The 53,351-nt window shown below is 59.6% G+C and carries 75 protein-coding genes and 3 pseudogenes (2 of these 78 cut by a window edge); 49 read left to right on the top strand and 29 right to left on the bottom strand.

Going from position 1 to position 53,351, the window contains the following annotated elements; translation table 11 throughout:
* On the top strand, positions 1-2,022 hold the 3' portion of the coding sequence (gene dnaE, locus AC0OO9_RS31245; protein ID WP_484514468.1) for a DNA polymerase III subunit alpha. Its footprint begins 1,077 nt before the window's first position; 2,022 of the gene's 3,099 nt are visible here — the last part of the coding sequence; the start codon falls outside the window, past its left edge; it ends in the stop codon at positions 2,020-2,022.
* Positions 2,023-2,283: 261 nt separating this feature from the next.
* Here dnaE and AC0OO9_RS31240 read toward each other — a convergent pair whose 3' ends face one another.
* The 3 genes from AC0OO9_RS31240 to AC0OO9_RS31230 form a co-directional block, all read right to left on the bottom strand.
* Entirely contained in the window at positions 2,284-2,505 is a 222-nt protein-coding gene (locus AC0OO9_RS31240) for an HNH endonuclease (RefSeq protein WP_484514467.1), read from the bottom strand.
* A 279-nt stretch (positions 2,506-2,784) separates the two neighbouring features.
* Positions 2,785-3,228, bottom strand: coding sequence for a deoxycytidylate deaminase (locus tag AC0OO9_RS31235; RefSeq protein WP_484514465.1), 444 nt, complete (start codon positions 3,226-3,228; stop codon positions 2,785-2,787).
* Positions 3,215-3,478, bottom strand: coding sequence for a hypothetical protein (locus AC0OO9_RS31230; protein WP_484514463.1), 264 nt, complete (start codon positions 3,476-3,478; stop codon positions 3,215-3,217). Before AC0OO9_RS31230 ends, AC0OO9_RS31235 begins: the two co-directional genes overlap by 14 nt.
* A 361-nt stretch (positions 3,479-3,839) precedes the next feature.
* On the opposite strand from AC0OO9_RS31230, the gene AC0OO9_RS31225 reads away from it, so the two are divergent.
* The 43 genes and pseudogenes from AC0OO9_RS31225 to AC0OO9_RS31015 all read left to right on the top strand — a co-directional run bounded on the left by AC0OO9_RS31225 (position 3,840) and on the right by AC0OO9_RS31015 (position 24,984).
* Positions 3,840-4,085 carry a hypothetical protein gene (locus AC0OO9_RS31225; RefSeq protein ID WP_484514462.1) on the top strand — a complete coding sequence of 82 codons (246 nt, stop codon included), beginning with the start codon at positions 3,840-3,842 and terminating at the stop codon, positions 4,083-4,085.
* A gap of 534 nt (positions 4,086-4,619) precedes the next feature.
* A complete protein-coding gene (locus AC0OO9_RS31220; protein WP_484514460.1) occupies positions 4,620-5,165 on the top strand; it encodes a hypothetical protein in 546 nt (181 codons plus the stop codon).
* 70 nt (positions 5,166-5,235) lie between these two features.
* Entirely contained in the window at positions 5,236-5,826 is a 591-nt protein-coding gene (locus tag AC0OO9_RS31215; RefSeq protein WP_484514458.1) for a hypothetical protein, read from the top strand.
* Positions 5,827-6,023: 197 nt separating this feature from the next.
* Positions 6,024-6,407, top strand: coding sequence for a hypothetical protein (locus AC0OO9_RS31210; RefSeq protein ID WP_484514456.1), 384 nt, complete (start codon positions 6,024-6,026; stop codon positions 6,405-6,407).
* A 2-nt stretch (positions 6,408-6,409) separates the two neighbouring features.
* Entirely contained in the window at positions 6,410-6,616 is a 207-nt protein-coding gene (locus AC0OO9_RS31205; RefSeq protein ID WP_484514454.1) for a hypothetical protein, read from the top strand.
* 470 nt (positions 6,617-7,086) lie between these two features.
* The gene (locus AC0OO9_RS31200; RefSeq protein ID WP_484514452.1) at positions 7,087-8,337 is read left to right on the top strand and encodes an RNA ligase family protein; all 1,251 of its coding nucleotides are present in this window, start codon (positions 7,087-7,089) and stop codon (positions 8,335-8,337) included.
* Between the two features lie 2 nt (positions 8,338-8,339).
* On the top strand, positions 8,340-8,618 hold the full coding sequence (locus tag AC0OO9_RS31195; RefSeq protein WP_484514450.1) for a hypothetical protein: 279 nt from the start codon (positions 8,340-8,342) through the stop codon (positions 8,616-8,618).
* Positions 8,615-9,295: a hypothetical protein gene (locus AC0OO9_RS31190; protein ID WP_484514448.1), complete on the top strand. Its 681-nt coding sequence runs from the start codon at positions 8,615-8,617 to the stop codon at positions 9,293-9,295. Before AC0OO9_RS31195 ends, AC0OO9_RS31190 begins: the two co-directional genes overlap by 4 nt.
* A gap of 201 nt (positions 9,296-9,496) precedes the next feature.
* A complete protein-coding gene (locus tag AC0OO9_RS31185; protein ID WP_484514446.1) occupies positions 9,497-10,327 on the top strand; it encodes a PD-(D/E)XK nuclease family protein in 831 nt (276 codons plus the stop codon).
* A 16-nt stretch (positions 10,328-10,343) separates the two neighbouring features.
* Entirely contained in the window at positions 10,344-10,673 is a 330-nt protein-coding gene (locus tag AC0OO9_RS31180; protein WP_484514445.1) for a DUF7574 domain-containing protein, read from the top strand.
* A gap of 198 nt (positions 10,674-10,871) precedes the next feature.
* Positions 10,872-11,117, top strand: coding sequence for a hypothetical protein (locus AC0OO9_RS31175; RefSeq protein ID WP_484514443.1), 246 nt, complete (start codon positions 10,872-10,874; stop codon positions 11,115-11,117).
* Positions 11,110-11,511 (top strand): hypothetical protein, encoded by a 402-nt coding sequence (locus AC0OO9_RS31170; protein WP_484514441.1) that lies wholly within the window; start codon positions 11,110-11,112, stop codon positions 11,509-11,511. Before AC0OO9_RS31175 ends, AC0OO9_RS31170 begins: the two co-directional genes overlap by 8 nt.
* Positions 11,508-11,699 (top strand): hypothetical protein, encoded by a 192-nt coding sequence (locus tag AC0OO9_RS31165; RefSeq protein WP_484514439.1) that lies wholly within the window; start codon positions 11,508-11,510, stop codon positions 11,697-11,699. Before AC0OO9_RS31170 ends, AC0OO9_RS31165 begins: the two co-directional genes overlap by 4 nt.
* A gap of 23 nt (positions 11,700-11,722) precedes the next feature.
* On the top strand, positions 11,723-12,496 hold the full coding sequence (locus AC0OO9_RS31160; RefSeq protein WP_484514438.1) for an AAA family ATPase: 774 nt from the start codon (positions 11,723-11,725) through the stop codon (positions 12,494-12,496).
* Positions 12,493-12,945, top strand: a complete 453-nt coding sequence (locus tag AC0OO9_RS31155) for a hypothetical protein (RefSeq protein WP_484514437.1) — start codon at positions 12,493-12,495, stop codon at positions 12,943-12,945. The genes AC0OO9_RS31160 and AC0OO9_RS31155 overlap by 4 nt, the downstream gene beginning before the upstream one ends.
* On the top strand, positions 12,942-13,112 hold the full coding sequence (locus AC0OO9_RS31150; protein WP_484514435.1) for a hypothetical protein: 171 nt from the start codon (positions 12,942-12,944) through the stop codon (positions 13,110-13,112). Before AC0OO9_RS31155 ends, AC0OO9_RS31150 begins: the two co-directional genes overlap by 4 nt.
* Complete coding sequence (locus tag AC0OO9_RS31145) at positions 13,112-13,450, top strand: hypothetical protein (protein ID WP_484514433.1); 339 nt, start codon at positions 13,112-13,114, stop codon at positions 13,448-13,450. The genes AC0OO9_RS31150 and AC0OO9_RS31145 overlap by 1 nt, the downstream gene beginning before the upstream one ends.
* A 2-nt stretch (positions 13,451-13,452) precedes the next feature.
* On the top strand, positions 13,453-14,235 hold the full coding sequence (locus AC0OO9_RS31140) for a DUF7275 domain-containing protein (RefSeq protein WP_484514431.1): 783 nt from the start codon (positions 13,453-13,455) through the stop codon (positions 14,233-14,235).
* The gene (locus tag AC0OO9_RS31135) at positions 14,232-14,624 is read left to right on the top strand and encodes a hypothetical protein (protein WP_484514430.1); all 393 of its coding nucleotides are present in this window, start codon (positions 14,232-14,234) and stop codon (positions 14,622-14,624) included. The genes AC0OO9_RS31140 and AC0OO9_RS31135 overlap by 4 nt, the downstream gene beginning before the upstream one ends.
* A complete protein-coding gene (locus AC0OO9_RS31130) occupies positions 14,624-14,956 on the top strand; it encodes a hypothetical protein (protein ID WP_484514428.1) in 333 nt (110 codons plus the stop codon). The genes AC0OO9_RS31135 and AC0OO9_RS31130 overlap by 1 nt, the downstream gene beginning before the upstream one ends.
* Positions 14,957-15,037: 81 nt before the next feature.
* The gene (locus AC0OO9_RS31125) at positions 15,038-15,388 is read left to right on the top strand and encodes a hypothetical protein (RefSeq protein WP_484514427.1); all 351 of its coding nucleotides are present in this window, start codon (positions 15,038-15,040) and stop codon (positions 15,386-15,388) included.
* A gap of 145 nt (positions 15,389-15,533) precedes the next feature.
* On the top strand, positions 15,534-15,896 hold the full coding sequence (locus tag AC0OO9_RS31120) for a hypothetical protein (RefSeq protein WP_484514425.1): 363 nt from the start codon (positions 15,534-15,536) through the stop codon (positions 15,894-15,896).
* The gene (locus tag AC0OO9_RS31115; protein ID WP_484514423.1) at positions 15,889-16,329 is read left to right on the top strand and encodes a phosphatase domain-containing protein; all 441 of its coding nucleotides are present in this window, start codon (positions 15,889-15,891) and stop codon (positions 16,327-16,329) included. The genes AC0OO9_RS31120 and AC0OO9_RS31115 overlap by 8 nt, the downstream gene beginning before the upstream one ends.
* A gap of 3 nt (positions 16,330-16,332) precedes the next feature.
* Positions 16,333-16,776 carry an endonuclease VII domain-containing protein gene (locus AC0OO9_RS31110; protein ID WP_484514421.1) on the top strand — a complete coding sequence of 148 codons (444 nt, stop codon included), beginning with the start codon at positions 16,333-16,335 and terminating at the stop codon, positions 16,774-16,776.
* A complete protein-coding gene (locus tag AC0OO9_RS31105) occupies positions 16,773-17,021 on the top strand; it encodes a hypothetical protein (RefSeq protein ID WP_484514420.1) in 249 nt (82 codons plus the stop codon). Before AC0OO9_RS31110 ends, AC0OO9_RS31105 begins: the two co-directional genes overlap by 4 nt.
* A complete protein-coding gene (locus tag AC0OO9_RS31100; RefSeq protein ID WP_484514418.1) occupies positions 17,018-17,209 on the top strand; it encodes a hypothetical protein in 192 nt (63 codons plus the stop codon). The genes AC0OO9_RS31105 and AC0OO9_RS31100 overlap by 4 nt, the downstream gene beginning before the upstream one ends.
* Before the next feature lie 28 nt (positions 17,210-17,237).
* Positions 17,238-17,429, top strand: a pseudogene (locus tag AC0OO9_RS31095) (hypothetical protein); the annotation flags it as partial.
* Between the two features lie 7 nt (positions 17,430-17,436).
* Positions 17,437-18,069, top strand: coding sequence for a toprim domain-containing protein (locus tag AC0OO9_RS31090; protein ID WP_484514416.1), 633 nt, complete (start codon positions 17,437-17,439; stop codon positions 18,067-18,069).
* Complete coding sequence (locus tag AC0OO9_RS31085) at positions 18,066-18,326, top strand: hypothetical protein (protein ID WP_484514414.1); 261 nt, start codon at positions 18,066-18,068, stop codon at positions 18,324-18,326. The genes AC0OO9_RS31090 and AC0OO9_RS31085 overlap by 4 nt, the downstream gene beginning before the upstream one ends.
* Entirely contained in the window at positions 18,316-18,828 is a 513-nt protein-coding gene (locus AC0OO9_RS31080) for a dATP/dGTP diphosphohydrolase domain-containing protein (RefSeq protein WP_484514412.1), read from the top strand. Before AC0OO9_RS31085 ends, AC0OO9_RS31080 begins: the two co-directional genes overlap by 11 nt.
* Positions 18,809-19,543 carry a ribonuclease H-like domain-containing protein gene (locus AC0OO9_RS31075; protein ID WP_484514411.1) on the top strand — a complete coding sequence of 245 codons (735 nt, stop codon included), beginning with the start codon at positions 18,809-18,811 and terminating at the stop codon, positions 19,541-19,543. Before AC0OO9_RS31080 ends, AC0OO9_RS31075 begins: the two co-directional genes overlap by 20 nt.
* A complete protein-coding gene (locus tag AC0OO9_RS31070) occupies positions 19,543-19,713 on the top strand; it encodes a hypothetical protein (RefSeq protein ID WP_484514409.1) in 171 nt (56 codons plus the stop codon). The genes AC0OO9_RS31075 and AC0OO9_RS31070 overlap by 1 nt, the downstream gene beginning before the upstream one ends.
* Entirely contained in the window at positions 19,706-19,867 is a 162-nt protein-coding gene (locus AC0OO9_RS31065) for a hypothetical protein (protein ID WP_484514407.1), read from the top strand. The genes AC0OO9_RS31070 and AC0OO9_RS31065 overlap by 8 nt, the downstream gene beginning before the upstream one ends.
* A complete protein-coding gene (locus AC0OO9_RS31060) occupies positions 19,864-20,460 on the top strand; it encodes a hypothetical protein (RefSeq protein ID WP_484514405.1) in 597 nt (198 codons plus the stop codon). The genes AC0OO9_RS31065 and AC0OO9_RS31060 overlap by 4 nt, the downstream gene beginning before the upstream one ends.
* Positions 20,453-20,632 carry a hypothetical protein gene (locus AC0OO9_RS31055; protein WP_484514403.1) on the top strand — a complete coding sequence of 60 codons (180 nt, stop codon included), beginning with the start codon at positions 20,453-20,455 and terminating at the stop codon, positions 20,630-20,632. Before AC0OO9_RS31060 ends, AC0OO9_RS31055 begins: the two co-directional genes overlap by 8 nt.
* Positions 20,633-20,766: 134 nt before the next feature.
* Positions 20,767-21,258 (top strand): RNA polymerase sigma factor, encoded by a 492-nt coding sequence (locus tag AC0OO9_RS31050; RefSeq protein ID WP_484514402.1) that lies wholly within the window; start codon positions 20,767-20,769, stop codon positions 21,256-21,258.
* Between the two features lie 18 nt (positions 21,259-21,276).
* A complete protein-coding gene (locus AC0OO9_RS31045) occupies positions 21,277-22,185 on the top strand; it encodes a hypothetical protein (RefSeq protein ID WP_484514400.1) in 909 nt (302 codons plus the stop codon).
* The gene (locus AC0OO9_RS31040; protein WP_484514398.1) at positions 22,185-22,454 is read left to right on the top strand and encodes a hypothetical protein; all 270 of its coding nucleotides are present in this window, start codon (positions 22,185-22,187) and stop codon (positions 22,452-22,454) included. The genes AC0OO9_RS31045 and AC0OO9_RS31040 overlap by 1 nt, the downstream gene beginning before the upstream one ends.
* A 20-nt stretch (positions 22,455-22,474) precedes the next feature.
* Positions 22,475-22,801, top strand: coding sequence for a hypothetical protein (locus tag AC0OO9_RS31035; protein WP_484514396.1), 327 nt, complete (start codon positions 22,475-22,477; stop codon positions 22,799-22,801).
* A 2-nt stretch (positions 22,802-22,803) separates the two neighbouring features.
* Positions 22,804-23,574 (top strand): FAD-dependent thymidylate synthase, encoded by a 771-nt coding sequence (thyX, locus tag AC0OO9_RS31030; protein ID WP_484514394.1) that lies wholly within the window; start codon positions 22,804-22,806, stop codon positions 23,572-23,574.
* A gap of 2 nt (positions 23,575-23,576) precedes the next feature.
* The gene (locus AC0OO9_RS31025) at positions 23,577-23,807 is read left to right on the top strand and encodes a hypothetical protein (protein ID WP_484514393.1); all 231 of its coding nucleotides are present in this window, start codon (positions 23,577-23,579) and stop codon (positions 23,805-23,807) included.
* Positions 23,807-24,655 carry an SPFH domain-containing protein gene (locus AC0OO9_RS31020; RefSeq protein ID WP_484514391.1) on the top strand — a complete coding sequence of 283 codons (849 nt, stop codon included), beginning with the start codon at positions 23,807-23,809 and terminating at the stop codon, positions 24,653-24,655. Before AC0OO9_RS31025 ends, AC0OO9_RS31020 begins: the two co-directional genes overlap by 1 nt.
* The gene (locus tag AC0OO9_RS31015) at positions 24,652-24,984 is read left to right on the top strand and encodes a DUF6197 family protein (RefSeq protein WP_484514389.1); all 333 of its coding nucleotides are present in this window, start codon (positions 24,652-24,654) and stop codon (positions 24,982-24,984) included. Before AC0OO9_RS31020 ends, AC0OO9_RS31015 begins: the two co-directional genes overlap by 4 nt.
* 72 nt (positions 24,985-25,056) lie before the next feature.
* On the opposite strand, the gene AC0OO9_RS31010 is transcribed toward AC0OO9_RS31015, so the two are convergent.
* From AC0OO9_RS31010 to AC0OO9_RS30930, 17 genes are all read right to left on the bottom strand, one after another.
* Complete coding sequence (locus AC0OO9_RS31010) at positions 25,057-25,275, bottom strand: hypothetical protein (protein ID WP_484514387.1); 219 nt, start codon at positions 25,273-25,275, stop codon at positions 25,057-25,059.
* Between the two features lie 2 nt (positions 25,276-25,277).
* Positions 25,278-25,616, bottom strand: a complete 339-nt coding sequence (locus tag AC0OO9_RS31005) for a hypothetical protein (protein ID WP_484514385.1) — start codon at positions 25,614-25,616, stop codon at positions 25,278-25,280.
* A gap of 704 nt (positions 25,617-26,320) precedes the next feature.
* Complete coding sequence (locus tag AC0OO9_RS31000) at positions 26,321-26,452, bottom strand: hypothetical protein (protein WP_484514383.1); 132 nt, start codon at positions 26,450-26,452, stop codon at positions 26,321-26,323.
* Positions 26,453-26,591: 139 nt separating this feature from the next.
* Complete coding sequence (locus AC0OO9_RS30995; RefSeq protein ID WP_484514381.1) at positions 26,592-27,692, bottom strand: DUF5047 domain-containing protein; 1,101 nt, start codon at positions 27,690-27,692, stop codon at positions 26,592-26,594.
* Between the two features lie 18 nt (positions 27,693-27,710).
* Positions 27,711-28,790: a hypothetical protein gene (locus tag AC0OO9_RS30990; RefSeq protein WP_484514380.1), complete on the bottom strand. Its 1,080-nt coding sequence runs from the start codon at positions 28,788-28,790 to the stop codon at positions 27,711-27,713.
* A 401-nt stretch (positions 28,791-29,191) separates the two neighbouring features.
* The gene (locus tag AC0OO9_RS30985) at positions 29,192-33,028 is read right to left on the bottom strand and encodes a tape measure protein (RefSeq protein ID WP_484514378.1); all 3,837 of its coding nucleotides are present in this window, start codon (positions 33,026-33,028) and stop codon (positions 29,192-29,194) included.
* Between the two features lie 3 nt (positions 33,029-33,031).
* Positions 33,032-33,346 (bottom strand): hypothetical protein, encoded by a 315-nt coding sequence (locus AC0OO9_RS30980; RefSeq protein ID WP_484514376.1) that lies wholly within the window; start codon positions 33,344-33,346, stop codon positions 33,032-33,034.
* 110 nt (positions 33,347-33,456) lie between these two features.
* Complete coding sequence (locus AC0OO9_RS30975; protein WP_484514374.1) at positions 33,457-33,732, bottom strand: hypothetical protein; 276 nt, start codon at positions 33,730-33,732, stop codon at positions 33,457-33,459.
* Between the two features lie 44 nt (positions 33,733-33,776).
* Positions 33,777-34,340: a phage tail tube protein gene (locus tag AC0OO9_RS30970; protein ID WP_484514373.1), complete on the bottom strand. Its 564-nt coding sequence runs from the start codon at positions 34,338-34,340 to the stop codon at positions 33,777-33,779.
* A 19-nt stretch (positions 34,341-34,359) separates the two neighbouring features.
* On the bottom strand, positions 34,360-34,791 hold the full coding sequence (locus tag AC0OO9_RS30965) for a hypothetical protein (protein ID WP_484514371.1): 432 nt from the start codon (positions 34,789-34,791) through the stop codon (positions 34,360-34,362).
* Positions 34,791-35,147, bottom strand: a complete 357-nt coding sequence (locus AC0OO9_RS30960; RefSeq protein ID WP_484514369.1) for a hypothetical protein — start codon at positions 35,145-35,147, stop codon at positions 34,791-34,793. Before AC0OO9_RS30960 ends, AC0OO9_RS30965 begins: the two co-directional genes overlap by 1 nt.
* A 345-nt stretch (positions 35,148-35,492) precedes the next feature.
* Positions 35,493-36,050, bottom strand: coding sequence for a hypothetical protein (locus AC0OO9_RS30955; RefSeq protein ID WP_484514367.1), 558 nt, complete (start codon positions 36,048-36,050; stop codon positions 35,493-35,495).
* 2 nt (positions 36,051-36,052) lie between these two features.
* Positions 36,053-36,991, bottom strand: coding sequence for a glycosyltransferase family 4 protein (locus AC0OO9_RS30950; RefSeq protein WP_484514365.1), 939 nt, complete (start codon positions 36,989-36,991; stop codon positions 36,053-36,055).
* Between the two features lie 257 nt (positions 36,992-37,248).
* A complete protein-coding gene (locus AC0OO9_RS30945) occupies positions 37,249-38,325 on the bottom strand; it encodes a phage major capsid protein (RefSeq protein ID WP_484514364.1) in 1,077 nt (358 codons plus the stop codon).
* Positions 38,326-38,364: 39 nt separating this feature from the next.
* On the bottom strand, positions 38,365-38,901 hold the full coding sequence (locus tag AC0OO9_RS30940) for a hypothetical protein (protein ID WP_484514362.1): 537 nt from the start codon (positions 38,899-38,901) through the stop codon (positions 38,365-38,367).
* A gap of 21 nt (positions 38,902-38,922) precedes the next feature.
* Positions 38,923-40,269 (bottom strand): phage portal protein, encoded by a 1,347-nt coding sequence (locus AC0OO9_RS30935; protein ID WP_484518099.1) that lies wholly within the window; start codon positions 40,267-40,269, stop codon positions 38,923-38,925.
* A gap of 338 nt (positions 40,270-40,607) precedes the next feature.
* Complete coding sequence (locus tag AC0OO9_RS30930; RefSeq protein WP_484514360.1) at positions 40,608-42,206, bottom strand: hypothetical protein; 1,599 nt, start codon at positions 42,204-42,206, stop codon at positions 40,608-40,610.
* 58 nt (positions 42,207-42,264) lie between these two features.
* Here AC0OO9_RS30930 and AC0OO9_RS30925 point away from each other — a divergent pair, with 58 nt between their 5' ends.
* The gene (locus AC0OO9_RS30925; RefSeq protein ID WP_484514358.1) at positions 42,265-42,501 is read left to right on the top strand and encodes a hypothetical protein; all 237 of its coding nucleotides are present in this window, start codon (positions 42,265-42,267) and stop codon (positions 42,499-42,501) included.
* Positions 42,498-42,686, top strand: coding sequence for a hypothetical protein (locus AC0OO9_RS30920; protein WP_484514356.1), 189 nt, complete (start codon positions 42,498-42,500; stop codon positions 42,684-42,686). Before AC0OO9_RS30925 ends, AC0OO9_RS30920 begins: the two co-directional genes overlap by 4 nt.
* Before the next feature lie 475 nt (positions 42,687-43,161).
* On the opposite strand, the gene AC0OO9_RS30915 is transcribed toward AC0OO9_RS30920, so the two are convergent.
* The 5 genes from AC0OO9_RS30915 to AC0OO9_RS30895 form a co-directional block, all read right to left on the bottom strand.
* On the bottom strand, positions 43,162-43,665 hold the full coding sequence (locus tag AC0OO9_RS30915; protein ID WP_484514354.1) for a phage terminase small subunit: 504 nt from the start codon (positions 43,663-43,665) through the stop codon (positions 43,162-43,164).
* Positions 43,662-43,847 carry a hypothetical protein gene (locus AC0OO9_RS30910; RefSeq protein WP_484514353.1) on the bottom strand — a complete coding sequence of 62 codons (186 nt, stop codon included), beginning with the start codon at positions 43,845-43,847 and terminating at the stop codon, positions 43,662-43,664. Before AC0OO9_RS30910 ends, AC0OO9_RS30915 begins: the two co-directional genes overlap by 4 nt.
* Positions 43,844-44,584: a glycosyltransferase family 2 protein gene (locus tag AC0OO9_RS30905; protein ID WP_484514351.1), complete on the bottom strand. Its 741-nt coding sequence runs from the start codon at positions 44,582-44,584 to the stop codon at positions 43,844-43,846. The genes AC0OO9_RS30910 and AC0OO9_RS30905 overlap by 4 nt, the downstream gene beginning before the upstream one ends.
* Positions 44,585-44,653: 69 nt before the next feature.
* The gene (locus AC0OO9_RS30900; RefSeq protein WP_484514349.1) at positions 44,654-44,926 is read right to left on the bottom strand and encodes a DUF4190 domain-containing protein; all 273 of its coding nucleotides are present in this window, start codon (positions 44,924-44,926) and stop codon (positions 44,654-44,656) included.
* Between the two features lie 86 nt (positions 44,927-45,012).
* On the bottom strand, positions 45,013-46,596 hold the full coding sequence (locus tag AC0OO9_RS30895; RefSeq protein WP_484514348.1) for a recombinase family protein: 1,584 nt from the start codon (positions 46,594-46,596) through the stop codon (positions 45,013-45,015).
* A gap of 52 nt (positions 46,597-46,648) precedes the next feature.
* Here AC0OO9_RS30895 and AC0OO9_RS30890 point away from each other — a divergent pair.
* From AC0OO9_RS30890 to AC0OO9_RS30880, 3 genes and pseudogenes are all read left to right on the top strand, one after another.
* A pseudogene (locus tag AC0OO9_RS30890) lies at positions 46,649-47,308 on the top strand (M14 family zinc carboxypeptidase); the annotation flags it as partial.
* A gap of 81 nt (positions 47,309-47,389) precedes the next feature.
* Entirely contained in the window at positions 47,390-47,725 is a 336-nt protein-coding gene (locus AC0OO9_RS30885; protein WP_484518097.1) for a chitobiase/beta-hexosaminidase C-terminal domain-containing protein, read from the top strand.
* A gap of 163 nt (positions 47,726-47,888) precedes the next feature.
* Entirely contained in the window at positions 47,889-49,493 is a 1,605-nt protein-coding gene (locus AC0OO9_RS30880; protein WP_484514346.1) for a Na+/H+ antiporter, read from the top strand.
* A 15-nt stretch (positions 49,494-49,508) separates the two neighbouring features.
* Here AC0OO9_RS30880 and dinB read toward each other — a convergent pair.
* The 4 genes and pseudogenes from dinB to AC0OO9_RS30860 form a co-directional block, all read right to left on the bottom strand.
* Positions 49,509-50,697, bottom strand: a pseudogene (gene dinB / locus AC0OO9_RS30875) (DNA polymerase IV).
* Between the two features lie 102 nt (positions 50,698-50,799).
* Positions 50,800-51,324 carry a GNAT family N-acetyltransferase gene (locus tag AC0OO9_RS30870; protein WP_484514345.1) on the bottom strand — a complete coding sequence of 175 codons (525 nt, stop codon included), beginning with the start codon at positions 51,322-51,324 and terminating at the stop codon, positions 50,800-50,802.
* A 69-nt stretch (positions 51,325-51,393) separates the two neighbouring features.
* A complete protein-coding gene (locus AC0OO9_RS30865) occupies positions 51,394-52,968 on the bottom strand; it encodes an FMN-binding glutamate synthase family protein (RefSeq protein WP_484514343.1) in 1,575 nt (524 codons plus the stop codon).
* Positions 52,969-53,072: 104 nt separating this feature from the next.
* Positions 53,073-53,351 carry the 3' end of a PP2C family protein-serine/threonine phosphatase gene (locus AC0OO9_RS30860; protein WP_484514341.1) on the bottom strand. The gene runs 942 nt beyond the window's last position, so 279 of the gene's 1,221 nt are visible here — the last part of the coding sequence; its start codon lies beyond the right edge, outside the window; it ends in the stop codon at positions 53,073-53,075.

Raw genomic sequence — 53,351 nt, 5'->3', positions numbered from 1 at the left:
GTGCTTCAACACGTCGTCAACGAGGGAAAGAAGGAAGGGATTGTATTTGGTCCTGGGCGTGGGTCTGCCGGTGGCAGCCTGGTTGTTTTTGCGCTGGGTATCACGGATCTTGACCCGATCGCACACCGACTGATCTTCGAGCGCTTCATGAACCCGCAGCGTGCGGGACGACCCGACATCGACATCGACATCAACGACGCTCAGCGGGACCAGTTTATCGAGCTGGTTCGTAGGCTCTACGGAGACGACGCGTTCGCTCAGATCGGAACCTTCGGCACCATCGGTGCCAAGAACGCTTTGAAGGATGCTAACCGAGTCCTGGGGGGCACCAACGAAAAGGGGATGTTCTACAGCGCTCAGTTGCCTCCTGCGAAGTTCGGAAGGCAGCCCAGCCTTGCGGACTACACAGGCCCTCGGGATGCCGTCTACGAGCTTGCTACGGGGCTCGAAGGCACCGTCCGAAACGAAGGGGTACATGCCGCAGGCGTGGTGTTCTCCTCAGAGGAGCCGATCTGGGAGGCTGTCCCGGTCCGGAAGGTCCGGGGCGAAGGTGGCTGGATCACTGGCTTTGATATGCATGAGGTCGAAGCTCTTGGCCTCGTGAAGTATGACTTCCTTGGACTACGAAACCTAGGGATTATTGATGAGTGCTTGCGACATCTGCAACGAGACGGTTCCGTGTCGTCGCCACGGCTGCTGCTGGCCGATGGACCCAACCTGTCCGACTTGCCAACTAATCCCGGCGATTGCAACGACCGGGCGACCTACGAACTCCTCAGCTCAGGAAACACCCTTGGTGTCTTCCAGCTTGACAGTTCTGGTATGCGGGGGCTGCTACGACTGCTTCGGCCCACTCGATTTGACGATATTTCGGCCGTGCTCGCACTGTTCCGCCCTGGCCCAATGGGAGCTAACGCTCACACTGAGTTCGCCAAGCGGAAGAATGCAGGAGTCGAGTGGCGAAGTGACTGGGCAATTCACCCTGAGTTGGAAGAGGCTCTAAAACCTGCTCTCGCAGAATCCTACGGCCTGATCGTATGGCAGGAGCAGGTACTTGAAGTCCTGAAGATCGTGTGCGGCTGGTCGTACTCCGAGGCCGCACTTCTGTTCGACGCGATGAGGAAGAAGAACCATGCGAAGATGGGGGCCACGAAGCCGGACTACTTGGCTGCGGGTAAAGCGAAGGGGTTCACTAACGAAGCACTGGAAGCCCTATGGGCGACTCTGGTGCCTTTCGCAGATTACTCCTTCAACCGAGCCCATTCAGCCGGATATGGCCTGGTTGCTTACTGGACGGCGTATCTCAAGGCGAACCATCCGATTGAATACATGGCGGCTGTACTTAGCTCGGTCGCGGAAGACAAAGATCGTCTACCTGAATACCTCGCCGAAGTAGAAAGGATGGGAATCCCGTTGCTGCCACCGGACATCAACCACAGTGGCTTGGGATTCTCGCCAGGTCCAACTGGCATCCACTACGGGATTTTGGCGATCAAGGGCGTTGGGGAAGCTGTCTACAACGCCATCGAGGGGAAGAGGCCGTTCAGCGACCTGGACGACTTCTTCAAGCGGGCCCCAGCGAAAGCCCTCAACAGTGGCTCTCTGGCCGCCCTGGTGGGCTCAGGAGCCATGGACGGTCTTACACCCCTGCGAGAGGAGCTGTACCTTGCCAGGGAAGCACTCAGCGCCCGCGCACTACTTCACCGCCAGGAGGCCCGGTTGGGCCAACGTCCTCTGTACCGCGTGTCGTACGGCGTGGGCGAGTCGGGTATTGCATCGACTGAGCAGAGGCAGGCTTGGGAGAGACAGTACCTCTCGATGGTCCTGACTCAGGGAGCAGTGGATCTAGTACCCAAGAGACCGCTGACTGAGGCCGAGTTGCACTGGCTAAAGGATCTTCTGGCGAAGCACCCGGGAAAGACTCGGTTGCGGATGCGTATCGGCTCGATTACCCTGGATCTGTCCGTCGCCAACTGGGAGGCCGTTGAGCCTGCCGTAAGATCTCTGGGAGTATTCCAGTGATGACGCTCGAAGATCTGTTCACCCGTCAGTGGGTCTGCAAGGCCAGAGTGTTCGAGACGTGGAAGTGCACCGCAGAAACCCATCAGCGGACGAGAGCCAGCACCCATGGGAGTTGCGGCTATCGCTGGCAAGCCAGCTTCACCGAAGGAGACTTCGAGACGATCAAGAGTCTTCAGCTTGTTGACAAGAGCTAGTGAAAGGATCTTCTAAAAGGGCCCCTTCGGGGGCCCTTTTTCTATGCTCTGTTCCAGATAATGTCTCTCAACGCTTCCTCCCAGCCTGCTTTTCCCGGTCGGTCTTGTCCTTGTGGTCCTTGTGGCAAATCCACGCGAGATTGTCCGGATCGTTGGTGCCGCCGGCAGCTCGATTGATAACGTGATCGACTTGGCCGGCTACTCCGGAACGACCGCAGACGTAGCAGGTTTTCGTGGAGTATCCACGAGCCTTCTTCTTCAGGCTGCCCCAGTTGGACGGCAACGGCACCTGGCCACTCGACCGCTTCCAGACCTTGTGAGTGGGGCACGGAGCAAACTGCCGGCAGTCAGGCTTGGCGCATCTCTTCTTAGCTCTCGGCATGAAATCCTCTTAGCTCTCGGGGGTTGTTGGTGTTGCCCCGGCTGGGATTCCAGGTTGGTGCGAGGGCGGGGAGCTTCCTCGGTGGTAGCGGACCGGGCGCTCAACCCGCCCCCGACATCTAGAAGATGATTGCCACCGCAGCGATAACCACCAGACACAGAACAGCACCAAGGATAAGATCTCGACTCATAGCAGCAGTTCTCCATTCGGCCAAATGGCTTTGTAGACTCCGGCATTCGTCATAAGCGTTCGGCAGTCCGGACAAGGCTCGTCGGTAATGAACATCGTGGCTCGATGACATTCCATTAGCCATCGGTCAACGAACGAGTCAAGCGGAGCTAGTCCAGGAACATTCCTCAGAGCATTCTCTTCGGCATGTCGAGAGATGCAATTGCCGTAGTCTCCGAAAGCTGGTTGTTCGTCGTAGCTAAGCAATCCTCTTGGGCAAGCTCCAGAAAGACATCCCGGAGCGCCGGGGTCAGTTCCGTTGTAGCCAATTGAAAGGACTCGGTTGTCGTCGGCAACCAGAATTGCGCCGACCTTTCTGCGTCGGCAGTCAGCTCTTGTTGATACCCACTTGGCTCCGGCCAAGTAGTAGGAGACCCAATCGGGTCGCTCAAAGGTATTCAACGGTTGCCCCAAGACTTTCGACGGCAGTGAGAAGATCCCTAATAGGAGCAAGCTCGTATTCAGCCATCGAGCTTGCGACTTTTACTTCGGCCCGGTTGATTCTGTCGGGCCGAGAGAAGAGAACCAGCCCCTTGGCTGGTTCATAGATACCATTACCAAATCCCATACGGATTTGGTTGAGGTAAAGGAACTTCTTCTTAGCGCTTCCCCCTGAGGGGAAGCTTACGATGGCAAGGGTATTGAACTTCAAGAGAACCCCCTATTAAGGAGCCCCATAGGGGCTCCTAGTAATTACTTACTTATGGGCTCCTTGAGGAGCCCTAGTAGTTATTACTTACTAGGGGGTCTTAGGGACCTGGGTCCCTAACTTCTATAAGACCCCTTAAATATCTTAACGGGAGATCCTTGCCGCCTCCGGCTCCCCCTGCTGCCTGAGCAGCGTCCTCACTAGATACCTTGCGTGTCCGCCGTTGACCACCCGGACACGATGACCATCGTATGTGACCCAGCTCACATGGAGTATCCCCCCAAACCAGGACATCCCGCACTGTCATACGGGCCGTTTTAGAAGTACCGTTGGGTCATCGCCACAACGGCGGGAGGGAGTTGAGATGCTGTTCAGCGTAGAGCTTCAGTGGGGCTCTCAGGAGGGGAAGAACCGTCTTCCCCTGTACGCCCAAGTGCCGGCTGTGCCGGCTAAGGGGACCACGATCCTCCTGAAGGAGATCCGCCGCCACCCAGCGCCCGAGCTGGACGGAGAGGAGATCGAGTTCGAGGTGGAGGTGGAATCGATCGCTCTGGACCTCGAAGACCCGGAGCGAGGGACGTACATCGTGTACGCCATTCCGACTGACTAACTCCCCTCAGGAAAAACAACTGAATATGGATCTGCGAACATTAGTCCGGGGTGCGTTCGGAGATGACGATATTGTGTCCTCGGACTCATTCTGGTACTACGCAACACACGAGTTCGACCTTGCCAGGAAACGCCTCCCTAGTGGCTCCATAGTCGGAGACCACGGACCGGAGTACGAATACCAAAAACCGTCGCCAGCGGACCATGAAGCAGCCTTGAATTGTGGTTGTATTCAGCGGTACCCCGTTGCTCCAATGGACGGAGAACTCCTTTACTGTCGCCTGCATGACGACTGGTATAAGAGTCATCCTGCCATTCCAAGGGAGCCTACTTCCTACCTGCTCAAGTGCAATTCCTGTGTCTGGAATCCCGAAGGCGTGCCCAATAGTTCAAGGGCGCACTCTAAGGCCAAAAGGCATTCCCTAGGCAGCAAAGGTGGTCGTATCAACGACCCCCATGATGTTTTGATCGGCAAGAAGCACGGCAATTCCGTCGAGTGGAAGACCTACTCGCCCAAGAAGAAGGACAACTGAATATGTCTGCCTACGACATCGAGTTCGCCATCGAAGAGAGCACCTTCGGAGCCACCAGGACTGGGCTTGCAGTTGCAAAGCGCACTCTGGCTGCTCTCGGACTGACCCGGAATGTCACCGGCCCTGCGAAGCGTGTCCGGATTCACTCGGGCGAGGGGGGTTGGACCGTGAACATTCCCACCGACCGGGCTGAGGAGTACGCCCGGCAGGCGTGGAAGGACTCGGCCACCACGGATGTAACTATCAACGGCATTTCGTTCCCCAAGCCGACGACGCTCACTGTCGAGGAGGCTGACAGCCAGCTCAACGCCTTCAAGGCCGAGGTCTACAAGAAGGCTATGGAGAAGGCCGAGAAGCACGGCTGGTGCGACGTTGTTCAGGACACCCTCCGGGAGCTGGGCATCGAGGCTCCGAAGGCGAAGGTCCGGATCACCTTGGAGTTGGAGTACGACGAGGGGACGCGCGTTCCGGACTTCCAGACCGTCTACGACCTCCCCCGCCCCGACCTTCAGCGTGCCATCAAGTCGGTCGAGAAGATCGACGGCTGACCGAGCTGAAGCAAAGCAATTCCGAGTTCGTCCTTTGTAAGCAGTACGTCTTGAAGGGAAACAACTGAATATGGACCGCACCGAGTACCGCTACCACAACTCCGTCCGGAACTGCGTTCTGGAGTGGGGCGACAATCCGGATTCGCCCTACCAGCCCGCCGGGCGGGCTATGGCGAAGGCCCTGAAGTCGCTGGGGATGTCTCGGAACGAGGGTAACTCCGACCGGGTTTTCATCACCGTTCGTCGCACCATCGGTGCTCCCGATTACTACACCCTGTTCGTCAAGGACCGAGCGACCGCTGAGAGGGTTGCCAAGGAGGTCTGGAAGGACTCCCGAGTCGAGACGGTCGATGTGAACGGCACGGCGTTCCCGAAGCGGACCCCTGAGGAAGAGCTGGAAGCCTTCAAGCGGGAGGTCTACGAGGTGGCCGCTCGGACGAAGCGCACTGAGGGCTGGTGCGACGGAGGCTTCGAGGCTGCCATGAAGGAGCTGGGGATCGAGATCCCGAAGCGGAAGACTCGGGTCGTTCTCGAATTCGAGGTTCCGGCGGACGTTAACCCGGACGACTTCGATTCGGTGAAGAAGTACATCACCTCCCTCGGATTCCACTGGGAGAAGCTGTACGACTCGATGAAGACTGTCGAGCCGATCGAGGGCTGAGGGCCAAAAACGTGCACACCATCCGGAAATTTTGGGGCCGGGTTACCTCAGGCCGATGGAAGGTCATTCATTCTGACAGTGGGCTAGTGATTGCCTCCTGCTGGAAGCGTTCCACCGCTCAGGACATCTCTTCGGAGTTCAACGAGCATCTTCAGTTCATCGGCTCGAAGAGCCAGTGCGTAGTGAGGTGGATGTAAATGGGTTGGAAGAAGAACGACAGGGAATTCCTTCCCGATCAGACTCGGGTTCGGTGGCACGGCGTTGAGGGCACGGCGCAGAACATTTATTCCCGAGCGCCGGAAGACTTCATTCGGGTTGGGGGAATGGGTGACAACTGGGTGAACTACATCCATTACCTCAACCTCGAAGTCTGGGAGGACGAGAAGCCTGAGCCTCCGGCTCCGCTCTACGAAGTGACGGACTACTACCAGGAGACGGCAACGGGGGCGCTCTACAAGAGGCAGTACGACCCGAAGACGATTCAGTATCACTACATCTGCGTGAACGCGATCAAGCCATCGCTGCGGTCCACCACGACCACCCCACCCGCCGGCTTCAAGCGTCTCTACAAGGAGGTCTGAGGGTGGTTACGTACCTCTACCGGGCTGTCTGGTCTCCGAGCTATTCCCAGTGCCTTACGGGCTACGACGACAACGAGGAGTTCGTACACACCGACCGGGTTTGGTCCACCGAGAAGGAGAACGTCTACACCAACTCCATCGGAGATCAGTTCCACGTCCTCTCCTGGGCTCCGGACGGTAGCGGGTACCACGACAGCAAGGGGGAGTAGTGCGGCCTCTGAAGGGGCTCAAGAAGTTTCGCCAGGAGCCTCGGTACGTGCACCAGCGTTCGGAGGGCCTGACGGTGCGGCGCACCAACGGTGGCACCAAGGAACTGATTCGGGAGAAGAAGTGACGTTCCGGGAAGATATGAGGGCTGTCCTCACCGATCCCAGGTTCGTGCTCTTTGAACTGGTGTTCTGGTTTTTCTGGTTCCTGGCTCACGGGCTGACAGAATGGACGAACCTCTGATGCACATCTTCCATCGGTGGGGGAAGTGGGAGACCATATCCGGCAAGCAGTGGTGGCACTGGTCGGACGGGACGCACTCCTCTACTCCTCAGACCTTCCAGTGCCGCGAGTGTTTTAAGTGTGGCAAGCGGAAGATTGTCAAACTGCACTCCTGACGTAACTGAATACACAACTGAATAGAAGGAAGGGGGCTCCTGGTCGGGAGCCCCCTTCCTATGAAGGGACCTCAGTGAAGCTCTCTCCTCCGAAGAACATCAACTACGCTGCCCAGGTAGTTCGGGTGCGCAAGGTGAACGTTCTCCCCAACTGCGATAACGTCGTGGGCATCCCGGTCCTGGGTTATCAGGCGATCGTCTCGAAGGATACGGAGGTTGGCGACCTCGGGATTGTGTTCTCCGCCGAGACTCAGCTCTCCGAGCGGTACGCCGCAGCCAACAACCTTCACCGGCATGAGAACTTGAACGCTGACCCGACCCAGAAGGGTTACCTCGAAGACAACCGGCGGGTAAAGGCACTGAAGTTCCGGGGTCACCGCAGCGACGCCCTGTTCATGCCGCTGTCCAGTCTTTCTGGGTTCTTCTCGGAGTGGGACCAGTTCAAGGAGGGTGACACCTTCGATGAGCTGGAAGGCAACGAGATCTGCCAGAAGTACGTCCCCCGTGGCAACCGAGCTGGTCTGCCGGTAGCCAAGCGGCAGCGTAACGAGCGGGTAGACGACAAGCTCTTCCCCAAGCACTTCGATACGCCGAACTACTTCCGGGTGTCCGAGACGATCCTCCCGGAGGATCATGTTGTGCTCACCCAGAAGCTTCATGGTACGAGCATCCGGGTCGGTCACACCCTCGTGGAGCGCAAGCTCACCTGGAAGGACAGGCTCGCTCGGTTCCTGGGCGCGTCCATTCAGGAGCGGGAGTGGGCGTACGTCTACGGCTCTCGGAACGTCACCAAGGACCCGAGCAACCCGAACCTTCCGAAGGACTTCTACGGCAGCGACGTATACACCGAGATCGGGAGTCGCCTAGAGGGTCTTCTCCCGAAGGGGTACATCGTTTACGGCGAGATCATCGGCTGGGTTCCTGGGACTAACACCCCAATCCAGAAGGGCTACACCTACTGCCTTCCTGAGGGTGTAGCGGAGCTGTATGTCTACCGGGTTGCTGTCCTTAACGAGGATGGTCGGACGGTTGACCTGAGTTGGTCTGCGGTCAAGGAGTTCTGCGAGTCGATTGGGTTGGAGACGGTTCCTGAGTTGACGAGTGGCGAGGCAGACGAAGAGGCTGTGCTGCCTTACCTGGATATTCGGCTGGCTGACCACTTCAAGGACGCTCTTCCCACCGACCCTGGAATGGTCGATGAGGGCGTGTGCCTTCGCGTCGAGGGGATGACTCCCCTGATCGTCAAGGCGAAGTCTCCGAAGTTCTTCGAGTACGAAACGAAGCTGCTCGACAAGGGCGAGCAGTCTCTTGAGGAGGACAACTGAATATGGGCAACTTCGAGGAGACCTTTAAGGGTCTGCTGCTGGAATTCATTCGGAAGAATGGCGCTGCCGCAACCGAAGTCACTGGCTGGGACGAAGATGTCGACGTGTACGCCTACGGGGGTTGTCACACCTGCGGTCCTGAGTACGACAAGGAGTACGAGGTCTGGATTTACTACATTCCGGACGACCAGTTTCAGTTCGGCAGTACGTACATCTACAAGGGGAAGTTCGGAGACCTCCTAGACGAGCTGGTTCGTGTTGCGGAGGAGAAGGGTCTGTGAAGATCCTCGCTGAAGACCTCCACCGACTCTGCTACAACGCCATTCAGTTCTCCTCCAAGGGCAGCAGCCTCGATGGGGTGGTGATGTTCTCTGGTGGAACTCACGGTCTCTCTGTGTTCGCCTCGGACGATTACGTAGCAATGGTGGACCGAGCTGATGTCAAGTCGGACGCGCCGATTGCCTTCCACCTGGGCCTGAAGGAGGTCAAGGAGCTTGAGAAGGCTCTCCGGACCATTGAGGGCCAGGTGCAGACACAGTTTCCGGTGGGGGAGAACGCCCTTGAGGTGATGTGGAAGGTGGAGAACCCCGAGGACGTTCACTCCATCCTCCTTCAGATCGTCTCTGAGCCTCCGGACTTCTCGGGGGTGGTAGAGGTGGTCCACAGTGAGCCCAATCCGTTTACGGGCGAGTACAGCCCGTCTGCGGAGCCGTTTGCGATCCGTGGGGAACGGTTCACGAAGTTCCGGCTTCTGAAGACTCCTGAGAGTCCGTCGTGCAGGGACGGTTACCCCGTGGACTTCCTCTGGGACGGTCAGATCATCCGGTGGAAGTGCGGTCCGTATCTGCGGGGTGTCGTGGGGCCTCTGGCTCGACGGTCGTTCGTGGATCAGATCAGTGGCGTCGAGGTCACTGGCATCAAGGATCTGTACGCACAAGAGGAGGGGGTGTTGTGGTGAGGGTTCCGTATTGGTTCCACATCTTTGCGTGCTTCTGTGTCGGCTGGACCGTCATGGATATCCTGGGGATGATCTTCGAGTGAGGGGGAGCCGGCAGCAACCCCGAAGATCCCGTTAAGCTAGTCCCGCAAGGTAACACCACAACTGAATAAGCCTGGGGGCCCTGGCTTATTGCCAGGGCCCCTTTTGGCTAGGAGTGAAATGACCCAGCGTAGGTACACGCGGTCGTTCTCTCAGCTCAGTAACTACGCGAAGTGCTCCGAGATGTTCCGGCTAGAGAGGTTCGTGAAGCCTCGGCTTCCCAAGCGCCCCGCTAGCTGGCTCGCAGGCGGGATTGCTATCCAGTCTGCTGCGGACGACTGGGAAACCTCCGGTCGTCGGTACGACCTCGAAGGGATGTTCACGGAGTATTACTGGCGAGAGATTGACAACCTGAAGGCCGAGCAACCAGACCCCTCCTACTGGATCAAGCCCCCTAGGTCCACGGTCGAGAAGGACATCGAGAACCGGCTTGCTCTGGGAATCAAGAACTGGGTTCCCAATTACCTCCGGTACGCAGACCAGGGCGAATGGGAGATCTGGGAGGACCCATTCGGAGACCCCGCTATTGAGCTGGAATGCACCTGGGAATTCCCCAGTGGTGTAGCCATCAATATGGCTATCGACCGAATTCTCTACTGGCGAGAGAAGAACATCTGCACCATCGAGGATTTGAAGTCCGGCAACCGGATCGATGATCCGAGACAGCTAGGGCTCTACCTGTTCGTAGCGAACAAGCTATTCGAGGAGTTCCTTCCAGCCCCGATTGAGCACGCACGCTTTTGGTACTTCAAGGATGGTGTTGCTGGGGAATGGGAGACTCCGTCTCGATGGACCGAGGAATACCTTGACGCTGAGTACAGCGCATTGGATCGGGGGATTCAGAACAGGGTATTCATTGCGTCCCCGAGTAGCGACAACTGCGGGCTCTGCGGTGTACGTGAATGGTGTCGGCTCAAGGGTTATCTCGCTGAGGGTGAACCCCTGAAGTAGGAAAGGACAACTGAATATGTCTAACCTCTACGATTTCGATTCGTACGAGAGAGAGTCTGACATCCCCGGTTATGAGGTGGTCGCTTCGTTCGGGGAGTGGGACTATTCCTGGTCCGAGATGCGTATCTACAAGCGCGATCACCGACTGTGCTACATCACTGACAGCGGTTGTTCTTGCTACGGCTGGGATGACACCCCGAAGAGCGAAGCAGACCTGATTGATCTGCCGACTCTTGAGTCTGCTCGGAATGCTGTCAAGGACTTCATGGGCAAGAACGACGCAGAGCGCTACCCGTCCACGGTCCTGGATGCCGTCGAGAAGTTCCGTGAGCTGGGGCTGCGGTAATGGACTTCAAGGAACTCATCGGTCGGGCCCTTGTCGACAAGGTTCGAGCTGGCAAGGGTAGCCGGCACAAGCCCGGCTTTCTCAAGAAGCGCACCAGTAAGCGAGAGAAGACCCGGTTGTTCTGGGTCAAGAACCCTGATGTCAAGCCGTGGCCGCTTCGCCCTCGGCTTCCCAACAAGCTGATCCTGAAGAGACGCAATGACCCGGCAGCTTAGAGCGGTAGTGCTGCTGCCACCGAACCTAAAGGACGACCCGAGTCTCCTAGAAATCCTTATCCCCCTAGCTCTTGAGGCTCTTGCCAAACGAGCTGAGAACGTCAGGGATCTGGAATTTCAAGGCTTCGAGGATGACCGGATTGAAGTAGACCCGGGCGAATACATCGAGATCACCCGAGCAAACTTCGTTGCTCGTGGACGACCGAAGGAAGAGGAAGAACTTGGCTGACGACAACGGTTTCCCGAATATCCACATCGACTTCGTTGCCAACGGCGATTTCGTGCACCTGCGTACGAACTCTGGTGGCGAGATGGCTGAGGTCATCGACGGCTTCGAGAAGAACGCCAAGGAGATCTTCACGGGCATCGGCAACATCAAGCAGGCTGCTCTTGTAAACGGGGTGTTCTCCGGGAACGCGAACACCCAGGGGGGCGGTAGCTCTGCGCCGAAGTCTGCTGCGGCTAACTCCGCTCCTGGCGAGATCCCGGAGTGCCCGGAGCACGGCAAGGCCAAGGATATGCGCGGCAAGACCAAGAAGGACGGTACGCCGTACCAGTACCGCTACTACTGCTCGAAGTTCGGTTGCCAGACGTTCAAGGGTGCAGGGGAGTGGGTTGCATGAGCAACATCAAGGCTGAGTTTCACACCCCACCAGTTGTCCGGGAGATTGTCCTGAGGCTTCCTGAGGTGGAGGCTCGTCGGCTGATGTACTTGATGAACCATAAAATCACGTGGCATTCAGACAGGTTCGGCAGTACCGCTGAGCAGGTCTACGGGGCTCTTGATGACCTCGGGGTCGAGGAGGCGTAGCCCTGAATAGCCTCTCTCTGGCTATGCGCGCTCGGGGGAAGGGCGGGGAACCTTTGCCCTCGGCCTTCCCCCAGCTCGACAGCCTCAGGGCGTTCGCCCGACGAGGCCAAATGGGGCTAACTGCTGCTGCTAGTGGTGGCGGCAAAACTGCCTTCTGGACTCACTGGGTAATGAACGCCCGCTACGACGACATCTATCCGATTCCGACGCTGTATTTCTCGTCCGACTCTGACACGGCGACGGTAGGAGTCCGGGCAGTACAGGGCGTCTTCGAGTGTACCCAGGAGGAGGCTGAAGAGAAGCTGAAGGAGCCGGGGGGTTGGGAGAGTTTCCACGAGGCTACCGAGCACGTTTGGTGGGATTTCACGGTAGCTCCTGAGCTAACCCACATGGACGCGGAGATCGATGCGTACGCGGTAGCCAACGGGGAGTATCCACATCTGATTGTCGTGGACAACCTTATGGATGTCGACTCCGGTTACGGAGCTGATGAGAACAGCAATCAGCGTGAGGCTCTTCTCTGGGGGGCGGCTAAGGCTCGGGAGACAGGGGCTCATGTGCATTTCCTTCACCACGTTACGGGGGATAACGTCGAGGGGAATGCTCCGATGGGGAAGCGCAGCTTGATGAACAAAGTTGATAAGCGACCTCGGCTGATTCTCACGATGTTCCAGGACCCGGAGATGATCGGTTACCTGAACGTCTCAGTAGTAAAGAACTCTTCGGGCAAGGCTCAGAGTGATGGAGGGTTGTTTGTTCGCATCCCATGGACGCCTGAAAGGAGCTGGTTTGGATGAACTGGGGGAGTGATCCTGATGTAGCTCTGTTCATCGGTGGTCCGAAGGATGGGGAAATCGAGAGCATCGGTGGAACTGATTTCATGATGATCCAGGACGCGCCGGTGGCGCTCTACTCGGCCCTGGACCCGACGCCTGTTCATTACATCACCGGCCAGAAGACCTCGTACCTTCGGGGGAAGGTGCGAATGGGATCGGGCGAGACGGTAACGGTGATGTTCGACAGTCAGCTTGACCTCATGACGGTTATGCGTCGAGCTGAGGCTGAGTGGCACCCGAACCACTGGGCGTACGCCGTCGGTGGACTCATTCCTTCGCCGTTTGTCAATAGTTACCACTATCCCCAGCGATGGATAGCTGGGATTGCCGACGACATCAAGCCCGATACCCGTACTGACGAAGAGAAGTTGGCCTGGCTTCACGATGACAACGGGAAGGAATTTCTTTGATCGGCACCAAGGGCTATTGGATCGATGACAACGACTACTGCGAGATCATCGGCGTAATTGATGAGAGCGCGGGGGTCTACGAGTTTCAGACCCTAAGCCCCGAGGAGTTCCATCTCTGGCGGGGTTTCATCGAGCACTTTTCGCCTGAGTTGCAGGAGGAGATCTGATGCTGACTGAGTACGAGGTCGAAGACCTGCTTCTTGAGCACAAGCAGGACCCGACTGACGAGGATGAAGAGTCGTTCTCCTGGCATGACTGGCAGGAGATGATTCCCTGGCGCGAGAAGGAGGCGATCGTTGATGTCCTCGGCCTTGGTCCTGTGAAGGTTTGGGAGCACGACTTCAACGGCGTTCAGACCACCACTCTTTGGATGATGTTCCAGGTGGGCAACCGAGTCTTCCGAAAGGAAGGCTGGTACGAATCCCACTGCGGAACGCACTGGGACGGGTTCTTCTCTGAGGTCAAGCCTGTTCAGAAGGTCGTCACGGACTACGAGGTGATCTAGAAATGCACATCGTCATTGGCTCGACGGCAATCAAAGACCACTTCGAGGATTTTCCCCGAGAGCCCAAGGACTACGACGTTCTTTCTAGCTGGTACCCGAGGGATCTCAATGGGGATGTCTTCTTCGATGAGAAGCTTCGGCAGTTCTGGCAAAAGGACGAAGAGCGTCCGGCAACCCCGGATGAGCTTTACACCATCAAGCTCAGCCACGCCTTCTGGGAGTTGCCTAATGGCTCCTGGGGGAAGCACATGGCAGACCTGATGTTCCTGAAGCACAAGGGGTGTCAGGTCATCGAGCCCCTTTACAAGCTCCTCTACGAGATCTGGACCGAGAAGCACGGCTCCAAGAAGATGGACCTCACCAAGGAGGCTGACAGCTTCTTCAAGGATGCGGTCCAGCGCAAGTACGACCACGACAGTCTGCACTACTCGGTTGCGTACACCCCTGGGAAGCCTTTGTACGAGCTGTTCCTGAAGGACGGCCACTCCGTCGACATGGATATGTCGAAGGTCTGGGCTGCGGACTTCGATACTCAAGTCCGACTGTTCCGCGAAGAGGTGTACGCCACGGCGTTGGAACGCATCGTCATCCCGAGGAATTACATCGGTAGCCCTGGGGCTGCGTACCACTGGGCACTGCGCCGCACAATCACCAGTCTAACGAGAGGGAAGAGTGCTCGGTTTATTGCGGAGAACTACGACCTGTTCCACCGTCCAGATATGGACTATGTACGCCATCACCGAGAGAACTCGCATTTTCTGATCCCCTTGGAGGAGAGCAAGTGAACGAGGACATCAAGCAGCGTTGGGTAGCCGCTCTCCGTAGTGGGGAGTTCGAGCAGGGCAGGGACCACCTGTGTGAGGGTGGCAAGTATTGCTGCCTCGGAGTGCTCTCAGAACTGGCTGTCCGAGACGGAGTTATCGCCCCCGCCCAGGAGGCGACTTCTCCGAGTGGGGACCCCATCTCGGGCCTCGCCTACGACGGAAACCGTCACCACCTCCCCGAGTCTGTTGCCAGGTGGGCTGGACTCACCGAAGAGTGGGAGGGCTGGGATGGTGAGATCCACACTGATTACTTGTCCAACCCCGCCGTTGATGGTGACGCCTTGGCAGACCTGAATGATGAGGGCGTCACGTTTGCTGAGCTGGCAGATCTGATTGAGGAGAAGCTGTGATGAACTGCCCTACGTGTGGTCAGATCACCAACGACATTGCCTCGAAGCTTCAGATTGCTGACAGGTGGTGGACGCTAGAGGATCTGACGAAGGGTCGGACGCTCCACATCGCCGACATCGGCTCCGTCGAGATGGTGTCTCCTCCTGGGCCTGCGGAGTACGACTCCTACGGCGAGACCACCAGTGGTCCGGTGTTCATGGTGCTGAAGGTCGATGGTCGCTTCTTCAAGAAGGAGGGCACTCGAAGCTCCTACGGCGGTACCGAGTGGGATGGCCCCTGCCGTGAGGTGAAGGCTGAGCCCAGGACCGTTACCGTTTTCGATTACGTCTGATCTCTGGGGAGACAACTGAATATGGCTACCTGCCCGTACTGCACCAGCACTGTTGCTGATGACAATCCTGTCTTCGTTGCCATGCAGCTTGAGGAGAAGCTTCGCGGACAGTGGAGCTATGCGGAGCACGATTCTTCCTCGTACTTCAAGGCTTGGCCAATCGGCCACAAGATGCGCATTGATGGCATCGGGGACGCAGAGGTTGTTGCCAAGAAGGTTAAGCCCGATCTCGATGAGATGGAGACCGGCTACTTCGAGGATGGCTCCTACCCGCAGGGCACGGAGTACAGCTCGTACGTGGTCCTGAAGATCGGTGAGTACTTCTACAAGACCACTGGTGAAGGTGACAGCTACGGCGAGATCGTCTGGTCAAACGTCGTCAAGCCCGTTACCCCGAAGGAAGAGACTCGGGTCGTTTACACCTTCGGCTGAGTGAAGGCGAGGGGGACAGGCCGGTAAACCTGTCCCCCTCTGTCCGAGGCTGCCCTAGATCCAAGGGTGCCCGCAACGACCGCACACATCGCTATTTGAATACGGTCCCGCACACCGTACCACAACTAAATAACGAGGAGTATTCGTGTCTTCTACGTACACCGTCGCTGAGCTTGACCAGTGGATGACCAACGACTTCGAGGTGACCCGAGAGGGTTACTACGGACCTGTCACCTTCACCCCCGATGACGGCGACCTTTGGTCTCTTCTGAAGTACGAGGAGGTCAATGATGTCCCCAGCCCGTTCGGAGTGATCACCCGAGAGGCTGACTATGGCGGCGAGGGCCAGGGCGAGGACTACTGGGTTGTCGTGAAGGTGACCTCTGAGGGTGGCACCGAGAGGTTCTTCCGGATGGACGGCTGGTACGCCTCGTACTCCGGTGGTGAGCTGGATGGCGAGCCCTACGAGGTTAAGCCGACTCCGAAGACGGTGGTGTTCTATGAGTAAGAGGAAGCCCGCCGCAATCATCGTGGACATCGACGGCACTGTGGCGGACAAGGGTGAGCGGTCGCCCTACGACTACTCGAAGGTCCATGAGGACACGGTTATCGAGCCCATTCGGGACCTCGTTGGCATCCTCGGTCGCGGTATCAGCTCCCAGGGCGTTCTTTGCTACACCCTGTTTGTCTCCGGTCGGTCAGAGGAATGCTACGACCTGACCTCGGATTGGCTGAGGGACAACGGCCTCTATGGCGATGAGCTGATTATGCGCCCCGAGCGTGACTATCGCCCGGATGAGGTCGTGAAGCGAGAGATCTATGAGCGCTGCATCGAGCCTGTCTACGACGTTCGATACGTCCTGGACGACCGCAACAAGGTCGTTGCGATGTGGCGGGATCTCGGTCTGACTGTGCTTCAGGTAGCGGATGGGGATTTTTAATCCTTGGCTGACTGCGTAACGTGTGGTGATCTCTTGGTCGGCAGTCAAAAGAAGTTCTGCAAGAAGGATGCTTGCAAGAAGACTGCCGGCCGAGAGGCCCACCTTCAAAGAACCTATGGCATCGGCCAAGCGGATTGGGATCACATCTGGGAAGCCCAGGGTCGCAGGTGTGCCATCTGTCAGCGAGAGCCCCGGCTGAAAGCTGACGGCACCAGGGAGACATTCCACCTGGACCACGAGCACGCGGTAAAGCAGAGCGGTCCTATTCGGGGCATCCTCTGCCCTTACTGCAACACCCGTCTAGTAGGCCGCCTCAAGAGCCACGAGAGAGCCCAGCAGCTTGCGGACTACCTACGTGACCCTCCGGCTACGAAAGCCCTTGGAAAGACCGTTGTGGCCCCTGGAAGGCCACCCAAGAAGCGAGCGCCGAGGAAGAGGAAGAGATGATTCAGTTTCGTCACCACCCGGACCGCACCGTAGAACTTGACCTTTCAATGGTTGACGAAGGTATCTGGTATCCGATTCCGTATTCGGACCTTGCCTATCGGGTGTGGTTCAGCTCCGACAGCAACGACATCGATCGCATCGAGATCAAGAATGAGGACGAGGTTGACTGGGGTGAGGAGGACGAGTACGACGAAGAGACCGACCCCACCCTGGATACGTACGCCGGCCAGGGAGAGGATCAGTGAACTGCTACCCCAAGCCCATTGGTTGTGGTCGGGAGATCGCTCCGGAGGAATTCCTTTCCTGGGACTACCTCTCTCAGAGCGAATTCCAGATCTCTGGGCTGTGTCTTGATCCTTGTCAGAATGAATGGTTCGCCGAGGATGATGAGGATTGGGATGACTACGACCTGAACGGCGAACCGCCATTCTGAGGAGGACTAATTGGGTCTCTCCGAGAGTATGCCCATCCTCCCCCTCCTCGAAGCTTGGGGATTCCACGATGTCCACCCTGATAGAGGGTGGCACACGGTTACGTGCGTACTCCACGGGGACAGGCATAAGTCTGGTCGAGCGAACACCATTGAGAACGCGTACAAGTGCCAAGCCTGCGACGCAAAGGGTGACACCCTGAGCCTGATTATGCAACAGAGGAGGTTAGATGTCGCTGGTGCCATCCGATATTATGAGGAAGTCGCTCGAATTCAGGTCCCGAAAGTATCAGGAAAACCTACCGGGAAGTCTGGCCGAAGAATACCTAATGGAGGAACGGCGTCTTTCGAGAGAGGCCGTGGCACACTTCCGTCTAGGCTTCACGGGCGACGACCCGGAGGTAGGCGACCCGGCAGCTAGGCTCTGCATCCCCTATTGGAGTTGGTCTGGGCCACTGCAACTGCGGTTCAGGTCTCTCACCGAGGGACAGAAGCCTAAGTATCTCGGCTCCTCTGGTGCGAGCAACACCCTCTATAACACTGTGGCCCTCAGAGGCATGGACCAGACGGTGTATATCACCGAGGGAGAGATTGACTGTATAACCGCTTGGATGTGCGGTCTGCCGACCGTGGGTATCCCGGGCTCAAGCAACTGGAAGTCTGGGTTCTGGCGGCTGTTCAGATATCGCACCGTTGTGGTTCTCGCTGATGGCGACGAAGCCGGCGAGAAGCTAGGGGGAGCCATCAGAGCGGACGTTGAAGACGTTAAGATCGTAACGTTCCCAGAGAAGCAGGATGTCAACAGTTTCTTTGTGGAGCACGGCCGAGAAGAACTGCGAAAGTTCGTGGGGGCAAACAATTGAATAATGACGACGCCAACGGTCCTACTGACACCTACGGTGAGATCTTCCAACTGAATACCGCAATCGTCGGTTTCACTCGGGAGAAGATCGTAGAGGTTCAGGCTCTTGCTGGCCTCCATCGGGACGTAGCCAACAAGTACGACGACATCGCAGAGATGCTTGCTCAGGCCGCTGCTACGTCGGCTCAGCTCATCGGAGACGCCCTGATTCAGGAGATGGGTCTTGGTGGCGGGGAGGACGATGAGGATGACGACTGAGCCCGATTACGTGTGGCGAGGAGATCCGGCTGATTGCCCGCCGGGAAAGTATCTCTATCACGAGCTGGCAGAGCCCTTCGAGAGGTACACCTACGGTGGCTGCCCTGAGCAGAAGGACGCTCCTGAGCACAGCGTCATGGGTGACTTCGATGAGTTCCAGGTGAAGTCCTCCGGTCAGAAGGTGTTCCCCTCTGGGGCTATGCGGGATTCCGCTACGGACAAGCCTCGGTACGACCTGATCGACCCAGGGTTTCTCTTCCGGTTCGCAGAGCATATGCGCAAGGGCGCTGAGCACTACGGCGAGCACAACTGGACCAAGGGGATTCCGTCGAGCAACTACATGGCGAGTCTCATGAGGCACGTCGAGGCTTACCGACGTGGTGAGCGGGATGAAGACCACCTGGCGGCAGCAGTCTTCAACATCATGGGGCTGATGCGGAATGAGCACAGCCGACTTGATGACCTCTACGATTGGAGGACGATTGAAGACGCTGCTAATTGACATCGAGACTGCGCCGAATATGGCGTACGTCTGGGGCCTCTGGAAGCAGGACGTTCCTCTTCCGATGCTGATTAAGCCCAGCTATATGTTGTGCTTCGCGGCGAAGTGGTACGGGGAAAGCGGCACGTATTTCTGGTCTCTCCAAGATGGCAAAGAGGAGATGCTTCAGTGGGCTTGGAACTACCTGGATCAGGCTGATGCAGTAATCCACTACAACGGCAAGTCATTCGACATCCCGATTCTGTATCAGGAGTTCTTGTCCGAGGACATGCCTCCTCCGAGTCCGTTCAAGCAGATTGACTTGAAGCAGGTGGTAGCCAAGAAGTTCCGGCTTCCCAGCAACAAGCTTCAGTACGTCTCAGACCAGCTCCTTCAGCTTGGGGGCAAGGAGGAGACCGGAGGCTTTTCGACCTGGCTTGGGGTGATGAACGATGACCCTGAGGCTTGGGCTCGCTTCGAGACGTACAACCGCAGGGACGTAACGGTTCTTGAAGAGGTCTACGACAGACTTCTTCCTTGGATCGACAACCACCCCAACCGGAATCTCTACCAGGAGGCTCAGGGGTGCCCTAACTGCGGCAGCACGAACCTCGTGAAGGAGGGGCGTGCGTACACCCTTCAGGGGGCTTTCCAGCGGTATTCGTGCAAGAACTGTGGCCGCTGGTCCCGAGGCACCAAGCGACTTGATGGCGTCGATTACGTGGGGGTTAGGTAATGGAGACTGACACGATCACTCTGGTTGTCGGTGGAGAGTCGTATGACATCGGCACGATTGAGGGGCCGTACACCGCAGAAGATCTGGGGAATTTCCTCATCAAGGTCGGGTCGTTGTTGAAGCTGCCGCTGGCGATCCTGGACGTGATGGCTGAGGCTGAGGATGCCTAAGTACGAGTTCGAGGGGACTATCACCCTCTCCTGCTCTGGTGAGGTAGAGGCTGATTCGCTGGAACAGGCGAAGGAGTTTGTCCGCTACGACATGGACTACCACGAGACCGAGCGGTTCACCGAGATCGACTGGATTGGCGAGGTGGAGGATTGAAGATCCTTGATCCACTTGAGGTCTTCGATGACGTAATCCTGAAGATCTCCACTTCAGTCTCCCGAGACTTCCCAGGGGTTGACCGAGAGGACATCTCTCAGCATCTCTACTTGAAGATCTTAGAGAACCGGAGTGAGTTTAAGAGTCCCGATGGAGCGGGGGTCACAGGGGCTCTATGGCGGATGGCAAAGATGTTCGCAGGAGACCAGCGAGCAGAAGCGCTGCATGTGAGTCCGCAGTATTCGTACTCAGCGAAGGACATCAAGAGGATTCTTGAGCACACCTTCGATAGGAATGAGTGGTACGACACGTACGTCCCGGAGGATGCCAAGTCCATCAAGGATTCGGCAGACGAGCTGGACCTTCAGAGCGATATCTCTTGGGCTTGGACTCAGCTCCCCCAGGAGGACCAGAAGGTCATCTTCGAGAAGTACGCACTCCACGATGATCTGACCGAGGCAAAGCGTAAGCGGTGCGACCGAGCTATTGACAAGCTCGTAGAGATCGTGAACACCTATCCTCGCCCTGGTCATCCTCGTACGGCAATCAGCAACACCCGAGCACAGCACATGATTGGGAGTGGCTATGAGTGAGTACCCGAAGGTAACGGTTATTCCAAATCCAGACGGTGACCCGAAGGTCCTCTTCGATGAGGATGAGTTTCCTCGGGTGGTCTGGGATATCAAGGTTCAGCTTGGCTTTGGAACGCCGACTGTGACCCTAGAGATTCCTGCGAGCGCAGTGGAGTTCAAGCGAGTTGATTGATCCCTCAATTCTGAGGGAGTTGCTTGAAGCGGTAGATATCCCAGATACCTACCGAGCGAGGGTTGACGCCTACGGCCCCGATGCGGGCCGTAGGCTCCTCTCTCTTTACGACACCCTCAAGGAGCTAGCAGACATTGGAAGTCACCACCGACCATCTGAAGTGGGTCAAGAGCTACATCAACAGAGTCCGTAGCCCTGGCTCTCCGAACATCGACACCGAAGACCTGGCCCAGGAGGGCTGGATTGCCATGTGGACGGCTGCTGAGAAGGCAAAGGCTGCCGGCAAGACCATCAATGATGCCTACCTGAAGCAGGCTGCCAGGTGGACCATCCTCAACCACCTGAAGAAGAGGTATCCAGACATCCCCGTGGAGCCCTCTGAGCTGCCTGAGGAGGGCTACGTTTTAGAAGCTGGGGTCTCAGCCCACAGGGAAGAGGTGCTAGCTGCTGTCAGAGCCCTGCCAGCACGGCAGAGGGAGTACGTCTACCTGAGGTTCTGGTCCGATATGAGCACGAAAGTCTTGAAGAACCAGCTTGGGTATGCCGAATCCCTTTGGTACAACCCTCGCAGCGGGGCGAAAGCGACACTACGGGAGGAACTTTCACACTTGTCGACAGCCGTCTGAGGTACTAAACTGGCGGTTATGGAAGTTGCGGTTCGGGTAGCTGCCTGGCTGCCCTTCGCGTTCGTGGTGGCGTTCCACCTCTGGTTCCGGATCAAGAAGGGGAGATGGCTATGGCAAACATCGGCGAAACCATCAAGGAGTACGAGGTCGTTCCTCTCGAAGTTCCCGTGGAGGCTCCGGAGCACTCCGAGCCATCTCGTGTTGGAGAGGAAGCGCCGAACCGGGAACTCGTCCCCGCAGGGAGGTAGCAAGATGGACTGCGGAAACTGCATCGGGTGCAGGTACAGCGTGGGGTGTGACTACGACTACACCTTCCAAGACGCCCTGCGGGAGTTGAGTCTTCACCGAGCGACTGAACAGCGCTACCTAGATGCCTTGGCCGCCCGGAAGAAGGAGAAAGAGCGCAAGTACCAGGAACACATCGCCTCTCTCGACAAGCTTCCTGGTGCCATCCGGCTCTTCCGAACTTGGAAGCTCTACCCGGATGGCTCCCTGAAGGCAATGACTCAGGATCACATCTGGCAGCCGGGGGAGAACGTCACCCTGGCCTCTGGTGCGAACGCTGGTTCGGACTCCGGTTTCTATGGCTTCTCGACTCTCGATGAGCTGAAGAAGCAGGAAAAGGACTGGTGGGAAAAGAGCCAGTCTGGCGAGGAGTCTCGGACGTACGAACACGGTTATGGCCGAGGGTTCTATTATGTCTGCGGAACGATGCTCTGCTACGGACACGTCAAACTCTCCGACAAGGGTGGCCGAGTTCAGAAGGCGATTCCGGAGTACATCATCGAGCCGGATGGTAGCGACCCGGACTTCGGGATGCTGGTGGTGAACGCTGCCGACAAGTACGGAATGCGAATCGTCACCGTCGAGCAGGCTGAGGAACTTCAGACTGGCTTGGTTCAATACTGGAAGGGAAGGCCGATCTGATGCGGTATGTCATCGAGCGCGGTGGGGAGCAGGAAAGATTCGACGTTCCCGAGGGAACCGTCCTGAAGGTCACGTCGGCTGAGGCACAGGTTGACGCCGGCAAGATGCCCATCTACGAAGCAACCTTCGTGTCCCCTGGGGGCGAACTTCTCGCAGTCTTCGGGCACCTGGGCGCGATCTACCCGGAGTCGTTCATTCCTCCGAAGAAGGAATTCGCCAACAACGTCGAGGTTCCCAAGGGTCTGGGCTGGATCGGTACCGGCGTCTAAGAGAGCAAGGACAACTGAATATGGATCGCAGGCTTGTTGGTCACTGCTACGTCGATGCGGGGCTGATCTGGATTGGTGACCCCTGCTACGTCGTAGCCAAGGATTCTAGTCACGTCTTCGAGAGCTGGTCGGACTTCTGCGACAAGCTTTGGGATGGCGAAAAGGACAGCGTTGCTGAGCCCGCTGGGACGGGCCTGGGCCTTGCCATTGCCACTCTCGACGGCGACGGCACGTTCCCCGTGTACGTCGAGTACGAAGAGAACATCTTCGGTGCCCGTCGTCCGGCACGGATTACCATCGACTTCAACCCTCCGTATGACGAGGATGAAGAGGACGAGGACAACTGAATATGGCATTGCACGTCAAAGCCGTCGCCTACACACAGGTTGACTACAGGGCTCTTGAGGAGTCTGGGTACGTTCCCCACATGGAGGGAAACATCCCGACCGACATCGATGAACTCCACGAGGCTACTGGTCGGAAGTGCTACCTCTCGGAGCACCGCCCCAACCCTGCCACTGCCACCAACAAGACCTATCTCGGGCACATCATCGAGGTAGACCATCTCAGCGTCCTGGGCCACGGTCACGTCACCCTGTACGTCGCTGGTGTCTCTCGGGCTCTGCTCTTGGAGCTTGAGCGTCACCAGCAGCGCTACGGCATCAACTTCTCGGTGCTCAGTCAGCGGTACGTCGACCACGGGGAGAACAGTGCCGTTGGGTTCGTGACCCCCCCTCTGCTTGAGAAGCACCTTGACGAGCCGCTACACGGCCCTGGTGGGTTCGATCAGGAGTGGACCGTCAAGGACGAGCTTGAGGCTATGAATGAGCAGGCTCGGGACTGCTACGAGTGGCTTGCGAAGTTCTTGGAGCGCAAGGGTTACAAGCGCAAGGAGATCCGTGGTGCCGCTCGTGCGGTTCTCCCGGAGAACACCGAGACTCGGTTCTTCGTCACCGGAAGTATCCGGGCTTGGCGGAACATCATCGAGCAGAGGCTTTCGGATGCTGCTGACGCAGAGATCCGGGAGTTCGCTCGGGGGGTGCTGAAGGAACTGGTTCGCCTGGCTCCGAACTCGGTCCAGGATCTTGCAGAGCTGCACAACATCGAGGGAGACAACTGAATATGGAGAGCAAGGACGCGGCTCTTGCCGGCTGCCTGGCAGTTCTGGTACTCGCACCACTTCTGATGTTCCTCGAAGCCTGGTGGGTGATGCTACTGCTTGGGGCCATCCACCACGACGTATGGGCACCCATCCCTGCCTTTGGGTTCTGGCAGACGGTCTTGATTGTTCTTGCCGCAAACGCCTTTGGGACGCTCATCCGGGGTGTCTCTTCCTCGAAGGAGAGCAAGTAATGCCGTTCCTGTTTTGGCTTGCGATTTTCGCAGGGGTTGTAACTGTTGTCGCTGGGCTCGTTGCGGCGGTGTCCAGGGATAAGGGTGGCCCTGCCGCTGTGGCTGTGATCGCCTTCCTGGTGGCAATCGGTCTGACGATCGGCGCATCCGCCAACTCTGTCCCTGTTCGGAACGTCGGCATCGTCACGAGCTTCAACAAGCCCACCGGCGAGATCACCGGCTCCGGTCTTACCTGGGTGGCTCCCTGGGAGAAGGTAGGGGAGTGGGATGCTTCTAACCAGAAGTACGACCACCTTGGAAAGGGCTGTGTTCGGGTCCGTACGGGGACTCTGGCGGACGCCTGTGTTCACACCCTCATCCAGTGGAAGACCAAGGCTGAGAAGGCTCCTGAGCAGTTCATGGCTTACAAGGGGGACTTCGAGCAGTTCTCCGGTCAGCGCGTAGGGGTCCAGCTTGACAGCGCCGTTAACGACGCCTTCGCCACCTACAACCCGCTTGAGAAGATTGACCTCAAGACTGGGAACCTGAACGTTCCGCTTCAGCCGTTCGCTGACAAGATTCGCGACGCGGCGAACAATCGCCTCGGAAGTGACGTTGAGATCCTAAGCGTCACCGTGGTTCGTGTTGACCACGACGAGAAGACCGAGGCCAACATCAAGGCATTCCAGGACAAGCTTGCTCAGACTCGCAACCTTGAGCAGGACAGGAAGAACGCTGAGATCCAGAAGCAGGTTACTGAGACGAACGCAAAGGTGGACAAGCAGACTCGCTGCTTGGAGATCGCAGAGAAGGTTGGGGCCAATCCCGGTCTCTGCCTGAACCCGGGAATTGTGATGGGGGCGAAGTGACTGAGACGATCTGGCTGAAGGCACACAACCTCATTGCTGAAGGCGACTGGGGGACCGGCGAGCCTCATTACTTCGATCGAGAGATCGGCAAGGACTGCTACTGCGCCGGAGGCGCAATCAGCAAGGCGATCACTGGCGATGCCTGGGACATGTATAACTCCTACGACGTTCTTCCCGCCCTGGGTGAGTTCGCCGAGTATGTCCGCGCTCCGTGGCGTACGGACGCTAGGGATCGGGTGTGGATCTGGAACGATAATCTAGCCACCAAGGAGTCCGTCCTGAAGGCTCTCCTGGAGCTTCATGAGGCTGAGGTAGCCTCCACTACCTAGAAACGAAGAAAAGCCCCCCAGCGCGAAGCTGGGGGGCTTTCTCGTGTGCTTAGACTAGGATCACCTCCTAAGTCAGTACAGGTACGGCTCCTCGTGCGTGTCGACAGCCGGCTCAGTCACCGGCTCCTTGTTCGGCACCTTGTAGACGGCATACACCGACAGACCAGCCAGAACCACAGTCGACACCAGGCCAGCAACCTCGTTGTCCGAGAAGATGTCGTCGGCGAACGCGGCCGACAGAGCAGCGACGACCGTACCAACGGCCGACACCCATGCCTTAGCAGTACGCATTCTTATCTCCCAACTTCCCCGCTCTTCGGGGGCTCAATCACGATTACGCTCGCGGTACGGAGCGCTTCCACAGTTTTCTCAAGCGCATCAATCCGGGCCTTCAGTCGAGTATTCTCTTCTGTGGCTGAGGACAATTCCTGCTTGAGCCATTCAATATGTTTAGTCAGGTCATCAATGATGGCGTCATAATGCTGTCTCGCCCGTTCGTATGCCTGAGCCTCAACTTGCTGCTTCTGTAGCTCTCGGTTTTCCTTGGCGGTTTTGCGTTGGCTGAGATAGCCCCAACCACCTCCTAGGAATCCCAGAACTCCAATAATGATGGCGACGGTGTTTGCATCCATGGGTTCCTAATTGGTCATTAGACCGGCTCGACTAGGATGCTCCGGAATCGGGCGTACCCAGCGCCGTTTGGTGAACCCCAGTGCATAGTCCTGACGTTATAGGTTGCACCAGGCGTCAACAGCGTCAGCGGCCTGCGATGAGTTCCGTTTGAAGTAGCGGGTCCACTGGTTACGACACCTCGCCCAGCAACGACGCTTCGAGACTCCATGTCGGGAGCCTGAACAACCGTGCCAGATCCGATGGTGCCTCCGGTTCGGACCTCGTAACCCAGAATGGTGCTGTTACCGTTGTTGGTCGTCTCCATGTAGCCGGTTACAGAAATCAACACGATTCCTGAAGGAGGAACGACGAACGTTACCCCAACAACAGGACTTCCGGCGGTAGGTGTTCCTGTAGAGACCACAATATCGGTACCATCTTCTGCGTACGAATACGGCATACCGACGTAGGCCAGGTGGCTCACCCACCGACCGAGGCCAGCATGATAAGACATCAGGGTGTGGCTGTCCGTTAGGTAAGCGTGCTGGCCGGCGGCGGGGCTGGGGATAGCAGCGTCCCTAGCCGCAGCACTGGCAAACTTCGGGATAACCAGTGGGTCTAGCGCATTCGTTAGGGCGTTGAATGCCGCTGGGGCGTTCGGAGTATCAGTCAGTTCAGGCCGTGGCAGTTTCGCCACGGTGCTCAGAGTAGTCATATAGGTACCTCAGATTTCGGCAAGGGAAATGTCCCCCACCACTTCCGCGATAATGCACAACGGACTGCCCATCATCAGTACGGTCGAGGAGGGTGTGATGTCTGTGACGTGCTTGCCCTTGGGGACGAATCGAAGCTCCATGTCTGATCCGTCTATCTCACCGGCAGGTATCCTTACCCGGGAAAGATTGGCGTCCACAGACTCGGGGCCAAGGTAGATTCCGTAAGCTACAGCTCGCTTGCGCCTTCCTGGGCGCACTGCTTTAGCGAACCTTCCGGCCCTATCCATTAATGAACGCTCCCTTCGAGGTGCCCTGGAAAGTGCCCTTGCCGATAGGAATGCTCAGGGTGGATATCTCGTGCATCTCTGAGCTGCCATCGGCGTACCGCAAGCGCACAAAGTCGCCTGCGTCCAGAGCAGGATTGGGAACCGCAGTGAAGTCAACCGAGTAGGCAAGGCCGGAATACCGAGCCAGTTCCGCTCTAGCTCGGGTAACACACTGGGCGTACGTAGTGATCGCGGAGTCAGTGACCTCCTGACGAACCTTGCCAAAGGGCCCTCCCCAGCGCATAGGGCTGCTGGGGTCTTGGTTGATGGCTGTGTACGCAGGGATCGCCCCGCCTGCACTGGCGGCACCGATGACTGTGACAGCGTTGTAGACGCCCTCTCGGGAGTGCTCTCTGTCTGCGGCAGCCAGTACGCCGCCCGGCCCAGCAGAGATCTCTAGGACAGCCGGACTAGCGGCTGACAACTGCTCGATGGTGGTAGCCCTGGGAGCACCTTCCACATCGAAGAACAGTCGAGCACCCATGTTGCGACAGAGCGCCACCATGGCGTCCCAGTAGGAGTCCTGCTCGAAGGTGTGTCCACCGGGTAGCCGGTAGTCCCTGAGGTCCAGGCCGAAGACAGCCACGGGGTTAACGGGTGCCATCCAGGGGAAGAAATACTCCAAGAACTCTACGACCACTTGCTTAGCTGTTCTCCCCGCTCGACTGAGATTATCGGGGAGCGGAGCCTGAAGAGCCTTGGACCTGTCGTAGATTTGGATTGACGGAATATTCTCTCCGTCCTTCCAGCCAGTCAGGTCGAGCCGGAAGATCCCCATAGGGATCAGTTCCTCCGAACCATCGGGGTAAACTACGCCCTGGCGAACCATGACTTCTGCACCGAGCGGAGACAAGGTCTCTTGGAGGGTTGGAACAAGCCGGGGGTCGGCAACGGTGATGTTGCCGGACCTCCGGACCTGTCCATCTAGATCAACCCTGATGTTTCCGTCACTGACCGCCAGGTCCGAGGCCACAAGAAGTCCGTCGTAATAAACGTCAACAACCGTTTTGCGGCGACCAGATTCCCGGATGCGCCGAACGAAGTTGGCGGACAATGGCGAATACATTATTCCTCACAAGTCACGCTGAAGGACATCCAGCCAGTTGGAGTGCTCGTTAAGTACGTCCTGCCACGAACTGTTCTGGTTGGCAACAGACTGCCAATTCCGCAGAGTAAGAGCCTGCTGGGTAGAGGCAGGAGAATCGACCTCAACGAAGTCGACATTGAACAGATTATTGAGCTGTCTGCCAACTGGACCTATTCGGCTCCGGCTGACGCCCTTGACTTCTAGATACATGTCGTCTTCGCCGGTTAGCCGGCTGTCTGCGGTCTGTAGAAGCAGTGTGCCGCCGAACGACAGCAGGGTTTCCAGGTCTCTCCAATAGGAATCCGACTCCCAGACACCACCCATTGGGAAGGTGGCAAGCGTCAGTGTTCCCTCTCGACCACTGAGAACATCGGTGATGACGACCTTGTTCGGCCGTCCAAGTACCTCGTACTCACCGAGAATCCGACCTGGACGGGTATGTTCGTCGTACCTGGAGATGTTCACCCGACGAGAGAGCGCCGGCTGTCCGACGCTCTTGAGCCAGGCAACTCCGGCATGTTCGGCAGGAATGACGGTCGTACTGTCGAGAATCGTGGCGGTGTACTGATCCCACTCAACGACCTCGGGGGTCGGGTTCGTGGAGAACGCCTGCGACAGCGACTTCACTCCGATGTAGCTTCCCGAGGGGTGCACGTTATCCGTGAGTTCAATTTGCCACTCCGGCTCAGTGGAGCCGTCGGCCCAGACCTTCCCTCGGAGCTGATCGCCTACAACCTGGAACTTCATCCAGTACCATGCACCGGCAGTGTGCGTCAGACCGGGGACCAGGACCCCGTTGTCAGCGTGCGTATACCAGCCAGCCCCATTGACTTCACGTCCTATTCGGATGTGAATCTCTCCGGAGGGAATGAAGTTGACTTCCAGCTCCCACCAGTTATCCCGGTCAGTCTCCCGAGCAACCAGGGCATGACGGTATGCGTCTCCCGCTGCTGTTAGCGGAGTCCGGACCCTAGCCTTCTGCTCAATGTCTGAGTGGTTGAGAGCGGTAGAGATAACGTAGTCAGTACCCAGAGAGCCGTTGATAGAGCGCTGAGTCATGTTCATTCGTCCGACTCCGCTGGATACAGCAAAGTCGCCTACGGCTCCACTTCGGATTGCCCAAGGAGAGCCGATGTCGGGAGTACCCCAACCGTTGGACGCAGTGCGAGAGAAGTTGTCCTGCACCCCTAGGGGGGAGGAGGCTCCCGTATCCGATGAACTGCCCGCAGTGGCAGTAGCACGGTAGACAACCTCTCTCCCTACGGGGGCTTCATAGTCGGTGATGGCAAACGTCCCACCAGAAATGGGAACGTCGTCGGCACCACGAACGGGAGTGTCAGGCAACTCCCCAGTTGCGTCAATCCGGTAGATCGTGAGTCGGTTGAAAGAGGCTAGTCCAGTAACGATTAGATCAAATCCTGGGGAGTGATAAGAGCCGTTGTACGTTGCGACAACCCCAAGAGCCATTACACACCCCCCAAAGCCTGGATAATCCCGTCAATTTTCTCGTCAACCACAATCTCTGCGTCCCTGCGGACGCCATCGACGTACACAGAGACCATCAGTGGCCTGTCAGAGTTTTCAATCTTCGACTCCAAGGCAGCAGCCTGAGAGCTGTTGAGAGCCAGCTCGGAGCTGCCAGTCTTGTTGATGAACGGCGTATTCGGCTTGATATAACCGCCGTTGTCATATGCCCAGTGCACATGGTCGTAGTGATCTTGGCGAATGGTTCCACCAGAGAACACATGTGGCCGACCGTTCTTGAGCTGACGCCCGCCGGCAGGCGTGAAGATAAGCTCCTTCGTAGACCTGCCGTAGTTCTGGGAAATCCAGTTGAAGACATCCATCCGAGGGGGAATGTCAACTGCACGCCCAGCTCCGTGGTACGACTTGTTGCCCGTTGAGGTGATAGCCCCAGGGCGGTAGCCGGACAGCAGGGGAAGCCCAGGGAATCTCTGGCGAAGAATCGCCATCATCCTCTGCCACCCCATGCCTCCACCGGACATAGGTCCGCCGATCATCTCGGGGAACTTGGTCTTCGAGATGTCATAGGAGACGGGCCAGGTAACCTGCCCACCCTTGGCGTACTGCTGAGGAGGGGGAAGCTGACCAGTAGCGTTGATGTAGTCCAGGACCGGCTTACCAAGGCTCTTAGCAGACTTGGCCTGAATCATGTACTCCAAGTCAGAGGCCATGATCGGAATCTTGTCCCCAGTGGGGCCACCAGGACCCCGGATCAAACCTCCGGTCTTGTACCCAGGCCCCTTCAGGCCCTCTCGCTTCTCCATATCCCAGTGCTTCTTCTCATTGCGAAGAGCCTTGGAATACGAAGTGCCAGGGTTAGCGGCAACCTTCTGCGCAGCAAGAATTTCGATCATCTTCTTCTGCACGTCCGGGTAGCCCATGAGCTTCAAGAGCGTCTGAACGTTCGGAGGCACCCGGCCGTAGGTATCAATAAGACCCTGAGCAGCCTTCTGGGTGTCCTTGTTCTTGCCGAACTCCTTCTTGAGGGCGTCAGTACGCTTCTTGTGCCGCTCAATAGCCTTGTCCATCGGAACACCCGAGCGGATGTCCTGAAGCATCATTTCGTACGATGCTGAGGCCGCCTGCTTGAGCATGTCCCGGTTGGCTTGACCAGCCCGGGTCTTATCGTTAAGGGTCTGCTTGTTCTGCTTGATTGACTCCTTCAGCCCCAGGAGGCTCTTGTTCCAGGAGTCGCTAGCATCCTTTGCAGACCTCGCAGCGTTGTTCTGCCCCTCCATTGCCCTGCGAGCGTTGTTGATCGCATCCTCAAGGGTCATCTGCTTCTGAGTAGCGGCATCGATCCTGCCGTTAAACAGATCGAAGGCACCAGTCAGGCCAGTGACCGTGAGGTCAGTCTCAGAGAGCTTCTTCTGCCACCCAGAGGTGGTATTCGAGTTAGCCTCAGTGAGACCCCTCCATTGCTGGCCTACGTCAATCCAGCCCTCCATCTTGTGTCGAGCATTCTCGATCGACTCTGCAAGATTGCCCCACTCCTCTCCGGTTCTCCCGGCGATGCTTGAGAAATGCGACAAGCCCTGTGCAAGCTGCTGGACGCCCCAGAGGAGATAGGAGATAACGTGGACCAGGCCGTAGAGAACGGACGAGATGACCAGAACGGTTAGCTGAACCGTCTTCATGACTGCGATCAAAGCGAACATCGCAAGCGTCAGGGACGCAATGGGAATCAGCAGGACTGCCCCGATTACGTACGCCAGGTGCTCGCTTTTGAGACCAAGGAACCCGAAGGTGTGCTCAAGGGACTGGAAGGTCCCGATAAGCAAATCAACCGTTGGCAGAAGAATCGTGCCGATGGCGTCCTTTACGGAATTCGCCATCCGAAGTACCGACTTGCGGACACCCTCGGACTTACCGTAGAGATATGCCAGGGCAACGGCTATGCTAGCGATAGCGACTACGGCGACGTTCGCCCAACCAGCAATAGCGCCGAGAAGGGCGAGACCCTTCAGTACCAGGGATATACCGTTGAATAGCCCAGAGATTGCGGTACCGAAGATACCGATGGCGATAGCAGCAGGACCAGCGGCAAGACCAGCCAGCACTAGCCCCTGAACAAGCTCCTTCTGCGCAGGGTTCAGAGCGTCATAGGCTGCCTTAATCTCCCGGACCTTCGTGACAGTGCGACCAAGCCATTCGAGCATCAGGGGGAGGCTCTTGACGAGCCAGCCAATGAACGACATCACTACAGGCTTAATGTCATTGATAGCCTTGATGATCGCAGCCCGGTTGGTATCGAACGCCATACCGAGAGCGGCTTGCGCCTCTTCCTTGAATGCCTGCCAAACACCACCGAGGGTTTCCGCTGCCTTTGCAGCGCCCGTGAGATACATGTCCGACTTGCCGAGCTTGATGAATGCCGCATTCAGCTCAGCGGCACTAACCTCACCGGACTTGAATGCCGATCGAAGATCCTCAAGAGTCTCGTACCCAAGAACCTTTGCGGCTTGAGTGAACACTCCAATACCGTCAGGAACATGCTCAGCAAACTGCTGTCGCAAGTCATCCATGCCGATGGCACCCTTGGAAAGGATCTGTGTATAGGCCATCAGCGCCAGACTTGCTCGCTCTGGACCGGCGACACCCTTAGTCAGAAAGATGTTGGATAGGGATTGCATGGTCTTGTAGAGGTCGTCGGTCTCGACGCCGACAGAGGCAAGCTTCTGGGCATACGAAATAGCGTCTTCGGTGTTGAATAGCGGACTTTCGATGGCAGTCTTGCGAATTTCGCCAAGCACCCTTTCGACATCAGCCGTAGGTCCAAGGAGAGATTCCATGCTGGCTCGGGCGTACCCGATCGAGGTAGCGAACTTCAGACCCTCTCGGCCCATAGCGAACAGGCCGTAGGCAGCAGGACCAGTGAAGAACGTCGTAGCGAACCCACCAAGCAACTGAAGCTGGAAGGATGCCAGACCAATGCGAGTGGAGAGCTGAGACATGCTGTGAGAGGCGTTGTCCATGGCCCTCTTGGTGATGGCCCCGGCTGAGGTGGCAGCGGCCCCTAGAGCCTTGTGACGAGCAACAGCCTGCTCAAGGCTGTTGTTGCTGGGCAATGCTCCGGTGGCATACTGAGCAGCTTGAGCAGCGGGGAGTCCTGCGTGTCGAGCGCGAAGATAGCTATCCCGCTTCTTCTGATCCTCGATGAACTGCTTCGCGGCCTTATCGGCCTCAGCCCTGTCAGCCTTCTCTAGGGCAAGCTTCTCCTTGTGGAACTTAGCCAGATCAGCAAGCTTGCGCTGCTGGTCCTTCTGTTCAGCGATCCTCCGCTTGTCGGCTTCAAGGTAAGCCTGAATCTCGGCCTTCTGAATGGCCTGAATCCGCTTACGCTCCATGGCGTACGCTTCGTGTTCCGCCTTGGCAATAGCATCAGCAGCCTTCTTTTGAAGTGCAGCAGCAGCGGCCTTCTGATCTGCAAGAGTCTTCTGAGCCCTAATGGACTCAGCAATCCGACGCTTCTCATCCTCGAATGCCTTCATGGCCGCCTTACGGGCAGCCATCCTCTGACGCTCTAGGGACTGAGCAGCCTGCATCTCCTTGCGCTGACCCTCGAAGACAGCCTTCGCCTGCCCCTTCTGGAAGGCGTCCATCTGCTTCGTAAAGCGCCCCATGAGGTCTTGCTGAGACTTCTTGAGGGCCTTATCGGCATCCTTCGCCATGCCCTCAACGTGCTTCTTGATGTCTTCTCGGGACTTACGAAGACCTGCCCGAGAAAGCTCGGGGGTGATCTCAATGTAGGCTTCGCCCACCTGTACGCCATCAGGCATCTGTCACCCCTTTCTGTTGATACCGAAGAACTCGCGGAGTCCTTCCTTTGAGGTCATCTGCGGCTTCTCCCGCTTCTCCCCAGGGCGTAGCGCTCTCTTGGGGGCATGTTTCTGAACCGACTGCACCTGAGGTCTCTTGAGCCCCTTAAGTGCCTCGGTTTGGAGGTAGTAGACCGCTAGCGAAAGAAGGTCAACCAAATCCTGACGGTGGTGGTCAGCCTGATCCCAAGTGAGATCCTGTTCCCGTCGGTGGTGCTTGACCCATCTCGACTCTTCGGGGAGTTCCTGTATATGGCTTACAACCCAGCGGTAGGTCATCCCCGAACCTGACCGCCAAAAATCCCTGAGATCGGCCCCGTAGAATTGGCGGAAGTCCGCCTCGATAATCCGACAGAGCCGATCGTCAGAGAGCGTTTGTGCAAGCCAGGCTATTCCCCCGAGGACGTGCCCAGGGCCTTGAAAGCTTCGCCAATGAAGTCGATGTGGTCCTTGACCTTCGGCCTGACGGCAGCCTTGTACTCCTCGAACTGCTCTTCACCCAGGAGGGCCTTCAGAGCAGAAATCGGCTTGTCGTTCTCGTAGTGCTCAAGCACATCGCCATCGGCCTCGTTGAGGTTCGGCGGCAGAGTGTACGACTTGCCACGGAACTCAAAAACCACATTGGCGTCCTGCGCCTCGTTCTTCACAGCTTCCTGAGCAGACACTTCTTTATCCTTTTGTGAGATTCAGTTATCGGGGGAGGGGTTGATTAGCTGAGCAGGTCGACGTTGTTCGACAGCAGGACCGCGCTGTAGCCGTCCGGACCAGCCAGGGCAGAGAAGGTGATGCCGAGAGCAACGGCGTCACTGCGCTGAAGGGTGATCGCCTCTCGGTCGGTCATGGTGACTCGCGGCAGGATCAGCCGGTTAACGTCGCCCTCATCGTCGGTCCACTCGATAGCGAGCATGACTTCCTGGGAGACCGGAGCGTTCAGCATCTCAAGTCGAGCAAGACCAGACTCGTTGGTCACAGTCGAGTTAAGGAAGTACAGGCCAAGGGTGTCCTTGTTGTGGCTACCGAGAGCCATCGAGACTTCCAGGCCCATGCCGGTAATCGGCCGCTTAACCGGAGTGATGGACTGCCACATGTTGATATCGTTGGTGTCCACCGATGGCGTAACCGAGACGCCATCCTCAGTCACCCAGCCAAGCTCGCGCCAAGTATTGGCGAACGGCGAGGTCACATCCTCAGGCTCAGTGCCATTGAGGCTGTGAACAAGAACCCGACCATCCGGAGCGAGACGAACCTGACTCGGGTCGTAGTTAGTTGCCATATTCAGTTCTCCTATTTAGTTATAGGGTGGGCATACTCCCGGGATCAGGAGTCGTGGTGAGCCGAAGGCTCATGAAGTAGCGGGGGCTCTCCTGGTGCTTGTCGTAAGCTTCAATAGCCCCGACCTCCTCTTGAACCTCGTGAAGTCGTATTCCCCAGCCCCGGTATTGGTGTTGGGCACGGAATAGGCTGGCTTCACAGATATCGATGATGTCGGCGCACACAGCAGAGGATTCGCCGTAGACATCCAAATCGATTCGAGGCTTAGAGATCTTCGGCCACTTCTTGAGGCCGCCCTCACGGGAAACCATCACCCAGCGCTGGGGAGAATCCCAGCCGGTGAGATCACCGGAGATGTTCTTGATTTCGTAGGGAGTCAGCTCGGGCGTATGATTCGAGAGAATATCGATTACGCCCGCAACTGGATCTCCATGTCTGATGAAGGGAGGCATCACAACCTCTCTCGGGATTCGAGCCGATCGAGGGCGGTACGCATAACCGCGTACTTGAGGATGGGGGCCACGCCTCCGGCATGAGCGCCAAACTCAACCCAGACCGCTCCGGGGTCTTCGTTGACCAGCCGGTAGTTACGGCCGACCTTCCTGACCACGAAGGATTCGACGTACTTCGGGGGAGAGGTGTTCGATGGCCTCCAAGGGCCACCAACCTCTCTCTCGTGATAGATCTCGATGGCGAACACTTTGAGCGCGTTCGCCTGCTGGGTCGCGTACTTGCTGTACTTCGGACCATCGGTGATCGTCAGCATCTTCTTGCCGTCGACCTTCGGGGTTCCTACTCGGTAGGCCATGTCAGCCCTCCCGAACCCGGCCGATGTAGGCCAGGTGGTCAAGGACCCCCTCTAGGTCCACCCATTCGGAGCTGAAGCCGAAAAGCTCGTACTCCCTACCCCGGTAGTCAAATCTGTCCGTAGGCTCGGGTAGGACGCTCTCAGAGGGCGCGTACACCCGTACAGACGAACGAATGAACTCCCGATTGTCAGAGACCTCGTAATTAAGCTTCTCGGCCAAAGGGAACGGCTGCACAGAGCAGCCGGAGATGGTGAACGTCTGAGGGTTCTTCCAGTCTCGGACCATCTGGCCCGTACGAGGATCTTTGACCAGGGGTGCTCGCTTAAGGACGATGGTTTCACTGCCTACAGTCGCCACGTCTTAGCCACCCCCCGGTAGGCGTTCAGGACGCCTTGGCCGAAGGAATCGAAATCCCCATCGGAGACTCGCCACTTGTAGGTGATGTCCCCAACGGTCTTCTCTTCGAGGTCATCCGGAGTTCGGCCAGTGATCTTCCCGGCGACGGCACTGATAGCAATGCTCTTGATATCGTCGGGAACGTCATCAGGTTCGTAGCCGTAGGTGTACGTCACGTCCACGACTTCATAGGGCGCTAGTCCGTCGATCTCCCCGAGGCCATCCCAACGGGCTGGCACCCAGTACCAACCGTCATAGCGGTAGGTGTAGTTCGACTGAATCAATGGGGCGACGTTGAATACCTCAACGACAGGGCCAATGAGTTCTACGACACCCCAGCCATCGGCACGATAACGAACCGTTTCGTTCACGTGCAGACTGAAAGCAATCCCAGTCTCGCCCTCGATGTACGCGGTAACCTGATCAATAAGAGACTGGTAGTACGGCTCCTGGTCAGGGGTGATGGACCTCTGCAACGCAGTTGCGAGGTCATCTAGAGTGAACACAATTACCTCACAGAGGTGTATTCGTAGTATTCTCGGGGACCACCCGAGGCAAGAATTTCAAACATCAGGGTTAGCTCTTCAAGCTCAGCCTGAGACTGTTCCCAGAGCTGATGAGAGCGATATATGGACAGGGATCGCATTCGGGGAATCCAGCCCCGACCTGAGTCGCCCGTCCTCCGGCCCTCATAGGTGAGATCCTTTAGTCGCTCATTCCATGCGTCATGGTCGCCATAGTCGGCGTACAGGGCGCAGTCGCCCATAGCCTCTTTGAGGCCATCCGTGGGAGTACAGATACTCGGGATGCCAGAGGCAGCAGCCTCTACGGCAACCCGCCCGAAGGATTCGTACTTGCTCGGTACGACGAGAACCCGAGTCCGCTTGTAGACCTCGCGGATGTCTTCCTGGTGATCCATGTACTCAACGTTCGGCAGCTCTTCACGAGCCTGCTCTCCGTAGGCTCCGTGAACCCCGAGAAATTTGATTTTCGGGTTCCTGCGAGCCAGCTCGAAGAACGTCTGATAGCCCTTGTCGTAGAGACCGTCATCGCCCTTGGACAGGTTAATGAGGGTGACGCAGTCACCAGGCTTGTCGACTCGATACCGCTCAGGCTCCACGATCGGGTGGAGCACCATGCCAGGGGTGTAGACCCCTGAATCCCGGAAAGATCTCCGCACCCACTCGGTGTTATAAAGCCCGATGTGGGCGTACATCCCGAGAGTCTTGATGGTGCTCGGGTGGTCGTTGTGGGCGTAGTGCACCACAGGCTTGCCCAGCATCCCTGCGATCACAGAGCCTCGGTATGAGCACTTGAGCTGTGTCACAATTACGTCTGCCAGGGGAAACAGGTTGAGTGGTGCTGCCTTGGCCTCTGCCTGGGTCTCTACGGTCCGAACGAAAACCCCGTCGATGGTGTAGCTGGGGGTACTTGTGGGCTCGCCCACGAGGGCTGTGACCTCGTGACCTTGACGAGCGAGGTGTCGCAGAGCATCATGTAGCGAGGTTTCACCGCCTGCCTGGTGCCGCATAGGCCCCGGATAGGCGTGGGTGTAAGCTATAATCCTCACGGGGAAGAAATTCCTCTACAGGCTGGGGTGTCGGTCTGTGGCGCGTGATTTTTGCCGCCCACTGTTTGGCGACGGTGGCCGATCGCCTCAGGGAGGGGGAGAGGAGAAATCCTCTCCCCCTTTCCCTATTTCAATCAGCTAGAGAAGTCAGCATCCGGACGCAGCACCGAGAACGGGTACTCACCGCCCAGCCGCATAAGCGGGTTGATGACGTTAGCCGCAACCCGGAAGGTCGCCCGCAGGAGCTTGGTGTCCTGCTGGAAGGTGTTCAGCACGACCTGACCAGCCTGGTTGGTGATAACCGCCGAGTCACTGATAGCAAACTCGATATCCTGCCGAATACCCACCTTCAGGGTGTCCCACTGACCAGCGATCAGCAGAGCGTCATCCTTGTGGGTGTTCCAGGTACCATTCCGAACCTCAACGAGGCTCTGACCATAGATACCCTGTCCGCTCGGGGAGCCCTCAAGAGGCGTGTAGATCGGGCTGCCGTTGGCGTCACGGAGCCGAACCAGCTTCCACTTGAAGCCGGGGTAGGTGATGAAACCGCTCGGGTCGTAGCCGTCCTCAGCCATCGTCTCGGAAAGAGCGGCGATAGCGTCCGCCAGGTCCCGGAACTGACCGGGGCCGGTGCCGATGTTGGCACCGTTGACCGAGTTGCCCGCCGCGATAGCATCCGGAAGAATGCCGTGGAAGCCGTTTGCGGCCCAGGACGACGGAAGATCCTCGCCCCAGAAGATAGCCGCGTCCAGCTTCTTGCTCATCGCCTCAACGATGTACGGCTTGATCTCCTCGAAATCAACATCGGAGTCAGCAGCCCAGGTATCCGGGAGCGGCACCATAACCGCCATCTCCTCGGCCTCCATGCGCTTCTGCTTCCAGGTCATCCCGGTCGTCTGCTTGAGCGCAAGGTCCTTGGCGCTCCGCGAACCGTCTTCCTGTGCGCCACCAGGGCCGAAGGACGGCTTATCGGTGGCGGCAGTACCCTTCATCCAGTACGCCTCGGGAAGGGTCTCAGTAAGGTTGAAGACCTTCTCCCGTCGAGACATCCGCGACACGGACGCGAGCTGTAGAGCAGCCGAACTGGTGATAACGTCATCCAGGATCTCACCGGCAACCTCCGGCGGCATCTCCCGAATCTTCTGACCGTTGAAAAGAGTCGAGTCACCGTTAGCGTGACGGTAAAGACCCTTGTTGGTCTCAATAGCCATTTGTACTCCTATTTAGTTGTTATGAAGTTGTGTAGAAGGTCAGTCGCGGAAAATGAGGCTGCCAAGCCACTCGTTAGCAAGCTGCTTGGTGTCCTTCGGACCGGCAGCAACATGCGTGCCGCGTGAACCAGCGAACACGTCAGTTACCGTGGGAATCTGCTTGCCAGGGGTCTTACCAACCCGAGCGGCAAGCTTCTCGGCAGAAGCCTTCATCTCCTCCGGAGTGTCACCCGAGACGAATTCGACATCTTCTGGCGTCAGACCAGCACCGAGAGCAATAGAGGTGCGCAGAAGGGAATGGTTCTCCTTCTTAAGCTGCTCAGCCTTCTCCCGCTCTCGCTCAAGCTCAGTCTTCTGGGAGTCCTTCCAGGCCCGGAACTCTTCAAGCTCCTTGTCCTTGGCCTGCTTCGCCGTACGGTGCGAAGCGTTCTCCTTGCGAAGCGTCTTGACGTACTCCTTCAGCTCCTCGGGGGAAAGCTCATCAAGAGTCTTCTTCGTCTCTACAACCTCGGGCTCAGTGGCCTCGGGAGTAGTGGGGTTCGGGTTCGCCTCCGGGGCGGTGTTCTCTCCGGACATATTCAGTTATTCCTTATCCTTCTAGGATGGTTTCTTAGACTGACTCGTTGAGCCAGCCTTAGCCTTAGCGCCCTCCTTGGCGAGGGCCATTTGGGTATCCGCCTGCTGCTGAAGCATTTGGTCTTCTCGTGCCTGCTGCTCCTGCTGCCACCTTTCGGCATCAGCAACAAGACGCTCGATGTCCATGGGGTCTAGATCCATCATCTCGGCGAGAATTGGAATCATGAACGGTGGCGCTGCGGCGAACGCCTGAGCGTACTTAACGGAAGCGTCAGCCTTCTCAGCAAGACTCCTGATCTCCGAGTCAGCCCAGATAACTTCAGCGTCCAGCTCCTTGGCCTTGTCGAGCTTGCCCTTGTACTTGAAGGCAAGTCGCATAGCCTTCTCAAGGGCCCAGCCGACAGAGCGCATTCTTGCCTGAGTCCTGAGCTTGTGACCAGACTCAGCCTGAGTAAGAGTGTCGCCAGAGATGTTCGCCATTCGGCCCATAAGGTAGTGCGCGGGCAACTGCTGGTTGGCAGCGAAGTCAATAACGTCATCTCGGACGGCATTCAAGATCTGGGTGATGTCGACCTGATCGAAGTCGCCGAATTTGGCGTCAGGTGCCGGAACCCACCAGAGGGTGTCAGCTCCGGGATCAAACGGAGGCTTCTGGTCTACACCAGCCTTGCCCTTCTTGCCCTGCTGGGCAATCTGGCCGCCGGTAACCCAGCGCTGGCGGTAAGCCTGGCTCTTGGTAATGACCAGACGGTCAAGAATCTGGTGGTTGATTCGGTCCTGGATCGAGAAGGACCCCTCAGCCTCAGCCTTGCCATCAGCACGCCACTGGCACCTAACCAGATTGACTTCCCCCAGCTCGTTGGGCTGGGCAGACATCCCGGTAAATCCACCGTTGACTACCGCTACAGAAGCGGCGATGTTGTCTCCGTTGGCAGGGCCGACGAAGCTATAGATGGCATCCGGCAGGTAGAGAACTGCGATCATCCTGCCCAGGTAGATATCCTTCCAGAGTCGCAGCCCTGCGAGGCTGCGAGTGGGCTTGGCAGGATCAGGGAAGACATGGCACACGCGAGGATGCTCGTGGGTGATCGTTGGTTCTCCCGTCTCCGGGTCCTCAGGACCCACCAGGAGATAGGACTCTCCGTAGGTGGAGGCGTTCCAAAGGAACTGCTCCATCTGGAAGTCGAGATCGTTCGCCATCCAGATCAAACGAGCGTCCTTGTCGGCTACTCCACGACTCTCTTCCTGAGAGCCCCTTTGAGGGGCCTGAGAGCCATTCTGAGGGCCGTTCTCCCGTGGGTTGGTGCTAGGAGTAGGGGAACCTTCAGAAGGGCCAGGGCGACCGAACCGGAAGCCCTTTACGCGCATCCGAGAGGGGATGGCGTTCGTAGCCAGCTCGACATAGTTCGTCAGAGCCTTCTCTTGGAAGTCACGGAGAGCCTTGACGTACCGTCTGTCTCCGTTAGGGAGAGGGTGTCGACCAGCGACGTAATCCTCTCGAATCTGATGGGCGGTCTGCTTACCTTCGATGGCAAGGATGCCATTAAAGAGCCACCACCCTGGGGTACCGGGAGGGAAATTAGTGTTCCCAGCGGTAAACAGACTCGGATTCCAGTTGTAGGGGAGTCCAGCTCCCTGATTGCCTGGAACGACGGTTAGTTCTGCGCTGTAAGGCACTAAGCCCTCACCTCCTCATTATTCAGTTGTCACCACGCGTACATCGTGCGATCTGCCTCCGGGGCAAGAGCGCCATCTTCGATTGCCTGCATACACGCGGCGTGTGCCAATACCGCTGCTTGTGCAGCGGCGATATACCGCTTGCTGTCTGTGGTTTCCTTACGAAGGATGTCTCCCTGAGGAGTCTCTTCAACATGGCAAGCGAGAATGTGTCGTTCAAGGTCCGGCTGATCGTTCCAGACGATCCGCTCCGCTCGCACACCACTCTCAAATCCCTCGATAGCCTTGGCGTACTTAGCCTTCGAGGTGAGCCAGAACTCCTCAATTCCACAGTCGTCGTAATCTGCGGCCCACTTGCCGATGATGTCTTGGAATTGGTGGGGGTCACAGAGCATTGCGTACACGTTCCGCTTCTCAAGCTGCTTGCGTACGAAGTTGTCGACTTGAGAGAAGGGGACCTCCCACGAGCGATCTGCGTACTCGGGCTTCTCCCACATCTTCAGGAGAAAGACAGCCTGGTCCGTCAATCGGACTGCTACGACCGCAGCAGCACCATTCCTCATGGCACCCTTGAAACCAAGGGCAATCTTGTCGGACTTCTTGAGGGGCTTGAGGTCTGCCTTTCTCGCAGCCTCAACTTCCTTCTGCTTCAGCCAGCCTGATTCGCCAATGACGATCTCGTTGAAGTAGAATTTACGAGCCGATGACTCTCGGGTGTTGCTGTCGCAGATTTCCTCGAAGATTCGATTGACGTTAACCCACGGGGAGTTCCTGTAAATCCACTTGAGCGCCGGAATGGCTTGCTCGGGGTCCTTTACATCCTCTACGTGGATGCTCTCGGAGTCGAAGAGGACTCCACCGATATAGCCGTCTGAGGCTTGCTCTAGACGCTTGAACTCTCGGTGAGAAGCTTCGGCCACAGAGTTTTCGCCGGGTAGTGGAGCATTCGTAACCTCGATGCTTCGGCCGTCAAGTTTTCCCAGGTTGCGTCGTAGCACTTCGGCAAACTCAGGACCACGCTCAGCGGGAACCCAGTTGTGGGTCTCTTCGAGAACCACGAACGTAGGTCTGGCACCCTCCCGGCTTCGAGGGGATGCAGTAACCTTCTCAAGTTTTCCACCATTCGGGACGTAAATCCTAGATAGTGCGATATCTAGGCCATATTCGCTCTCAGCGGCACCATTAGCCAGCATCGAGTTAATGAGAACCATCGTCTGATCTGCCTGCGATTCAGATACCGCAGCCAACTGGACGAGAGGGTTAGGGTGAGGACGACCAACAGGACGCCCAGAGGCGTCATAGCCGTCGAACTGAACGGGGCCTAGAAGCTCCGTTGAAGCAATGGCTGCGACCATAGGTGTCTTACCGACGCCCTTGGCGCGCTCACGATAGGCTCGTCTGAAGAGCCAACCACCAGTGGCGAACTTGCCTGCCTGGAAGTCGAATTTGCTGTCAGGATGCAGGGAGTAGAACCAGAGGAGGAACCGAGCTTGATCGTCGGTGTACTCCCAGGTGGTTCCCTTGTTGATGCCATCTGGTTGGGCAAGGTAGGTGGAAGCCCAGTCGAGGAGATCCCACCCTAGGGTCTGAAACCCGTGATCTTCAGGGAGCCCAGGGGGGAGAGCCATCTGTCCTCCTGGGACTTTGATATTGGTGTTTTTAGAAGCTGAGTGCTAGGATCGATGCATGTCGCCAAACATGCAGGTCAAGCGCGTCTGGACACGTCTGAGGAGCCTCTTCAAGAGGCAGCCCAGGAAGCTCCACAAGCACTCCATCGGCAGTCACGCTGAGAGCCAGTACGTCTGGACGCTCTTGGGCGTCGACTCTGCGACCTCTCAGGAGATGCGGAACAACCGCAACGATCGACGGACCAACGGGTTCAGCTCCGTCGCAATGACCATCGGGAAGGCAGAGGTCAAGTGAAGATCCGGATGGTTGTCACAGTGGATGTTCCGACTGTCGCTTGGGCGCACCTCAACGAGGGCCCTTGGGGCGATGGGCTTCTCCTGAGTCACGCGGTGAAGACGGACGTTAAGAGCCACGTCCTGAATCAGCTTCAGGGATCGGAGATGTTCAAGAAGCTAGACGTGAAGGTGGAGGTTCAGTGATGTTTTCAGCCGGTGATCTGACCGACCCGATTCAGGAAGGTGAGCAGCAGCCAAACGGCTGGAACGGCTTCCCCATCCACGAATTCGATGGTTCAACCTCGGGTAGTGGCGAGACCTGCTTCCGAAAGTTCGGAGATCGGAAGTGCATTCAGAAGCCCGATCATCAAGTACACAAGACTTCCTAGTGGACCTGGATTACGGGGGTTGGCCTCGAAAGAAGCCAACCCCGCCACCAAGCAACATCGAGGGAATGCTGTTCCTCATAACCGTCGCCATCGGGCTCATAGCCCTAGCCTGCTGTTGTGGAGCGTTCTAATGAGCGATGCTCGGGAGCCGAACGAACTCAATACGGTCACAGACTGCGTGGAGGAGATCCTGTTTCTCATCACTAAGCACGTGAGCGTCGTCGGTCTGATTCAGCTCGACCCGGGAGAGCATCCCGGGGATGCGCTCTACGATGGCATCGAAGCTATCGTCAAGAGAGCCCAGAGCCTTCCCCACGTAGCCGCCCCCTGTAATCGGGGCCACTGGCCTTCGTAGCGTTCTCAGCTTCTTTAACGATGTCCGCTCCGGACGTCTGAATACGCATCCCCAGGGAGCCACGGTCTTTGATCGTGGCTCCCATCTTTTCCATCCGAATACGGATGGCGTCCGACAGAGCCTTGGCGTCCTTGGGGCTACAGGGAACGTCGATGAACCCACCCTTCACCTTGTCTACCTCCATATGCCAACCCCAGAGGTTGTTATGGAGAAGGGCCGTGGTAAGCATCTCTTCCCAGTCGGTGTCAGTAAACAACATCGCCTGAGCGGAATCACGCCAGGTGTCCCACCACTTGCGGGTTCGCTTGCACCACTTGATGTCAGGCTCTTCGTCATCCAGTTCCGGCCCTCGCCGGACACCATCCCACTGAAGAGCCCCGATGTTATGGACGATGGGATTTCGGTTTACCCGAGCGTCATCCGTCTTCTTCTCACTCACAGGTCAAACTCCCGTTCAATGTGGCCTCCGTGAATAGAGAACCCAGTCGGGATCTTCTTGGCTGGCTCCGCAGCCTTCTCGAACATCTCATTGAATCTGTCTGCAACCCACTCGGGGTCTGGACCAGAAGAGACGATCTCTAGGCCACCGATGGAGACGACCATCTTGTACGGCTCGCTCACGACCCTGCCGCCTTCTTCGGCGCAGCCTTCTTGGCAGGAGCCCGCTTAGCCGGCTTCAGGAGGCTCTTGAGAGCCGTAACGTCCTTGGAGAGCCTGTTGGCCTTGTACGCTTCATACCGCTCGCTGTCGACGCCCAGGAGGGCTCCTGTAGCCCGGTAGGACTCATCCCGGTTGGCCTTGCCTACCGCAGGGTGCAAATGCTCAATGATCACGTCCTCGCGGTACTTCAGCTTGCCGAGACCCTTGCCCCAGTCGATCCACACGAGATCGATGCACATGTGGGCCAACTCCGGCGGACACAGGTACCCGAGCTTCGTCGGGATGTCCGTGGTCATCACCACGGCAGTAGCCATAGCTTCGCCCTGAAGAAGGTCGTTGCCGTAAGCAATCCCGGTCTTCATGGCCTTCAGCTCATCTAGGAGCTTGCTATCCCATCCGGCAGTCTTGGGAAGGTGGTCATCACCCATAAAGCCTACCGCGAGCCCCAGAGAGCCACTGAGGGCCTTAAAACCAGCATTCAGGGGTGCTACCACCCCCGTGCGGTCTGGCTCGACAGTGATTGCCTTGCCGCCGGCCTGGGTCAGAGCCCAGTAGTAGTCATCATGAGCCGGATCATCGGCTGAAATCACGAAGATCAGCTCAGTATCGGCCTGAGAAGTGTCTCGGAAGGCTCGAAAAAGCCTCATTGCGTTCTGAACTCGCCCCCGAGTGGGCACAAGTACGGTGAGATCGGCCATATTCAGTTATCCTCCTGGGATTGGGTACGAAAAAGGCCCCCATCGAGGGGGCCTTTCGAGTGGGGAGAGCTAATTTCCGGAGAAAGTGAAGATCAGTGCCCCTATGAAAGTCAGGGCAAGCATCGCGTAACCCGCTACAAGGCCAGTTATGGCCGCTCCACGGCCATCCTGACGGCTGCTACGAAGCTGTCTGAGGGCCAGGTGTCCGAAGACCACGGCAAGAACGTTGGGGACCAGGACGAGACAGGGGCCGAGGAGGATTCCTCCGAGTCCCAGCACCAGGGAAGCGGTCGCGTACCCGTTGGTACGCCTCACTGGAGTAGCTACGGGCTGCGGGTACATCATTTCTCCTGGCTAAGAAGGGTAGGGGGCTGAGGCAGTTTGCAGGAACACCCATCGGAGTGGTCCTCCCCAGCCCCCATGAGTGTCTATCGTACAGTGATCTGCCGTAGTGGTCTAGTCGCAAGCGCTATCAGGTTCTTCGGGAGATAAACTGCGTACTGGATCTTGCCTGTATTTCCCAGCAAAACCGCTTCGTCATACCTCTCAGGCCGCTCAAAGCGGTGTACCTGGACGGCAGGGCCGTTCGCTATCCCGGACTCAATGCGCACACCTGCGTTCACCATCAGGGTTCTTCGGCCGTCCTTGTCCAGTTCGATCCAGGTTTCGCTGAAAGTGCGACCTGTTGATCTAACTTCCGTCCGAGCAGGACGCTCAGGTAGCTCGCTCAGGACTGCGATCCGCTTCTCAAGTAGCTCGATCTTCCGCTTGTAGATCGCCTTGACCGCATCAGGCTTGCCAGCGGAGCTTTCAATCATGTCATCGAGAGCTGCGGTAGCCTCTTGAAGCTCTGCGGTGTGAGATTCCGCAGGAATGCGTATCTCTTCGACTACGAATTGACCCCCGAGATGGTCAAGAATTACGCTCTCGACAAGAGCCTCAAGGGCATCTCCTGGAATGGACTTAGCTTTGCACGCCTCCCACCGGCTGTTGGCCGTTCGGCAGCGATAATAGGGGTATGCGCTGTCTCGCCCCGCGTAGGATCTGTATTGGGCAGCTCCGCAGAAGATGCAGAATGCTACCTGCAACAGAGGACCGGTCTTCTTGGTGCGAGGCTTTGTAGTCGCTACCTCCTGCAACCGAACCTGAACCTTGCTCCAAAGCTCTCGGGAGATAACGGCCTCAGCCCGTTGCATAGGCATTCCGTCATCGTCGTAAATAAGCTTGCCCTTGTCCTCGGCGTAGCCGAGTAAGGAATGGGATCGGAGCATCCTAGAGAGCGTGGAAGACCTCCACTTGTTGCCGAGGGTTGGTCTACCTTGACACTCTCTGAAGTAGTCCTGGGGAGTAAGGATTCCTTTGTCATTGAGATCGTGGCAGATCGAATTCAGAGACCACTTTTCGACCAGGAACTTCGATAGGATCTGCATTACGATCCCCTGAGAGTAATCGTCTAGCTCGATTATCCAGCCTTCACCCTTGGCTCGCTTCAGCGGGCGATAGCCGTATGGCACCACCCCGCCATGCCAGCGACCCTCTGTTCTAGCGAGGGCGTAAGACCCTCTGTTCCTGTCCTTGATGACGTTCAGTTCCATTTCGCCGACAAAGGCGAACACCATGACCATGAACTGAGCCATCGTGTCGAGCGGACCACTCCGGAAGTCCAGAGCCATCCTCGGCCCACCACCAGGGCCGGTAACGAACACGATCACCTTGCGGTTCTGGATGGCCCATTCGGAGAGCTGGTGCATATCCCGCATACTGCGGATAGCTCGGTCAGCCTTAGCGAAGATCACTCCGTCGTACTCAGCCGTACGCTCCTTCAGCCACGGACCAAGCTCCGGACGATCGAAGGGCGAGAAGACATCCGCAGAGATGTCAAGATCCTCTGCCCAGGCCACCACAGTGTCTCCAGTGGCCCCGGCATCCGTGTTGATGTCGGTTCGTTGGCGCTGAGGCGAGGTAGTCTCATCGGTCTCTCGGCTTAGCCGGATGGCTCCTAGCAGTCGCATCCACGCAGGTTAGCAGAGTTGCAACTCTGCCTCCCAGGAACACGCCCGCGAGTGGGTCCCCCCGCTGGTCACCGTCGAGACCGCCGAGCGGCTGCTGCGCAACTACGCCCACGACGGGCGGACCCGGCAGCTGCTGGACGGCCTCGACATCTGGATCGCCCCCTCGATCAACCCCGACGGCGGCCACTACTCGTTCTACGACTTCAACTCCCAGCGCAAGAACATGACCAACCACTGCCCGACGACCGGGGCGGCCGACTTCCTGGCCCGCAACTCCTGGGGCGTGGACAACAACCGCAACTACACCGAGTACAGCCTCTTCGACGGCTACTCGGGGGCGTCGACGAGCTGCACCAGCGGCACGTACGCCGGGCCGGGCGAGCTCTCCGAGCCGGAGAACCGCAACCTCGACTGGCTGGCCTCCCGCCCCAACATCCGGTTCTCGATGAACCTGCACTCCTCGGGCAACTACTTCATGTGGTCGCCGGGGGCGTACGCGCTGCCCGACCGCGTCTCCGCGCCCCGCCCGACGCTCGCCGAGGAGTCGGCCTTCTGGGGCGCGTCCTCGCGGATCCTGGCCGCCATCAAACGGCACCGCAACATGGCGGTCACCCCGGCGCGCACCGGCCCGATCTCCGACGTGCTCTACTCGGCGGCCGGCAACTCCGGCGACATGCTCTGGTACAAGTACGGCATCTACGCCTGGAACTTCGAGGTCGGCACCTCCTTCCAGCCCGAGTGGGACGAGGCGCACGCCGAGGCGCTGGAGTTCGCCAACGGCCTGGTCGAGCTGATGCGGGTGGCCCGGGACTTCGCCAGGGACCGGACCAGGCCGAGCAGCACGCTGGCGGTCGCGCCCAGCGCGACGCCGGGCATGGTGGACGTGACCTTCTCCACCAGCGAGCCGGCCGCCGTCTTCTACACCCTCGACCGGGCCGCCCCCACGTACGCGTCGAAGCTCTACGGCTCGGCGGGCATCCGGGAGGGCGGCGAGACGCTGACCGTCCCGGCGGGGACGCGGATCCACTGGTTCTCGGTGGACTCGGCGGGCAACGTCGAGAACAACTACCGCCCCGACGGCAACGGCCGCAACTACCGCAAGGGCACCGCCGTACCGCCGACGCGCTGACGACCGGGTCGCTGACGGGGGTGCGTCGGGGTCCCACCCGGCGCACCCCCGCCGCTCGTCGCCCCCGCCCCGGGCGAGGGGAGGCGCGCTGCCCGGCCACCGTCGGATGACCGGGTTACGGTGGTGCCCGGGGCGGAGGCCGACAGCGGGAGGGACCGGCGGGATGGGCGAGCTGGTGGCGTTGGCCCTCGGCGGCCTGGTCGTCGTCGTCCTGACCAACGCCCTGGCCCGCCGCACCCACCTGCCGGCGTCGGTGCTGCTGGTGCTCGCCGGGATCGGCTACGGCTACCTGCCCGGCCCGAACCTGGAACTCGATCCCGAGGTCGTGCTCTACCTCGTCATCCCCCCGCTGCTCTACGGCGCCGCCCTCCAGTCGAGCCTGACCGCGCTGCGCCGCAACGCCCGCACGGTGATCGGCCTGTCGGTGGCGCTCGTCCTGGTCACGGCGCTCGCCGTGGGTTTCGGGCTCAACGCGGTGGTGGCCGCCGTCCCGCTGAGCTTCGCCATCGCGGTGGGCGCGGCGGTCTCCCCGCCGGACCCGGTGGCGGCGCTGTCGATCGGCCGGCGTGCCGGCATGTCGCCCCGGCTGACCACGCTGGTCGAGGGGGAGGGGCTGCTCAACGACGCGACCGCCCTGACGATCCTGCAGGTCGCTGTGGCGACGGCGATCGGCGGCAGGTTCTCCGTCGGGCACGCCGTGGGCGACTTCCTGTTCGTCGCCGCCGGTGGGCTGGCCGTCGGCATGGCCGTCGCGTGGGTCATCGCGCACCTGCGGAAGATGGCCTCCGATCCGCTGACCGACAACGCCCTGTCCCTGGGCACCCCGTTCGCCGCCTACGTGGCGGCCGAGAGCCTGCACGTCTCCGGCGTCCTGGCGGTCGTCGTGGCCGGCCTCTGGCTGGGCCACCGCAGCGCGTCCCTGCAGTCCAGCGGCGCACGGTTGCAGACCCGTTCGGTCTGGCACCTGGTGGAGTACCTCCTCGAGGGCTACGTGTTCCTGCTCATCGGCCAGCAGTTGCCCGCCGTCGTACGCGGGCTGGCCGCCTACGACCCCGGCACCGTCGTCGCGGCGGGGGCCGTCACCGTCGGCATCGTGCTGCTCGTGCGTCCGCTGTGGCTGCTGGCCGCCGCGCACCTGCCCGCCCGGATGCACGCCCGCCTCGGCGGCGACCCACGTCCCGACAACCCGCCGTTGTCCGGTCGGGAACTGCTCGCGCTGAGCTGGGCGGGCACCCGGGGCGTCATCACCCTCGCGGCGGCGTTCACGCTGCCCGCGAGCACGCCCGCCCGGGACCTGCTGCTGTTCTGCGCGTACCTGGTCGTGCTGGTCACCCTCGTCGGTCAGGGCCTGACCTTCGCGCCGCTGCTGCGCCGGCTGCGGCTGCCGGGCACCGCCGTCAGCCGGGCGTTGACCCGCAACGAGGCGCGCGCCGCGGCGGTGCAGGCCGCCCTCGACCGGCTGACCGCCCTGGCCGAGACCGACCCGGGCGTACGCGACGTCGCCGCCCCGCTGCGCCGGGCCGCCGAGGGCCGCCACAAGCGCTACACCGAACGGGTGGCACTGCTCTCCCACGTCGAGGACCAGGTGCTGCCGGTGGACGACCGCTACCGGGCGGCCCTGCTGGCCCGCCGGGAGATGATCGCCGCCGAACGGGATGAACTGCTCGCCTGGCGCGACGCGGGCCGCCTCGCCGACGCCGACATGCGCATCCTGGAGCGGGAGCTGGACCACGAGGAGAGCGTCCTGCCGTCGCTGCCGCCGTCCTGACCCGCCGCCCCGGGCTCAGTCCGGCAGCAGCGGCATCTCCAGGCCGGGGTCCCGGCCGAGCAGCACCGCCCGGGTGAGCGCCCCCGACCCGAACCGGTCGCGCACGGCGTCCACGGCCGCGTCCAGGTCCGCCCCCGGATCGCGGTCGAACGGCAGCGGCGGCTGGACGGGGGAGTCGTCGAGGTTCCCGACCGAGACGCCGAGCAGGGTCACGCCCCGCCGTTCGATCTCGGGCAGCGCGGCCCGCAGCAGCGCCCGCGCCGCGGCGAGCAGCGGGGCCGTGTCGACGGTCGCCTTGGCCACCGTGTGGGAGCGGGTCGCGCGGGTGTAGTCGCCGAACCGCAGGCGCAGCGTCACCGTCCGGCCGGCCCGCGTCGCCGCCCGCATCCGCCGGGTCACCCGGTCGACCAGGCCGGCGAGGACCGCCTCCAGCTCGGCGGGGGAGTGCGGAACGGCGGCGAGGGCGTGCTGCGCACCCATCGAGGAGCGCCGGCGGCCGACCTGCACCGGCCGGGGGTCGCGGTTGTGCGCCAGGGCGTGCAGGTGCCGACCGGCGCCCGCGCCGAGCAGCGAGACCAGCGTCGCCTCGCCGAGGCGGGCGACCTGCCCGACCGTACGGATGCGCCGCTCGCGCAGCTTCGTCGCGGTCACCGGCCCGACGCCCCACAGCCGCTCCACCGGCAGCGGGTGCAGGAACGCCAGCTCCCCGTCCGGCGGGACGACCAGCAGGCCGTCGGGCTTGGCGACGCCGCTGGCCACCTTGGCGAGGAACTTCGTGCGGGCCACGCCAACCGTGATCGGCAGGCCGACCCCCTCGCGTACGTCCCGGCGCAGCCGGGCGGCGATGTCGGCGGGCGGCCCGGCCAGCCGGCGCAGTCCGCCCACGTCGACCACCCCACTCGTCGATGGAGAGCCCCTCGACGAGTGGGGTGGTCCGCCGGAAGATCTCGAACACCGCGCGGCTCGCCGCCGTGTAGGCCGCCATCCTCGGCGGCACGACGATCGCCTCGGGGCAGAGCCGCCGGGCCTGCCGGCCGCCCATCGCGCTGCGGACGCCGCGGGCCTTCGCCTCGTAGCTGCACGCGAGGACCACGCCCCCGCCGACGATCACCGGCCGGCCGCGCAGGCGCGGATCGTCCCGCTGTTCGACCGACGCGTAGAACGCGTCCAGGTCGGCGTGCAGGATGCTGGCCTCGGGCGACACGAACACATGTTCGCACGGAAGGTCGCGAATGTGGCACTGACCTGCCCGAACGTCGCCGGTGAGCACCGTTCGGCCCGTCGGTCAGGCCCGCTGGCGGCTCGCCTACAGATCGTCGAACGGGCGGGCGTAGCTGAACCCGCCGCGGATCGACGACCGCCACGCGCTCAGCGGGCGGGCCATGAAGTATTGCGGCCCCCACGGCTGCGGCGGGGTGACGCCGAGGTCGACCGCCGGGCGGAACCCGAAGCGCGGGTAGTAGTCGGGGTGCCCGAGCAGCACCACCAGGGCCTCCTCGCGCGCGTCGGCCGCGCCGAGCACCGCGTGCATCAGCGCGGAGCCGACCCCGCGCCGCTGCCAGTCCGGCAGCACGCCGAGCGGACCCAACCCCAGCGCGACCGGCTCGCCGGCGACCCGGCCCCGGGTGCACACCACGTGCCCGACCACCCGCCCGGCGTCGTCGGCCGCGACCAGGGAGAGGGCCGGCAGCCACCCGTCGTCCGCCCGCAGCGCGTCCACCAACCCCGCCTCGACGGGTACGGCGTCCGGCTTGTCCGGGTCGGCGAAGGCGGCGAGGTGCACCGCCCGGATCGCGTCGACGTCGGCGGGGGTCTCGCGTCTGATCAGCACCGGGCCACGATAGGCGCAGCGGTGCGCCCGGTGCGCGCCATTATCGGCGTCGGTGGCGTACCGGGTGGGTCAGGACATCGCGGTCGGCGAGGGCGGGGCGGTGCCGCCCTGCGGGGCCTCCGCCGTCATCAGCCGGGCGATCTGCGCCCGGTCGGCGGCGGACGGCAGGCCCCACCCGGGGCGGTAGCCGTACACCTCGTGCAGGGGATGCGAGGCGGTCCGGCCGTCGAGGATCTCGATCGCGTCGGTGTCGATGAGGCCGGGGTGCTCGACGCCGCACGCCTCGGCGACCTTGACCAGGTCGCGGCGCAGCGTCCGGACGTAGTTGGCCGCGCGGACCGACTTCGAGCCCGGGTCCACGCCCCGGGCGAGCCACGGGTTCTGGGTGGCGACGCCGGTGGGGCAGGTGTCGGTGTGGCACTTCTGGGCCTGGATGCAGCCGATCGCCAGCATCGCCTCCCGGCCGACGTTGACCATGTCGCAGCCGAGCGCGAACGCCACCACCGCGTTGTCGGGCAGGCCGAGCTTGCCGGCGCCGACGAACACCACCTGCTCGTGCAGGTCGCGCTCGGCGAAGACCTTGTAGACCCGGGTGAAGCCCTGCTGGAACGGCAGCGACACCGAGTCCGTGAAGATCAGTGGCGCGGCGCCGGTGCCGCCCTCGCCGCCGTCGATGGTGACGAAGTCGACCCCACGCCCGGTGTCGCGCATCAGGGTGGTCAGCTCCTCCCAGAAGCCGAGGTCGCCCACCGCGGACTTGATGCCGACCGGCAGGCCCGTCTCGGCGGCGAGCAGTTCCACCCAGTCGAGCAGGCTGTCGCAGTCGGAGAACTCGGCGTGCCGCGACGGGCTGACGCAGTCGCGCCCCTGTGGAATGCCCCGGGTCGCCGCGATCTCCGCGGAGACCTTGGCCGCCGGCAGCAGGCCGCCGAGGCTGGGCTTCGCGCCCTGGCTGAGCTTGATCTCCAGCGCCCGCACCGGCGCGCCGGCGACCAGGTCCCTGAGCCGGTCCAGGCTGAACCGGCCGCGTTCGTCGCGGCAGCCGAAGTACGCGGTGCCGATCTGGAAGACCAGGTCGCCGCCCTTGCGGTGGTACGGCGACAGCCCGCCCTCGCCGGTGTTCTGCAGGCAGCCGGCCAGGGCGGCGCCCCGGTTGAGCGCCTCGACGGCGTTGCCGGACAACGAGCCGAAGCTCATCCCGGAGATGTTCACCACCGACTCGGGCCGGAACGCGTGGGCGCGGCCCCGCGCGGCGCCGAGCACCTTGGCACACGGCAGCCGTACGTCGTGTCCGGCGCCGGGCGTCGACGGCGGGACGGCCCGGCCGAAGGTGCGGTGCTTGATGATCGGATATCCGGGCGTGAACTCGATGTCGTTGTCGGTGCCGAAGCCGAAGTAGTTGTTCTGCTGCTTCGCCGACGCGTACACCCAGCGGCGCTGGTCGCGGGTGAACGGCCGCTCCTCGTTGTTGCCCGCGACGATGTACTGGCGCAGCTCCGGTCCGATGGACTCCAGCAGGTACCGGGCCCGGCCGAGGACCGGGAAGTTACGCAGCAACGCGTGGTCGCGCTGGATCAGGTCACGTGCGGCGAGGGCCGCGACGGCGGCGACGGCGGCGGGTACGGCTCGGCTTGCCCACTTCATGCCCGCCACTCTTTCCGCGATCGCCTCCCGCCAAACGGGCCGGCGACCACGCGGCCGGTCTCGCCCGTCCGGACGGCGCACCTGGGCGCCGGCACTCCGACGGGTCAGCGCGGCGTCGGGAGCCGGTGGACGACCAGCATGGCGATGTCGTCGGTCGGCTGCTCGGCGCCGAGGGCGCCCATGACCGCGGCGCAGACCTCCTCGGCCGGTGCCGGCCGGACCACGTCGGCGAGCTGGTCGAGGCCGACGTCGATGACCTCGTGGCGGCGTTCGACGAGGCCGTCGGTGAAGCAGACGAGCGCCGCGCCCGGCGGGAAGTCCACCTCCGCCTGCTGCCGGGGCGGCGGCCGGCGACCCGTGCCGAGCGGGGGATCGGCGTGGAC

It is taken from the genome of Micromonospora sp. USAFONa4 (genome assembly GCF_057197825.1).
This window is presented reverse-complemented; position numbering and strand designations above follow the sequence as displayed.

Coding starts and splice junctions, on each gene's coding strand:
- AC0OO9_RS30900 (WP_484514349.1), bottom strand. CDS start 44,926: ATGTACCCGCAGCCCGTAGCTACTCCAGTGAGGCGTACCAACGGGTAC.
- AC0OO9_RS31195 (WP_484514450.1), top strand. CDS start 8,340: ATGGGCAACTTCGAGGAGACCTTTAAGGGTCTGCTGCTGGAATTCATT.
- AC0OO9_RS31045 (WP_484514400.1), top strand. CDS start 21,277: ATGGAAGTTGCGGTTCGGGTAGCTGCCTGGCTGCCCTTCGCGTTCGTG.
- AC0OO9_RS30965 (WP_484514371.1), bottom strand. CDS start 34,791: ATGCCTCCCTTCATCAGACATGGAGATCCAGTTGCGGGCGTAATCGAT.
- AC0OO9_RS30925 (WP_484514358.1), top strand. CDS start 42,265: ATGTCGCCAAACATGCAGGTCAAGCGCGTCTGGACACGTCTGAGGAGC.
- AC0OO9_RS31080 (WP_484514412.1), top strand. CDS start 18,316: ATGACGACTGAGCCCGATTACGTGTGGCGAGGAGATCCGGCTGATTGC.
- AC0OO9_RS31115 (WP_484514423.1), top strand. CDS start 15,889: ATGAGTAAGAGGAAGCCCGCCGCAATCATCGTGGACATCGACGGCACT.
- AC0OO9_RS30970 (WP_484514373.1), bottom strand. CDS start 34,340: ATGGCAACTAACTACGACCCGAGTCAGGTTCGTCTCGCTCCGGATGGT.
- AC0OO9_RS31180 (WP_484514445.1), top strand. CDS start 10,344: ATGTCTAACCTCTACGATTTCGATTCGTACGAGAGAGAGTCTGACATC.
- AC0OO9_RS31160 (WP_484514438.1), top strand. CDS start 11,723: ATGCGCGCTCGGGGGAAGGGCGGGGAACCTTTGCCCTCGGCCTTCCCC.
- AC0OO9_RS31020 (WP_484514391.1), top strand. CDS start 23,807: ATGCCGTTCCTGTTTTGGCTTGCGATTTTCGCAGGGGTTGTAACTGTT.
- AC0OO9_RS31035 (WP_484514396.1), top strand. CDS start 22,475: ATGGATCGCAGGCTTGTTGGTCACTGCTACGTCGATGCGGGGCTGATC.
- AC0OO9_RS30945 (WP_484514364.1), bottom strand. CDS start 38,325: ATGGCTATTGAGACCAACAAGGGTCTTTACCGTCACGCTAACGGTGAC.
- AC0OO9_RS30990 (WP_484514380.1), bottom strand. CDS start 28,790: ATGAACATGACTCAGCGCTCTATCAACGGCTCTCTGGGTACTGACTAC.
- AC0OO9_RS30980 (WP_484514376.1), bottom strand. CDS start 33,346: ATGACCTACCGCTGGGTTGTAAGCCATATACAGGAACTCCCCGAAGAG.
- AC0OO9_RS31185 (WP_484514446.1), top strand. CDS start 9,497: ATGACCCAGCGTAGGTACACGCGGTCGTTCTCTCAGCTCAGTAACTAC.
- AC0OO9_RS31025 (WP_484514393.1), top strand. CDS start 23,577: ATGGAGAGCAAGGACGCGGCTCTTGCCGGCTGCCTGGCAGTTCTGGTA.
- AC0OO9_RS30985 (WP_484514378.1), bottom strand. CDS start 33,028: ATGCCTGATGGCGTACAGGTGGGCGAAGCCTACATTGAGATCACCCCC.
- thyX (WP_484514394.1), top strand. CDS start 22,804: ATGGCATTGCACGTCAAAGCCGTCGCCTACACACAGGTTGACTACAGG.
- AC0OO9_RS31105 (WP_484514420.1), top strand. CDS start 16,773: ATGATTCAGTTTCGTCACCACCCGGACCGCACCGTAGAACTTGACCTT.
- AC0OO9_RS30880 (WP_484514346.1), top strand. CDS start 47,889: ATGGGCGAGCTGGTGGCGTTGGCCCTCGGCGGCCTGGTCGTCGTCGTC.
- AC0OO9_RS31155 (WP_484514437.1), top strand. CDS start 12,493: ATGAACTGGGGGAGTGATCCTGATGTAGCTCTGTTCATCGGTGGTCCG.
- AC0OO9_RS31010 (WP_484514387.1), bottom strand. CDS start 25,275: ATGCGTACTGCTAAGGCATGGGTGTCGGCCGTTGGTACGGTCGTCGCT.
- AC0OO9_RS30930 (WP_484514360.1), bottom strand. CDS start 42,206: ATGGCTCTCCCCCCTGGGCTCCCTGAAGATCACGGGTTTCAGACCCTA.
- AC0OO9_RS31210 (WP_484514456.1), top strand. CDS start 6,024: ATGGGTTGGAAGAAGAACGACAGGGAATTCCTTCCCGATCAGACTCGG.
- AC0OO9_RS30885 (WP_484518097.1), top strand. CDS start 47,390: ATGCGGGTGGCCCGGGACTTCGCCAGGGACCGGACCAGGCCGAGCAGC.
- AC0OO9_RS30905 (WP_484514351.1), bottom strand. CDS start 44,584: ATGGCCGATCTCACCGTACTTGTGCCCACTCGGGGGCGAGTTCAGAAC.
- AC0OO9_RS31175 (WP_484514443.1), top strand. CDS start 10,872: ATGACCCGGCAGCTTAGAGCGGTAGTGCTGCTGCCACCGAACCTAAAG.
- AC0OO9_RS31070 (WP_484514409.1), top strand. CDS start 19,543: ATGGAGACTGACACGATCACTCTGGTTGTCGGTGGAGAGTCGTATGAC.
- AC0OO9_RS31140 (WP_484514431.1), top strand. CDS start 13,453: ATGCACATCGTCATTGGCTCGACGGCAATCAAAGACCACTTCGAGGAT.
- AC0OO9_RS30935 (WP_484518099.1), bottom strand. CDS start 40,269: ATGCGCGTAAAGGGCTTCCGGTTCGGTCGCCCTGGCCCTTCTGAAGGT.
- AC0OO9_RS31040 (WP_484514398.1), top strand. CDS start 22,185: ATGCGGTATGTCATCGAGCGCGGTGGGGAGCAGGAAAGATTCGACGTT.
- AC0OO9_RS31005 (WP_484514385.1), bottom strand. CDS start 25,616: ATGGATGCAAACACCGTCGCCATCATTATTGGAGTTCTGGGATTCCTA.
- AC0OO9_RS30940 (WP_484514362.1), bottom strand. CDS start 38,901: ATGTCCGGAGAGAACACCGCCCCGGAGGCGAACCCGAACCCCACTACT.
- AC0OO9_RS31055 (WP_484514403.1), top strand. CDS start 20,453: ATGAGTGAGTACCCGAAGGTAACGGTTATTCCAAATCCAGACGGTGAC.
- AC0OO9_RS31065 (WP_484514407.1), top strand. CDS start 19,706: ATGCCTAAGTACGAGTTCGAGGGGACTATCACCCTCTCCTGCTCTGGT.
- AC0OO9_RS31145 (WP_484514433.1), top strand. CDS start 13,112: ATGCTGACTGAGTACGAGGTCGAAGACCTGCTTCTTGAGCACAAGCAG.
- AC0OO9_RS30865 (WP_484514343.1), bottom strand. CDS start 52,968: ATGAAGTGGGCAAGCCGAGCCGTACCCGCCGCCGTCGCCGCCGTCGCG.
- AC0OO9_RS31225 (WP_484514462.1), top strand. CDS start 3,840: ATGCTGTTCAGCGTAGAGCTTCAGTGGGGCTCTCAGGAGGGGAAGAAC.
- AC0OO9_RS31220 (WP_484514460.1), top strand. CDS start 4,620: ATGTCTGCCTACGACATCGAGTTCGCCATCGAAGAGAGCACCTTCGGA.
- AC0OO9_RS31215 (WP_484514458.1), top strand. CDS start 5,236: ATGGACCGCACCGAGTACCGCTACCACAACTCCGTCCGGAACTGCGTT.
- AC0OO9_RS31125 (WP_484514427.1), top strand. CDS start 15,038: ATGCAGCTTGAGGAGAAGCTTCGCGGACAGTGGAGCTATGCGGAGCAC.
- AC0OO9_RS30960 (WP_484514369.1), bottom strand. CDS start 35,147: ATGGCCTACCGAGTAGGAACCCCGAAGGTCGACGGCAAGAAGATGCTG.
- AC0OO9_RS31000 (WP_484514383.1), bottom strand. CDS start 26,452: ATGGAGCTTCGATTCGTCCCCAAGGGCAAGCACGTCACAGACATCACA.
- AC0OO9_RS30895 (WP_484514348.1), bottom strand. CDS start 46,596: ATGCGACTGCTAGGAGCCATCCGGCTAAGCCGAGAGACCGATGAGACT.
- AC0OO9_RS31090 (WP_484514416.1), top strand. CDS start 17,437: ATGTCGCTGGTGCCATCCGATATTATGAGGAAGTCGCTCGAATTCAGG.
- AC0OO9_RS31165 (WP_484514439.1), top strand. CDS start 11,508: ATGAGCAACATCAAGGCTGAGTTTCACACCCCACCAGTTGTCCGGGAG.
- AC0OO9_RS31130 (WP_484514428.1), top strand. CDS start 14,624: ATGAACTGCCCTACGTGTGGTCAGATCACCAACGACATTGCCTCGAAG.